The following is a 49,497-nucleotide window of genomic DNA, read 5'->3' as shown; positions in this document are numbered from 1 at the left end:
CACCCACACCCACACCCACACCCACACCCACACCCACACCCACACCCACACCCACACCCACGCCCACACCCACGCCCACACCCACACCCACGCTCAACTTAACTGATATTAGTAATCATTGGGCGGCGGCATTTATTCGGGAATTAGTTAATAGGGAAATAGTTAGCGGGTTTCCAGACCGCACATTCAAACCTGATGCAACCATGACACGCGCACAATACGCGGCATTAATGGTAAAAGCTTTTAACCCCTCTGTGAAACGCACTGCCATTAAATTCAAGGATGTACCAGAGAATTTCTGGGCATTCAAGGTAATTCAACAAGCTTATCAAGGACAACTTCTCTCTGGTTATCCTGATAATACCTTTGGCCCCAACCAAAATATCCAGCGCGTGCAAGTGCTAGTATCCCTGGTGAATGGACTGGGTTTATCTGCTGAAAATACAGGTGCCATTAAAACTTTCGATGATCAAGTAAAGGTTCCTGGCTACGCTAGTAATGCAGTAGCAACAGCAACTCAAAAGCAACTTGTTGTTAATTATCCCAATCCCAATGTACTAAACCCCACCCGCGATGCCACAAGGGCAGAAGTTGCCGTTATGGTGTATCAAGCTTTAGTGGATGCTGGACGTGTAGCACCAATTAACTCACTTTATATTGTGAACGCGTGAACAATTAATTAGCCACAGGTTTCAACGTGTGGCTAATAAAGCATTTTAGGTGGGCGTAGGGGTTTGTCCCACACCAATAGTCCTAACTTTTCACAGTATCTGGAAAACCTCTCTCTAAATCTCTCTCCTGCGAGGAGAGAGACTTTGAACTCCGGGTTTGGAAGTTAAGGTGAGTTCGATAAGCTGGAAATGACCCCGCTTCCATTCCTCTCCCCTGCAAGGCTACGGTGTACACACAAGTACTATCTGAAAGGGTTTCAGGCGTTATAGACCCCTTAAATTGTCATTACGAGCGAAGTAATCACATAATCCCGTAGTTAAAGCGATTGCTGAGTCGCAAAGCGACACGCTACGCGGTAAGCGGAGCTATGCCGTTCGCATAGCGTCTCCGTTAGGAGAAGGCTTTACGTTGTTCCTCCTCGCAATGCCAGGCTTTCAGAGCGATCGCCTCCGGCGGGCGGGTACGCCATCGCACAACCTAAAGCTAGAGGACGAAACCAAGTGTCAGGTGGAATTTCACGACTTGTGTGTACACCGTAGCCCCTGCAAGGAGGAGCCACTGCGTTGGGCGGCTTTGCCGACTTGTAGCAAGTGGCGTTAGAGGCTTAAAAGGCTGATTATTTCGTACCACGTGAGATATTTTCTGCCCCTTCCCTTGTAGGGAAGGGGTTGGGGTTAGGTCCCGTCGAACTCACGTGGAAGTTAGATTTTCCTTGGACTTTTCCACATGAGGTGAAAAGTCAGATCAACAGTCTTGGCAAATTGGAATACTGTCCTAGCCCACCGCATCAAAAGTTGTCAATCAAATTGCACAACTGAATCCCACCAAAACTTAGACCTTAAATTTTTCAGTAATTCGCTGCATTGCTGTTTCCACATTTTTCCGGCTATTAAATGCCGAAATCCGGAAGTAACCTTCACCCGCAGCACCAAAGCCAGAACCCGGTGTACCCACCACATTGACAGTTTGTAGCAGCTTATCAAAAAATTCCCAACTAGATAGACCATTGGGAGTTTTTACCCAGACATAAGGTGCATTAACGCCACCATATACAGCTAAACCAGCGGCTGAAAGTTGCTCACGAATAATTTTGGCATTTTCTAGATAAAAATCTACTAATGCCTTAATTTGTGCCTGTCCTTCCTGAGAATAAACGGCTTCAGCGCCTCTTTGGATAATGTAAGAAACACCATTAAATTTGGTAGACTGGCGACGATTCCATAGTTTCCACAATTCCACATCGGTACCATCGGCGGCCTTTGCTGTCAGAGTTTTTGGTACTACTGTTAATGCACAACGTGTACCTGTAAAGCCTGCATTCTTAGAAAAAGAACGGAATTCGATGGCACATTCTCTAGCACCTGCAATTTCATAGATAGAGTGAGGAATGGCAGGATCAGTAATGTAGGCTTCGTAGGCAGCATCAAAGAAAATAATGGAGCCATTAGCTTTGGCATAATCCACCCATGCTTGCAAATATTCCTTAGTAGCAGTAGCACCAGTGGGGTTATTGGGGAAGCAGAGATAAATTAAATCGACTTTCTCTGTCGGAATCTCAGCTGTGAAGTTATTGTCAGCCGAAATTGGCAGATATACTAAGCCCTCAAACTCACCTTGGTCGTTGGCAGCCCCAGTATTCCCTGCCATAACGTTAGTGTCCACGTAGACGGGGTATACAGGGTCAGTAACGGCGATAATATTGTTTTTGCCAAAAATATCCAGAATATTGCCTGTATCGCACTTAGAGCCATCGGAGATAAAGATTTCTGAGGCATCAATATTTGCCCCCCGTGCTTGGAAATCTTGAGCAGCAATTTTTTCCCGTAACCAAGCATAACCTTGTTCTGGGCCGTAGCCTTTAAAGGTAGCGCGATCGCCCATTTCTTCCACCGCTTTGATCATCGCTGTGCGGCAAGCTTGGGGTAGAGGTTCTGTCACATCACCAATGCCCAAGCGAATAATTTGAGCCTCAGGATTAGCTTCTGCGAATGCATTTACCCGTCGAGCAATTTCGGGAAATAGGTAACCAGCTTTCAGCTTTAAGTAGTTGTCGTTAATCGTTGCCATAGTAGAGTTGAAAAAACAGCCTAGATAAAACAGCTTACTGCCAATTGATATGTGCAATGGCCAATAGCTGCGGCAATTTTGAAAAATTTGACTTTTAACTTCCAAGGCAGCGGTACTAGTCCTTAAGGCTGGTAATAATTTAGTTCTGATGGCAGATTTAATTTTCAGGGTTGAATTGTTAATTTATATCTGTCACTAAAAATATTTACTAAATTAAAAACAATGAACATTCTTGCTTGGATTGCTTTAGGTTTAATTGCCGGTGCTATTGCTAAAGCTATTTACCCTGGTCGTCAAGGTGGTGGAATCTTAGGAACCATCTTACTAGGAATTATTGGTGCTTTTGTTGGTGGTAGTTTAGGTGTATTCTTTAGTACAGGAACTTTAACACTAGCCGCTCCTGGACTGAGTATTACTGGTGTGGTTTTAGCAATTCTTGGTGCAATTATCGCTATTTTCTTGTGGAACTTGCTAACTTCTCGCAGTGCGGCATAAGAGAGAGAAGTACCCCAACTATCAGGCTATAGTTGGGGCTTCTAGTTTCACAGCAGACCTTAAACTTTGGCAATGGTGACTGTTTGAGGTTGGTTTTGATACTTCCCGAAGCGGTCAGCATAAGTTGTTTGACATGGTTCCCCTTCTAGAAAGAGCAACTGTAAAACCCCCTCATTAGCGTAAATTCGACAGTCTGCACTAGAAGCATTACTAAATTCCAAAGTCAAGTAGCCTTCCCATGAAGCCTCAGCAGGTGTAATGTTGGCAATGATCCCGCAACGTGCCATTGTTGATTTGCCAATACAAATAACTGTGATGTTGGCAGGTATTCGCAATCGTTCTAGGGATACACCTAAGGCGTAGCTATTGGCGGGAATGATGAAAAATGATCCATCTTCATCAGTTTGTAATGCCATAGATTCCAAGTTATCAGGGTTAAAGCACTTGGGATTAACAATAGTACCGGGAATATGTCTAAAAACCCGAAAATCTGTGGGAGCTAATCTCAGATCATAGCCATAGCTAGATAATCCATAACTAATAACTCGCCTATCTTCAATTTGGCGTACTAAAGAGTTTTCAAATGGCGCAATCATCCCTAACTTGGCTTGTTCAATGATCCATTTATCGTTTTTCAACATGTTTGACCCCTAAATATAAAAATAATTTTGAGATGACAAAGATGAGGGGGATGAGATAGAAATTTCTTTCTTCTCCCCTTGTCCCCTTATCCCCACTCCCTACTTTCACGGTCGATGACTACGCCGAATTTCTGTAATTTGGTCTGCCACATCTAACAAAGATTGAGGCATTTCTGGCCCTGTGAGAATGATATCGACATGGGGAGGGCGTTGTGCAAGAAACCCTAACACTTCTGTTTCGGGTATTAAGCCAAAATTCATCGCTAAACTTAATTCATCTAAAACTACCAGAGAATATTTTCCTTCACACACAACCTGTTGTGTATACTGCCATAACTTTTGTAATGACTGGTTTTCCGCTTCGTCTAGATGGGGTGTATCGATGCAGCGAGGCAAATCACAGCGAATCCAATCTAAATTTTGCCCTAACTGGATGGGTCGCTCTTGTCCTTGGCGAATCCCACCTTTAAGAAACTGCACCACTAAAACTGGCGTACCTTGACCGGCAATTCTCAGCGATTGAGCCATGACACTGGTAAAAAAGTTCCGGTGTGGGCTTGTGAAAACTTGCACTAGACCTTCAACTGGATAAGGTAAGTTGGGGGTGGAATTGACGCTTGGTGTTTCTAACTGGGCAACCATAGGGAAAGTTCAAAAAATAACAAAGAATTAAGGAATTTTACAGAGTTAATTGTCAATCTAACTGAAAGATTTCAGAGCGTTAGGGGTAAGCTTGTGATGCTTCAATTACTGTAAACTATCCCCACCTGTTTCACAGATAAGATAGCGCTTTAGCGTGTTATCAGTTCTTTTAAGCAAAACAAATGAAATCACATGCAAATCTGGTTTTTAACCTCACCCCGCCTTTGATTTTCGTCAAAGTCTCCCCTCGCCTTACCCTGGGTTGGGGCTGAGGTTCTATATTTTATTAAATTTGCATTCCTCAGCAATGAGAATATTGACATTTTCGTTTTTTACATGAAACTAGTCATAACAATAAAAATGCATAACTTGTAATTCCCACCAATGGAGAAATAGGGGAGTGGCAAATAAAAAAAATTGCAGTGTTAAATATCACTTGTGTGGGAGCAAAACGCACTCAGAACGTTAAAAATTTTACCAAAAAAGGAGTGAGTTGTAGTGAAATTAGTGATTCTGGGAGGTTCAGGATCGGGAAAAAGCACTCAAGCCGAAAAGCTGTGCAGACATTTTGATATTCCTCAAATTTCTACAGGCGAAATTTTAAGGCAGGCGATCGCTAATTTTAGTGACTTGGGTTGCCATGCACAACCGTATGTCACCAAAGGGGAACTAGTTCCCGATGAAATGATGATTGAGTTGATCCGGTTGCGGCTCAAACAGCCTGATGTCTCTTGTGGTTGGGTATTAGAGGGTTACCCCCGTACTGCTTTTCAAGCTGAGGAATTGGATTTTTTGTTGGATGATTTAGGACAAAAGTTAGATTGGGCTATTTATTTACAAGTACCAGAAGCTATTATGGTTAGTCGCTCCTTGGGGCGTTCTTTGCCAGATGACCAACCCGAAATTGTGCAGCGGCGTGTAGAAATATTTTACGATCGCACTATTCCCATCCTAGAGTATTATGACCGTCGCCGTCGCTTGCTAACGGTCAATGGGGATCAGTTACCAGAGATGGTGCAACAAAATATTTTAACTTTGTTATCTAGGACTTAAAGCTAAAATTCATCCTGATTAATCCGCAAGATCATCAATTTTTCAGGGATGCCATAGTTGATATTTTGACTCAATAATATAGTACTTATATAAGTAGTAATACTAAGGTAACCTTAAAGCAGTATTCTTATATCAAAATTCTGAGGCAACTTTCATGGTTTGGCAGCGTCCCGATGGTCGGCAACCCTACGAACTCCGTCCCATCAGCTTTGATAATGGTTTTACCCGTTTTGCCCCCGGTTCTGTCCTCGCAAAATGTGGTGACACCCAGGTACTTTGTACTGTCAGCGTTAGCGAAGGCGTGCCTAAGTTTTTAGCAGGTTCTGGCAAAGGCTGGCTAACCTCAGAGTATCGCATGTTACCTTCAGCAACCCAGCAACGCCAAGCACGAGAATTGTTGAAATTATCGGGAAGAACCCAAGAAATTCAACGTTTAATAGGACGCAGCTTGCGCGCAGCAATTGATTTTGAGGCGTTGGGAGAACGGACACTGACTGTAGATGCCGACGTATTACAAGCGGATGCTGGCACCAGAACCACAGCCATTACAGGTGGGTTCGTCGCTTTAGCTAATGCAGTTTCTCAATTATTGCAGCAGGGAATATTAGAGCGATCGCCTTTATGCGGTCAAGTGGCAGCAATATCTGTAGGGTTATTACAAGGCGAGGCATATTTAGACTTAAACTACATTGAAGATGTCGCAGCCACCGTAGATTTTAACGTGGTGATGAATCAACACTTAGGCATCATCGAACTCCAAGGAACCGCAGAAGAAGGCAGTTATAGCCGTACCCAGTTAAATCAGCTATTAGATTTTGCCGAAAAAGGTATTCAACAATTATTAATCGCCCAACGAGAGGCGATCGCAGATTGGTCATTAGTCATTGGTCAAGAGAAGTGAAGTACCCCAATCCCTACTTTCGGGACTTCCAGAAATTAAATTATCCAATTTACTGGGATGCAAAGTTGTCTTTCTCCCCCCTGCTCCCTGCTCCCTGCTCCCTGCTCCCTGCTCCCCTGCTTACCCAGTGATTGGACATTTATTTAGTTGGAAGTCCCCTCCCTGTTCGTACAACTGACTACTGACAACTGACCGGGGAAAATGGTAACGATGTTTTATAAGAAAGACGCTGAAAACACCTGAGAAACAGCAACATTGTGGCGTTTTTCGGACTTTAGGCAGGTGATGAAAGCTAGCTGCACCCTTGAGGGTGTTTTGATGTTAAACTGATTTGAACAGGAAGGGTAATCAACCTGTATAAAAACCCAATGTTGCCTAACGGCTCTACGCTGCACCTTGACAATTGAAAATATGGGGTTCTATTCCATAGTTCTAGCTCAATACCAGGAATAGGTAAAATTTTCATGGGGACTAGACAACCAGTATTTACACTCAAACAAATTTTGGAGTCATCCAACTACGGTAGGGCATACCGAAAGTTAACGCTTGAGGAGAGAACCACCTCTGGGTGAGATACCGCAAGGGGTTTCATCTAAGTGGACTCGTTGAATCAAGAATCTCCGTGGCTTTAGCCGGGAGCGTGTCAAGTTGACCTATCCCCATTTAATGCTTCATGTTAAAAGTTTCAAAAGTTAAAAAGGGGAATTGTCAGAAGTTCGGTATGGTATTGCTGGAAGTCGGCAATGTGATGATGAAACCATGAATAAAACGGTTGAAGTTCTCCCGGATCTATCTGCGCTGGTGGCGCGATCGCTTGATTTGATTTTATCGAAGTTGGCAACTGCCATTGAGGAACGTGGGCAATTTACTATTGCTTTAGCTGGTGGTAGTACACCAAAGCCTTTGTATGAGGCGATCGCTCAACAAAACCTGCCTTGGGATAAAATCCATGTATTCTGGGGAGATGAACGTTATGTTCCACCCGATCATCCTGATAGCAATGAACTGATGGCGCGGCGTGCGTGGTTAGATCGCGTTGATATCCCCGCTGCTAATATTCATGCTGTACCGACTTTGGATGCAGATCCAGCAGTTTCCGCAGCTAAACATGAACAACACCTACGAGAATTTTTTAATTCTTCCCCTGCGGAACTTCCGGCTTTGGATGTAGTACTGCTAGGTATGGGTGATGATGCACATACTGCATCTTTGTTTCCCCAAACTGAAGCTTTACAAGTGCGCGATCGCTTGGTGACTGTGGGTAATAAAGACGGTAACCCCCGCATAACCTTCACATACCCATTGATCAACGCTGCGCGCAGTGTAATTTTTGTGGTGGCTGGTGCTAATAAACGACCAGCTTTAGCTCAAGTCTTTGCGCCTGTAGCCGATGACTTTACTTATCCATCCCGCTTAATTCAACCCCAGGGAGAACTTTGGTGGTTGCTAGATGCCGCAGCAGGTTCGGAACTCCCTGTTTAAGTTTCCGATCAGGAGTAATTGGTGAACTACTCAGACCTGCCTACGGCTGAAGTCGGAGCTTCCCAACTCATCGGGAATAGCCTCAAAAACTCCGCAGTTTTTTTGGTCTTACATTCTCTCCAAGGGCAGGAGTCCTGGTTCCCAAGACCAAATCTTTTTCTTGCAACATATACCTAATTAGCTTGGTTTTCGCTTATGGCATTGATGGTCAAGACATTGAGGATTTTACCAGAAAATCCTGGGGATTCGTCATCATCCAGAATTTGTTTTTACCAAGTAAAAAATCAATTCCAGATGCAATCCTCAAACCCCGCTATTCATCCCCACACTCAACTCTTAGTAGGGTGGGAACTTCCGCGTACTGTTAAAATCGGAAGCTAGAGTTTTCCCTGGGGCAAAACCTGTGGGTAAAGCTCATTTCTCGCCACCGCTAACATAGTCGTCTAGATCTGCGACTTATTTTTGTAGCGTTATCTCACCCCAGAAGCGTCTACATAGTTCTTTCTGCTTGCCAATACTACATTTACGATGATCTTGAACAAGGACTTAAATTGATGATCGTCTGTCCTAATTGCAATCACCCCAATCCAGACGGCGCTGTCCAGTGTGAAGCTTGTTATACGCCGTTACCAACCACTAGTAACTGTCCCAACTGTGGCGCAACTGTGCAGGCAGATGCTGCTTTTTGTGGTCAATGTGGTTATAATCTGCACTCAAATGCTGCGCCTACTACTGCTGCTGCTACTGTTGCTCCTGATATTGCCGTAGAAGTACCGCCGTTAGTTGAGCCTGATCCATTATTGGAACTGTTACAACCAGATTCGTTGGGAATCAACTCAAATGCCAACGCCAATCCACCTGCGGTTTCACCATTGCCAGCGACAGCAATGTCAATGCCACCAGCAGAAAGTAGCCCACCACCAGCACCTGCTGCTGCTGCTCAACCTGTAGTTGCAGAACCAGAAGTGGCAACTCCACCCCCTGCACCCACACCAGATCCGCAGCCAGAGCCGCCACCAGCCCCGGTAGAACCCCCGGCACCTGCACCTGAGCCTCAAACAGTTGCCGCCGCAGCAACACCTGTCCCAGCGGCTTCTAGGACGCAATTACAGCAGGTAACGGCACGGTTATTCCACGTCCAAAGCGATAGCGAAATTGAACTGCCGCAAACTTTGTCTGTAATTCATATCGGCAAGCCCAATGACCGCATTCCCCCCGATGTGGATGTATCTGGATTTTCCAATTCAGAAATTGTTTCCCGGATACATGCAGATATTCGGGTTGAGGGAGATGCTCACTACATAGAAGATGTGGGCAGTTCTAATGGTACTTATATTAATAACTTGCCATTATTACCAGGGAACCGACACCGCCTCAGACCAGGCGATCGCATCAGTCTGGGTAAGGGAGATTTGGTAACTTTTCTGTTTCAACTTGTTTAATTAAGGCTTCCTATCCTCCAGCCGTCTTTGTTTCCATCTTGGAGGGTGAACAAATTATCCACATCACATCGGTGACGGATAACTACAGCGCTTTGCAAGTAAATGAGGTACAGACTTATCTATTATAAATCTTGTAGGGTGGGCATCTTGCCCGCCATTGTGTACCTCACCGCTATGAAATCTGCTGTATATTATCGGGGAGCAAGGCTCCAAAGTGAGATGGCAAGGCTGGGGGACTGGGGAGACTGGGAAAACAAATGCAACTAGCCTATTTCTGTAAGTACACTAGGATGGATGAAAGTACACTCCAGTAGTTAGGGTAATTACGTTCAGGAAAGTGACTTATGAAGGAACCAGCCAAAGATTTTGAACCATTAATCAGTAGAGAAGCCCCGCCAGAAGTGGAACGTATGGGACTTACTTGGCTAATTGCTGCGGCGATCGCAACTAGTTTGTTGTGGCAAGTACCAGGAGGCGATTATATTTTATACCCGTTTACCATCCTGGCAACTTGGTTCCATGAAATGGGTCACGGCTTAATGGCTTTGCTATTAGGGGGACAGTTTCATCAATTACAGATTTTTAGTAGTGGTTCTGGTGTAGCAACTTATAGCATCTCGCGGACTTTGTGGCCCATTGGCCCGGCTTTAGTCGCCGCCGCAGGCCCAATGGGGCCCCCTATTGCCGGTGCAGGGTTAATTCTGGCCTCCCGGAGTTTTACTACAGCCTCCCTGAGTTTAAAAATACTAGGAGGTTTTTTGTTGCTTTCCACGTTATTTTGGGTACGTTCTTGGTTCGGATTGTTCGCCATTCCCCTGCTAGGTTTCATCATTCTGGGTATTTCTTTGAAAGCGCCCCATTGGATGCAGGGATTTGCTATTCAATTTCTCGGCGTTCAAGCTTGTATTAGTACATATCACCAACTGAATTATTTATTTAGCTATAGTGCTGGCCCCTTAGGACTTTCTGATACGGCACAAATGCAAAAATATTTACTGTTACCTTACTGGTTTTGGGGTTGGTTAATGGCGATCGCATCTTTGGTAATTTTAGTTCAAAGTCTCCGCATCGCTTACCGTACGAAGTGAAAGCCGCCTCCGGTGGGGCGGTTACACCATCGCTAAACATACAAGGTATTATTTGGGATCAATGAAATTTCAACGTTGAGTTCTCCCCGTAAAATCATGACTATTGAAAAGTTTCAATCCCTCATAGGGAGTTGATGAAATTGCAACTTCCCCCACAGTCCACACTAATACCTACGGCAAACATCTGTTTCAATCCCTCATAGGGAGTTGATGAAATTTCAACATACTGCTTGATAAAATCATAATCTCCCCTGGCATTGTTTCAATCCCTCATAGGGAGTTAATGAAATTTCAACTTTCCTGATATTTACGTTTACACTTTGACTTCCAGTTTCAATCCCTCATAGGGAGTTAATGAAATTTCAACCATCCCTGGTTGCATATCAGCGGCATAAACCCATTGTTTCAATCCCTCATAGGGAGTTAATGAAATTTCAACCCGCCAACACACCACCAGAAGCCGCAGCAGATTCGTTTCAATCCCTCATAGGGAGTTAATGAAATTTCAACCCGGAAACTGGCATACCAAAGCACGAACTACGCGTTTCAATCCCTCATAGGGAGTTAATGAAATTTCAACAAAACACGTGAAAGCTTGGCTAGAGTTCCGGTTTGTTTCAATCCCTCATAGGGAGTTAATGAAATTTCAACTTTTCTACCAAAGTTCAACGGATCATATGCAGTGGTTTCAATCCCTCATAGGGAGTTAATGAAATTTCAACAGGACTACCGTATGATTTTCATGTAATAAGGATAAGTTTCAATCCCTCATAGGGAGTTAATGAAATTTCAACTTTATATTCACTTGCGATCGCGCTACTAAAAATCTGTTTCAATCCCTCATAGGGAGTTAATGAAATTTCAACAGAATTTTTATTTCTTATCAGAATTATTTTCTGATGTTTCAATCCCTCATAGGGAGTTAATGAAATTTCAACTAATGTATCCACACCACCCAGCCTCAATAGGTGTGTTTCAATCCCTCATAGGGAGTTAATGAAATTTCAACTGAAAAAACTATTGTCTGATAAGGGATTGTTTAACTGGTTTCAATCCCTCATAGGGAGTTAATGAAATTTCAACTCCACATTCATTGCATTCTTTTGCCTTTCTGCTTGTTTCAATCCCTCATAGGGAGTTAATGAAATTTCAACAGCAAAAAAACTAATCAAGAACGGATTATACTGCGTTTCAATCCCTCATAGGGAGTTAATGAAATTTCAACTATAGATTACGATTCGTCTGGGTTTGTTCCTAATCGTTTCAATCCCTCATAGGGAGTTAATGAAATTTCAACTTAGAAAACTATAAAAAAAGTTTTAGAAAACTATTGTTTCAATCCCTCATAGGGAGTTAATGAAATTTCAACCATCAGATAAACGCTCCCGAAGCTGGTAATTTTAATGTTTCAATCCCTCATAGGGAGTTAATGAAATTTCAACTTCAAAATTCTTGCAGAGATCGTTGAATCGTTTAAGGTTTCAATCCCTCATAGGGAGTTAATGAAATTTCAACAATCAACCCACCTGCACCGGGGAAAACGGAAATCGTTTCAATCCCTCATAGGGAGTTAATGAAATTTCAACAGTGAGAAGCTACCCCCGATGTACGAATGGTTAGGTTTCAATCCCTCATAGGGAGTTAATGAAATTTCAACAACACTAGGTGGTTTTTCTTTTGGAGGTGGTTTGTTTCAATCCCTCATAGGGAGTTAATGAAATTTCAACATCTACCGTGTTTAGTAGAGTACGTAATATAAATGTTTCAATCCCTCATAGGGAGTTAATGAAATTTCAACCCAACAGCCCAAAACTCTATGTATATTTACTTTTCAAGGTTCTGGTGCGCGGATGAGGCAATCATAGCATAAAGGATGTAGATTGATTAGCCAACAAATAGCTCAAACCCAGATTATGTAAGGCGCGCGGATACTTGAGGAGCGATTTGCCTCAAAAGTCTTGCGCTATGAGGATTTGCAGCCATCTTTCCACAAGAGCGTTCTGAACACCTACCCATCCGCGCATTCTGCAAAGAAAATACTATCATCACGAATCTGTTGCCCACCAATACGTTCAATTTTACCTACACAGCAAGCACACATCGAGTAAAAGAGGATGCTATCGCTTTCAGGCTTAATTAATTTGTTTAAGCGCGATCGCAATCTTGCATACTGAGTATCAGTTAGATAGCATTCAAACACACTATACTGTACCCATTGACCGTAAGACTTGAGTATTTTGTGGATTTTGGTGCGGCGTTTGTCTTCGGGAATATCATAGGAAACAATTACATTCATTGGCAAGCTCTCCTGTTCCTATTTCAAAACCAATGGGGGGTATTTTTCGGTTTCTCCCATCAAGTATTTAGCCAATAATCGAGCCTGTAGTTCAAATGCTTCTTGATAACTACATTTGCGTCCTAATACAGGATGTTTAAACTCAGATTGTTTCTTTTGTGCGTATTGCTGCAAAAATCTTTTTCGCCCTTCTGGGGTTAAGGATACTGCACCACTCAAAGGCTCTGTTACAAAATCGCTTTTTGTCAACAATTGCTTATTCAATGTAGACAATACTACAGCATCTACTACTAAAGGACGAAATTCTTCCATTAAGTCTAACGCCAACGACGGTCTACCATAACGTTCACAATGTAAGTATCCTAAATATGGATCAAATCCTGCAATATTGACTGCACCTTGAATGTCATGCCGTAATAATGAATAACCAAAGCTAAGTAAAGAATTAACTGGATCTGTTGGAGGACGACGCACACGCTTAGTAAAACTAAATTCTGTAGTGCGAATTAATTGGTCAAAGCAAGCAAAGTAAGCAGCACTCCCAGCACCTTCTAATCCCCGCAATGAATTAATATTTTTAGTAGTCTCGATTGGTGCGATCGCTTGTTCTAAACGTGTTACATTCACAGATAAATCTAAGTTTGAATTTTCACGTTGGCGACGGATGAGAAAATTACGGTAGTTTTTCAGCTTTCCACGGACAAAACCTTGTACTACATGAATGGCTTGGGCTGATTCACCTATTGCTTGCCATTGAGCCTTACGCACAAAGATATTCTTAGTCACTTCTGGTTGCAAACTCCCTAAATAACGACCGTTATTTGTCAGAAAAGTTAAAGGTATATGCCGTTCTAGTAATTCAGAAATAGCAGCAGGTGAAATAGTTGCACGTCCTAAAATTACAACACCATCTATTTTAATTAATGGAACATCTAAAATTGTTTTTTTATCGAATTTGACATGAAGACGCTCGTCAATTTTGCCAACGAAAGCATCTTCTTGAGTAACGTATACTGTACCCATATTTACATCCACAATTAATTAATTGATATAATGATTCTTAACTACTTAGCTTCTTGATAGCGTCCTACTTTTTCTACAGCTTGCGGCAGACAATGGGAATATAAACTACACCCATCACACCGTTTAGTTTTGACAGCTTTAGGCATTGCACCTGTAAATAATAGAGTTTGCACCGCTTCAATTGTATTGATCGCAGTTTGACGCAATTGTTGCGAAATCTCTACTAGTTGACGTTGGTGAGAGTGTGCATAGTAGACATATCCAGTATTAATAGGTCTACCTATCATTTCTTCTAAACATAATGCTTGAGCGCAGACTTGTAATTCATCGTTATCCCACTCGCCCTTACGTCCTCGCTTGTACTCTATTGGATAAAATTCACCATTTTCTGATTCAATTAAATCTGATTTGCCTATGAGCTTGTATTTCTCAGACTTTAACCAAATCGCCCTTATTTGCCAAGTTTCGTCACGGTTTCCTTCACCAAGCGTATGAACACGATCATGTAAACTTGTACCTTCAATAGTGTACTGGTTATCAATAAATTCTCCTGCACAAAACATTCGCCAGCAACGATGTGGACAGTAAGCATATTGATTTAAGGCTGCAATAGGAATGTAATCACTTTCATTCATAGATTTCAATTTAAATGTCAATAATAAATTTACAGACGGCGTACCATTCCCATTCCCATTGTTGTTTTACGCCCCAATCCTGCATATAATGCAAAGTCAGCTAAAGCATTAATTTGTTTGATATGTATTGATTCAACATTACCTAAAATTCGATAGCTAATTCCTCCAACGCAACCTATAAATTTACTTTCATAGTTGCTGATAACTTCAGTATTTATATTGAAGGCGCTGGGATAAATTGACTCAATAGAAATAGCAGAAATTTCAATTCCACTATATTTATTCCAACGATTCAAAAGGCTATTGAACACAGATTCTTTGATAGGAAGAACATTATCATATCCACCTTGACGGAAAGATATAGGCGTAGCAAAGATGAAATTGAGGGTGCGATCGCTTGCTTGCTCATACAATTGTTTATAAGTGCAAGCATTAGCCCAAGGTTGCGTCGATTGGGATGTACCTTGAATACTAGTAATGTGTAAGTTTGCAGAACCCAAATGCCAAGGGTGTTTAGGATTAAGATTCAACCACAGTCCAGTTAATTTACTAAATAAAGTGTCATCAAGCAAGGAAATACGCCACCAGCAGGGAGTACCAGCTGCAATAGGTTTTTGATGACTAAATTGCAAAGTCTGGTGATGTAGCTTATCTTGTCGTTGTATTTGCAATGGGGAGAGAGTAAAGGCTTTATCTGCATTAGAGGAGTGCAGATAGTCTGCCAAATTGGAATCAACGGAATTGATCAGGGTAAGAAAGAGGGCATGAAGATGTCTGCCAGTTAAAAATTCGGGATATATAGGAGATTGAGGAATGAGGTTAAGGACAAGACTGTGAGGCATGAATAATTCAAATGGTAAATGTAGGGTGGGTATTGCCCACCACCTGATATTAAGCTTTGAATCGATACTGCATTTTTGCAGGTAAGCGCAATTTTTCAGTTTTGTTAGGATTGTCAAATTCGTAGTAATGTCCTTGACAAATGCTAACATTTTGAATCAGACTCACCGGGGGCATATTTATCACATCATAGCTAACAACTTGATGAGTAAACATTACATCTAAAGGATTCAATGGATAAGAAAAAGAGAAGTCACCTGTTTTTAATTCAATTGTGGTAACTTCTTGAATAAGGAGTTCAGCTTTACTCATCCATTTACCTAAGCGAATCCATTTTGGTAGCTTCAATTGCTTTTGAGAAATTACAAACAACTCAAACTTACTCTCCGGTGCAATTTCTTTTGCCCTACCAAAACTAGGAATATTTTTTTGTGTTTTCTCCATCTCCACATGATAGTTGTTGTTAGCATACTTCCAAGTGTTGAGAATAGCAGAATGGCTAATTGCAACTGCTGGAGTTACATAAATTCCTTGTTGATTTAGCGGTGTTAAATGCTCCTCATATTTTGGCACTTGTTCGGGGCAAAAGTAGCGATAAGAATATTCTTCAGCAACGGTAGTAGAGTAGATTTCGCTATCAACTAATCCCAGCGCATAACAGAGAGCGTAATTGTGAATTATTGGCTCTGTTTCATACAATCTGCCGATTTCACGAGTAGCAAAATAGAGGCTGTCGTGCAACTCTAATTGACAACGGTAAATAAATACCATTACTCTTTCCCCACTTTCGCAGCAGTTTTCTTTTTGCTGATATGAGCTTTGGCGTAAGCCTTAGCTTCTGCATCAGCTTTTTGTAAAATTGCCTGAATACCTTTCTCACTTCCTGTTAAAGTTTTGACTTCATTAATGAGGGATATAAAAGCATCACCAATTAAATCTGTATGAACAATAAACTCATCAACCATTAATGCCTCAATAGCATTTTTAGCAGCAGTAATCACATCATCTTCATCTAGTGGATCGGGAGTCTTTAAAGTATTATTAGATTTCATTTGGTCATATATTGTCTGAGTCCAACGCAGGTTACTAGTAATTTCTCCATCAGCAAATACAACACCAATCAACTCATTTCTGACACGACCTGTGCGGGTAGTTTGCGCTCCATAGTGACGAGTCCGCAGGATGTTATTGAAAACGTAAAGAAAGCTAGCCTCAGTTGGGTCTTTCAATGTGACAATACTAGGGAAGAAAACTTGCGGTTTAATGTGGTCTTGTTGATTAATTCGACTAGTGACTTCACCAGCTTTAGAACCATTTTCACCTTTAGAAGCCATTGTGCCATTTTCATAAGGAGCATTGAGGGTGAATGTTTCGTGTGATTCATCAAAAGCTGTAATGGAAAATGCCGTATCTACCACAACTTTCGATTTTTCTGAGCCTGAGTCACCAATAGCAAAACCATAAATGATGCAATCAGGATTATCCATTGCGAAATTCACATTATATTCGCATTCTTGAGCAGTCATTAATCCATAGTTACGCAACAATTCCCGACCAACTAAACGTTCTGGAGTAGACTGCTTACGCTTGAACATTGACAAACGACTAATTGTAGTTTTGTCTTTAACTCCTGCTCTTACCCGTGCTTTATTTAGTTCTGAATCTGTCTGGAATAGAGGATAAGATTCGGTAATACGGATAGTCAAAAAGTGAGCATATTTACCCATTGGTTTATAAGGAATTTCAGCTTGAAAGAATTTGGATTCTACAGTTTTTAAAATTGCCATGATTTATCTCCAAAGAATTATTTACTAGTTGTTTACGTTTCCAGGAAAAATGGTAAGGGTAAATCCCTAATCATTCTCGTTATCTATTTCCGCAGATTTTTCATTTTTTTCTGCATTTTCTCTATCATCTTCAAGGCGATAAAGAAACTCACAGGTATCTCGAATTAAGTTGAGTTGACGACCAGCTAAACGAGCGCGATCGCCCTTAAAACATCCCTCAAAAACATCCTCTACAAAATACTTGGCAAAATCTAGAACAGCTTGGCGTTCTTCCTCACGTTTGCTCATGATCCAGCGTCCTTCGGCAGTAGAAGAATGAACCCGATCCATAAGTTTAAAAACTTCTGCTGCAACAGCCGCAACTAAAGTATCTCCCTGAAACACACTTGATTCAGCTTTGAGTATAGTTTCAGCTGCAATATCAATCGGTTTTAACACAGCATTAGACTTAGGATTATAACGCTTATTAGCTCTATAAAATCTGCGGTATAAATCTGTTAATTTCTGAGGATGATTCAGACTTGATACTTCTCCCACAATTAATTGCTCCATATTCGTGTCATATTTCACATAAGGATCAAAACAAGGATAAAAATGATAGGCATAAAGCCTGATTTTTTCAATTCGCGCTGTTTCCGTTCCCTGGTTACGCACCCAGCGATTGAGATAAGAAAAGACGTACAAAGGACTGGTTTCAAAATCTTTTGCCAGTTCTGTAAATCTCCCCCAGTTGGCATCGTAACCAGACTTACCTTGCCTAGCATTCACATCTAAATGAATAGCGTAAGCGGCGGTAAGTACATTTAAAGGCGCTGGGTATTGGATGCCGTTTTCATTCCAACCTTCGAGAATGTAGTCAAGACGGAAGCGATCGCGCCTTACTAAAGCACGGAAAGCATGAGGCGCACTATCAAGGAAAACGCTTTCCTCAAATTCAGCCCCATCATTAAAGGGTGGAATCGGTGATTCTGAAACCACAGTTTTAACATCTAAAATCATCGGGAAAGCAAACGCTAACCAACTAGGCATTACCCAAGATTCTGTATCAGTGCTGTCTCTTCCTGGTGGCAGCGCCATGAAGTAAAATGTTAAAGGCTGGTCTTCAGGATAGGAAAGTTTAAAGGTGCGATCTTTGTCACGTTGGAGGTTTTCATCGATTAAGAAACTATCTACACTTTGGTAGCGATCGCGCCCCAAATCCGCCTGTAAATCCTTACTGATAAAATGATTGCGAACGCTCGTATCAAAGCGAGTTTGAGCAATACCGTTGTAAGCTTTCTGCAAAAACTTGTTCGTTTCTGGAGTAAAGTAATAAGTCGGATAAAAATAGAGATAGCGATATTTACCATCTTCAAATCGCTTACCTACAGCTTGAGTTTGATTCATCAAGATTTGCCTCAGCATCATCTCCACACCAGCAATACTGGAGATATTGCGTTTAGCGTTAGAACCTCCTAACATTTGCTTGTTTGTATAAACTTGTGGTGTAAATAAAACTGCTGATTCCATCTGTTCAGTAACTGTGTAAGCTGAATGAGAAATGGAGCAGATTAATTGCCGTCCACGTCCTGCTTTTTTCGCAGCATTGTAATTATCTAACTCATTTTGGAATGTTTCAATTTGCGTTTTAACAGATGACTCTAGATTAGTGCCTGGTAACATCACAACTCGTTTTACCCAAAGTCTTAAATCATCCCAACCATCAGGTAATTTATATTGAGAAATTATCGGATAAATTAAGGTTGTCAAATAGTCAATTACTTGCTGACAAACTTCACGTACATTTTCAATTCCTGGATGATGTTCTAAATATTTAGCCGCTAGATAATACCATTCGTAAGGTACTCCTCCCGTATTTCCTTTTAACTTGTTTTTTTTGAGACTTTCATTAATGCGTTGAATTTCTCTAATTTGGGGTAAATATTCTGCTAGATTCCAAAATTCTGCAACTTTGTGAGTTAAATCAAAATCGAGAATTGCTGGCAGCTTTTTATCTTTCTTACGAGCAGAATCAACGCGATTAACTGTTTCTTCCCAAATCTTCCGGCTAACTAAATCACCAAATTCTGCTATTTGGTCAATGCGGATATCGTCTTCAAATTTGAAGTCATAATCAGCAGATAAAACATTTTGTTGCTGAAACTTGTTCAGATTTTCGCTGCGACTTTTAGCGACAGAGCCTTTATTAGGGTTTAAGATGCGTAATGTAGCATCTAAGGCTACTTTCATCAAGCCTATATCGTCAAAAAATAAGTTGTAATATTCGGCATATTTCATGCCTTTGCCATCTCGACCAAATCCTGTTTGTCTAAGGCGTAATTGACCTGCACAAAGCGATTTAATACTATTAACTATGCGGTCTGGTAAATCTTCCGGCGAGATAGCTGGAGCATTGCGCGAAGCCAAGTAAATTACGCCTGTTGGTAGATATAACAAAGGTTCATAGTAAGTATGCTCATCAGTATTCAGATTGATATGAGCCTGAATTAAAGCATTATTTACTACATTAGTTAAAACACCACGATTTTCAGCAATGCTGTGATAGGTAAATTTCAATTGTCCATCACTGAGGCTGTGGATAATTTCCTTGAGTCTAGGATGTTCTGCATTCTGGGGATGTTTAACAATTGAGGCGAGAGAATCAGCTAAACAAGTTAAATCAGACAGACTGCGAAGCGTGCGGTCTTTGAGAACAGGATTCAAGCCAAACTCAGAAAAGTTCCAGTTAGTATCCCAACGGCGTTGAGCATTATAAGCCATGCACAACAAATCATCTAGATACTCTCGGTAAGTTTCTGGATTATCTGGGTTGATAAACTTATCAAGTCCTAACTGGTGAACTTTGTTATCAATAATTTCACGATGCTCGGTTAACGATAGCTTGCGGCAGTTTTCAGGGACATCAGGAAACTTTTCAAAATCATGTAAAATAAATCCAGCAATTACTAATCTGCGTTCTCTTTCTTTCACCACTCGCCGGACAGTGGTATCAATTTTTTGTAGACGCTGCTCAATTAAGTTAGCAGGAAATAAACCATTTAATAAGTGAGTATTCAGCGATTGATCAGCAGCATTATCTCGCCTAACTTTGCTTTTTCCTTCAGCTTCTCGTTGTTGGTCAATTTCATCAAAAAACTTACCGCCTTTAGCAGTCACACCAATGGCTATCCGTAACAGATTTGGTAAAACGTACTCACCAAAGTCTGCCATTACTTTATCATCTGGATTTTGAGCTTGAATTGCTTCTCGTAATAACTTGAGTGTTAGTAACTCACCTTCAGTTTCAATAGTGCGGTCTGAAGAATCACCATCAAAACCAAAATCACCCGATAACCAATCATCTATGGTTTCAGAATTTACATTATTTTCTGTTTCTAAAAGTGATAATTGTTGATACTCATCTGAATTTTTACTTTTTTTAGCCATCTTCTTGACTCAATGAAATTAAATAAGAGTTAACTTGGCGCACATAAAGCGGATATTGTTGCAGTGCCAAACTGATAGAGTTAAAAACTTCCTGTGGATCTATCTCGTCATATTCATGTACAAGACGATTTCTTAATCCTGATGATGGTGCTATTTGTCTGGCTAATTCAGGCGTTATTACTTGATATTTACTCACTTCAATGAAAGCTTCAAAATTAGTAGCAGAATTGCCAGGACTTAATCTTGATAATATGTGTTCATTAATGTCTATTGCGGCTTGAGTCATTAATTGCAGAAGTCTTTGTACAACAAGTTGTTGACGAAAATCATTTAAAAATTCATCAAGGTTAATAGAGCGAAACTCATTTAAAGTGTTGTAATATTTAGCGATTAACTTTAATCTAACCAAAACTATCTCAGTATCTATATTACTCATACTCCCCACTTATTTAGTTCTATTTCGATTTTTTTGTGTTGCTCTTGGCGAAATTTCTTCAACTCTGATTCTGACTTTAATGAAGTTAATCTAAATGTTTCAAATTTTCCAGGGTATTCCTCAAATATCATAATTCCATCACGAGCAACGAAATGAGCAATTAACCAAGAACAATGATTAAGTTCTACAATATCAATTTGATCAGAATTTATTTTGAATACTTTCCCAAGCACCATAGGTAACTCAAACAACAGGAAAGCATTATCTTTTACATAAGCCTCACGTTGCTCTTGATCACACAAAACTGCAAAATCCCAGTCACTTTTAGTGTGAGTGTTACCAGTAGCTCTAGAACCAAATAAAACTAACATTTTTAAATAAGGTACTTTTTCAGGAAGTTGTTGAGCAAATTCTCTGAGTTCTGTAATTGTTGGTGTTGTCATATTAGTATTCCTATTAACTGTTATCCACTTCGCAATTTTTATTCCACTCCTTCTAACAGTTTAGCAACTTGCTCTGGAGCCGGAAGCTGATTTTTTAATTCTTGAGGTAGTGTGGAAACTACTTGATAAGTTCCTACACCAATTGGTCTATTAGATTCTTTTAATGCATATTCCACAATTGTTCTCTGCTTAGACTTGCAAAGAATAATTCCAATAGAAGGATTTTCATCAGGTAGCTTTACTTTGTCATCTAAAACGGCTAAATAAAACTGCATTTTACCAATATATTCAGGTAAAAACTTCCCAATTTTAAGTTCTATCGCCACTAAACACTTTTTATGAAATCCTTGTATACATGGAGCTTCACGCGCACAAAAAATAATCCTTTAAAATCCCTATTAGGAATTGAAACGAATAAGTCTGTGCTTAAAACCGTAAGCTCTTGTCATAAATCAACCAAAATCCCTATCAGGGATTGAAACTTCAAACAACCCATATCTCATCTCCTTTGCTTTTAAACGTGTATGCAAGCGTATCTAGCAACAGTGCAGAGTGACCAAAAGCGATCGCACAGCTTGTACTAGCATCATGAAAGCTATACTGATCGCTAATTGGGTAAATCTGAAAGTGCATCGGTAGCCGTAACCGCATCCGCACTTCAGCAAGAGGACGGCGAATTACGTAACATACCAAACCCTTTTTTTTCAAACTTTTGTTAATTCCTGCAATCCACGGGTTTTCTGGTTGCCAAATTTCCACACCAGTTAAAACCTGAACTTTCCAAGCATCGGCTATTGGTTGCAAGTCGCCAGAGTAGGTAAACTTCCAGTTCAGCCGTTCCTCTCGGTAAGAACGCAACTTCATAAATGCTAGACAATGAGCAAATCTACCTTTGGCAATGGGTTGTCCGGTACGTGCTGCGGTTTCTTTAAGTGTCCGTATAAATGCCGCTTCCGTCCACATTTCAATTTCTAAATTTCCCAAAATACCCGGTAAATCGTAGGTTTTAAACCTATCTGCTTCGTTTTCTTCCGTTAAGTCGTATAAACCACATTGCAAAGGACTTGAACCTCGAAAACTAGCAGCATCCTCAGCAATTGGATTTCCTGATTTACCTGAAAGCGTTTGCCAATCTTTCGCCCATCCTTGAATACGTCCAGCTTGTGACTTCAGACTTGTTTCAAATACTTGTTCACAGGCTTCTTGAAACTTGTCTCGACTTTGGGCATACTGTTGTTTAATTGTGCGATCGCTCAACTGATAATACAACCGAAATGATTGCACAGCCCCCCAACGACGATAATAACCACGAAAATCGTTGATTTGTCGATAATTCTCAGTAATTGTATTGTGAAAAAAGGGGCGATCGCAAACACTATTTACCTCTAAAGATGGAGCATCTACCTTAAATAAACGCTCTACTAAAAAGTTAGGAACAAGAGCAAAAGCTGTAAAATTCTCAAACTTGATTTTTTGACCATCTTTCTCATATTCGTCATGCCTTCCTAAACGTCCTAAACGTTGGATAAAGTTACCTGCATCGGATGATTCAAAAATTAAAAAATTGATTTTGAAATCAACCCCAACATCAATTGTGCTAGTGCCAATAACCAAGTCAGATGCAAGACTTCGCTCCTTTTCTTCTTTTCCCGATAGCCCTGTATTCTCTCCGACTTTCAATCTGTAAGGGTGTAGGATTTCCCGGAAAAATTTAGTTAGGCGTTTGACTGCTGCAATTGAGTTAAGGATGATTGCACCTTTACTTCCTGGATACTGCTGAAACTGAGCCAAAATCAAATCACTATTTTCTTTTAGCCAGGTTTCCGAAGCTTTAAACGACGATTCCAAAGGAATAAAATTCAGCTTAATTGTCCGTGCTACTTGCCGCCAGCCCTGTGCTTGCAGTTGCTGTCCTTGTTCTGGTGTATCGGGAAATTGATATTTATTTTGTTTTAGAGGATCAATTTCTTGACAATGAAATCCTGCTTTTTCTAAGCGTCCAATTAAGTTTGTATCTGGTGTAGCTGAGAGAAACAGAAATTTCTTGCGGCGATTTGTACAGCGAATTAACAACATTGTGTTAATGACGCTAGCAATTTGGGGAGCAGCGAAAACATGAAATTCATCAAAAATAAACAAGTCAAAATCTTTATCAATTCTGCCCCATAGTTTATCTGGACTATCGCCACGAATTATATAAGCACCTCGATGTAGGTAGTGAAAAATATCCGGGTTGGTTAATAATGCTTCTCTTTGGTTAGTGAGAGTTGCGATCGCAGCTCCTTTTTTCAATCCTTCATTTTCTGCATAAATTTCTAAATCAGCCCCGCTAAGTCTTACTACACGAGGTTTGTCTCTGGGTTTAAATTCTTCAATATATCCTTGAACTTGGATTTCTTGATCACGCGCTAATTCATTAGTTGGATAAAGTGCAATGGCGGAAAATTCACCTTGAAGCACTTCTAAATAAGCAGCCAAGCTTTTACCATCGCCAGTCATTGCAGTATTGAATACTACATCAATATTTGGATCTTGTAATGCTTTGAAAGTTTCAACTTGATGCCAAGATAATGACCAGCCATCAGGAATATTCAAGCCTTCTGGTGTCACCACTGTTTGAGAATACACTCCCTTGAGAGTTATTGTGTAATCGTTGGACATATACTTAATACTGTCCGTAAACTGTTGTTGAAATCTATCTTGACACGCAAAATAGAGATTGGCTAGTAAATTACTATATAAAGTGTCCGTACAAAATGAGTCGTAAAGGTCAATCAATAACTTTATCTCTGCGGGAACAGGATAAAGCTGAACTAGAAAACTTGGCTTTGGAGTTTGGTATGATGTGGGGCGATCGCCCGAATATCTCTAAGCTGATAGAAGCGATCGCCCGTCATCAGCTAATTATTGGTAAAAATCACGACTGGTCAGAAGAACGTATTCGTGCGCTTGACCGTGCAATGCGTTTATTAACCGACAATGGGCAAAATGACCAAGCACAAACAATAGCACAATTATTACTAGAACGTAGCGAACTACCAATACCTCTGCGTACCAACATTGAAAGTTTTTTAGGAAATTTACACCCACAATGGCGTTTGGAAATTGACCGTTATATCTTACGTCAGGAAGCATTTCAACTCAGTTATCAAGATGCCGCACAACGAGTTTTTAATTTTACTGTCTACTATGCTAAAATTACAGCCCATGAAAAGCGGCAATATCTAGATTGCTGGTGTAAAGAGACAGAAGGTAATTCTGATGTGGAAGAATTGCGTCATAATTGGAGTTTACGTTTAGACCGTATTCAAGACGCTGCTGTTTTACCTGTTACTGGTCAGTGGCGTACTGCTGGGCTTGCACAGATAGACATAGAGATGCATCTGCTGGGTAATTTAGGCTTTGCTTATCAGTCCAAACCAGAAGACAAAATAAATGACTGGCTACCAGAGACACAACGAGTAAAGCAAGTTATCAGGAGTGTCTCTAATACATTTTGGTTTACTAGGGAAGTGATGCAATATGCACCAGATTGTGTAATTGTATCGCCAAAAAGTGTACAAGTACTCATTCAAAAGAAAATTAAAACTCTTTATCACAATTACCGTTTAGATGTATCTTGATGAAAATTGTCTAGATTTAACAACTAAGGAGTAAATGAAATTGCGGCTTTATCGATTTTTTACGCATTAATTCGGTTACTTATCGAAGTTTCAATTCCTAAAGGGACTGGGGAAAAAATGATCATATTTCTACCCCGCACGAAGCCGCTAACGCTGATCACTCCCTCTATGCCAAAGTAAACAAAGCACGGTAAACAGGTTCTCCTTTATTTTGAGTGCCTATTTCTCTTTCCGTCGGTACTGGTAGAGGGTTTTCGGCTAGCCATTCTCCTGTACCTAATTGCTGAAAGGCGGGATTTTCCGCAAAGCGATCGCGCATTTCCACAGCCACAAATTTTATATCTGATTGCAGAAATACTACCCCCCCAACTGCTAAGTAATTAGCTAGTTCTGCCACTAATTCCGGTTGTACTACACGGCGTTTAGCGTGACGGGTTTTAAACCAAGGATCAGGGAACTGAATGGACACCCGTTGTAAAGTGCCTGTAGGCAGAGAAGATAATAGCGATCGCAATGAATTATTCACATTGCAAAATAAATAGTGGAGATTTGTGATACCCAATTCACTTCGTACCTGATTCGCCTCCACTACCAACGGTTCTCGAATTTCCAAACCTAGATAATTCCAGTCTGGTTCTATTTGCGCCATTTTTAATAAAAATCTGCCCTTAGCACAGCCAATATCCAAATGTAGTGGTTGATTTGGCTGGGTATAAACTTTTTCCCAGTCTAGAGGACTTGCTGGCGTTTGATACTTTTTGGCCAGGGGGTTAACGTGTTGGCGGACTCGGACAACTGCCAAAATTGATACTCCTTTCAGTGTTAAATTTGAATATTGTTAAATATATTTAAACGACTTACAACATATTAATTAATAATAGTGTTACTCCGTAATAATTAACATTTAACAAAATATATTTTGTCTTATTATTATTTAAAAATTTTTACGGCAATTTAATTTATCATATATCAGCTAATCATACCAAGTCTATGTCAATCTGTACTTAATTCAGTTATCTGCTAAAACTAATATTTGCTAAACACACCCATAATCGGCAGCCTCATGCAACTTATCTTAATTAAGAAAGAAAATTACCTGAATTGTATAAAATTATTACATATCATATTGGTCTTTAATTTTTGCAAAAACTCAGTATACCTTGATTCCTTCTTACCTGTTCGCCTTACACGTTCCCCGTTCCCTATCTCTAGTTTTTCAAAGCAAGCGTTATACTTTGTGAAAAAGAGTTTTTTCCGCACTGTTTTTAAAATTAACCTCAAAATCAATGTCTTTAAGTTTTCGCTTTGCCGTAGTTAGTGACTTACATTTGGCGCTTCCTCATACTATTTGGGATCATCCTAGCCGATTTCATTTGGTGGAGGTTAGTATCCCAGCTTTTGAGAGTGCAATAGAACATTTAACACAACTGGATTTGGATTTCCTCTTGCTTCCAGGCGACCTAACTCAGCACAGCGAACCAGAAAATCATCTCTGGTTACAAAAACGATTAGCCAAGCTTCCTTTTCCCACTTATGTTGTTCCAGGTAATCATGATGTTCCCGTACTCCAGGCGAATCAACAATCTATTGCTTTTGCCGATTTCCCCCACTATTACCGCCAATTTGGCTATACTGATCCCCAGCAACTTTACTATACACAGCAATTGTTGCCTGGAGTCCGATTAATTGGTCTAAATTCTAACTTGTTTAATGAACAGGGTGAGCAGATAGGGCGTTTAGATCCGCAACAACTTAGCTGGTTAGAAGAGGTACTTGCAGCATTTACAGATGAATTAATACTAGTAATGGTGCATCACAATGTTGTTGAGCATATACCCCATCAATCGCGCCATCCCTTAGGTAAGCGCTACATGCTGGAAAATTCTCCTCAACTGTTACAACTTTTACAACACTATCAAGTCCAGCTAGTGTTTACGGGACATTTGCATATTCAAGATATTGCTTGTTCACAAGGAGTATATGACATTACCACTGGTTCTTTAGTCAGTTATCCTCACCCTTATCGTGTTTTCGAGTTTCGTCAAGATAAACAGGGTAGAGAATGGTTACAAGTTTTATCTCATCGCATAGAAACAGCACCTAATTTCCCGAACCTGCAACATTTATCAAAGCAGTGGATGGGCGATCGCTCTTTTCCTTTTTTACTGAAACTATTAACTCAGTACCCCTTAAACTTACCTCTAGCCGAGGCAGAAGAACTAGCACCTTTGATGCGTGATTTTTGGGCCAATATCGCTGATGGCGACGCTATATTAGACTATCCTCATTTTCCCCCAAAGGTGCGTCGCTATTTTCAAACATACGGTGCGATCGCTGATGGTAGTCCTCACTTGATTGATAACAACACCACCCTTCTGTTAGGACAACCACAGGAGATTAGACAGCCAGTAGGTACGATGAGTAACCTTCTTTCACTTGTTGATTAACCCTCATCTCCCCTGTGGGGAACTCAAAAGGAGCCAGTGCGATGGGCGGGTTTCCCGACTTGTAGCAACTGGCGTTCAAAAAACTTAACTCACTTCATTCCCCTCATCTAGTCGCCATCGTCTATTGCTCGGCAAATCCCAAAAACAGATGTATAACCGTGTACAAATGTAGTACCAGCCACAGGGCCAATTTCACCACTACAGAAAAAACCACCTACGGGGATATGTGGGATGTAGCGGTTAAATAATTCTGAATCAAAATTGGGTTTGCCATAAAGCCCTTGGCCACGTCCCACACAAGAAAACATTAAAGCAGCAGCGGCAGCCGGTTCGGCAAGTTGTTGAGTTTTATACCGTTCTAAAAGAAATTCTAAATCTTCGGCCGAGGCTTCGGCATCGCGGAGGTGGAATTGGAGGCGTTGGCCAGGACGGACAATATCTCCCACTGCGATCGCCCCAGCAGATGGATCTACCCCCAGAATGCTCCGAATTAAAAAGTCTCCTTGCTGCAAAGACAGTTTAAATTGATCCATTGCCATGCCCACAAACAAAGAGTGCTGTGCTAGCATTCTTTCTTGTTCACTGAGACTAGCAATCAAATCTCGCAATACTACCAGGGGAACTTTTTCATCTAGTTCGAGGATGATATTGCGTTCAGCTTTTGTCACTTGCATTGGCTCACCGATGGGTCGGCATCCTTGGGCCACAATGGTTTCTAAAACAATATTGCCGCTTAAGGCCAAGCCTACCGTTCCCTCACGATACAAGCATTGATGCAGCCCAGCGGAGGCATCGTTACAAAACAGTGACATCCGACCACCTAAACCACCAGAGCTAGCCTGTCCTCCGACAACTACTGATCCTGGGTAGGCAAAATCCAGCCCTTGCAATAAATCATTGATTCTCGAAGAAAAGGCACTAGATAGCAAAATAAATTGGGGTGCTGGAGATGGTTGCACACCAATTAAATCAATCCAAGCATCTGGTGAACTATCCAAGTCAGGTAATTCTTCAGCCAGAACATGAAAAACTTTTATATTCACCCCTGGCAGATGTGCTAAAGTCAAGCTAATAGCTGCTTCTGCTTCTAATTCTTGAGTTTCTCCGGTAGCTGTAGTACCAATTACACCACCACCACTACAACCAATCATCACAGGTACTGAAAGTTTTTCAGCCAGTAGAGGTAAAAGCCGGGAATACTCACTTGCAAATGCAGACGAAATAAATACCAGCCCTAAATCCGCAGGTACTTTTAATATCGAGACAGCTTGTTCTACCACATCTGTAATAGCTGCTTCCAAAGAAGGACGGGTTGATAGGGCATTTGCCCACTGCATTTGGTCTGCCATGAATTTTGGGCTTTTTCCTCTTGTTAGTCCAGTAGTGGGAATTTTCGATCCTGGGCAGAATTGCATCCTACAAGAGTTGACACCAGCCAACTTGATCTCTCCTCAGTGCTTTGTTCATACCAGGAAGCCAGTATTTCTGACCTTTAATAACCAGTCAGCTACTTTTGCTCAACTACACTAATACAGCACAGCGGAAAGAGAAATCCCGATGGAAAACAGCGCTATAGCCATAGCATAAACATCTCTGAACTTCCGCAAAGCAGCACTAGGGTTGTCATTCCCTACCAGATGTACTCAATGTATTGTATGATTGTACTTTCGTGGTACTGACTCTATAAAAACTTAAGAAATAGATATAGATATACTAAGTAAGCCACTCAATGTTGTATTAATTATGAATCATCAGGCTAATACACTAAGGTAACACTTAAGTGGTTAAAATAGTTGAAGATAGAACAAAAAGTTGCCATTCTTAAACTTTTTCTATACTGGTACTAAAACAACACAACGAGACTAAACTATGAGCGATACCCAAGGAAAAATCCAAGAGACAATTGCAGCAGAAGTAGAACAAGCTCGTACAGTTTGTGACACTTCTGGTAGTAGCTCTGCTGAATGTGCGGCGGCTTGGGATGCAGTTGAAGAGCTGCAAGCTGAAGCTTCCCACCAACGCCACAAAAAGCCCAAAAATTCTCTAGAACAGTACTGTGATGATAACCCAGAAGCAGCAGAGTGCAGGGTTTACGAAGATTAGTAAATAAGTAGGTGAATTGTTTTTTACCTGATTGGCAAGCAACTAAAATCCACTAAATAACTAAATATCTGGCGTTTTTGATTTATTCCTGGATCAAATCTCAATCCATCTCCTGGCAATATCTTTTCTCTCTACTGATGGGAGTAAGTTGATAATTCTAGGTTTGGGTGGTTTTAGGAGGTAAATATTGAGGATCGTGATGACCCGCAAATATGACCCCTAAGAATGAAAATATTGAGCTTTGTCTGGGCATACTAGCTCATAACTGCGGAGTGAGTTCCATAACTCTCCCGCAGGTAGCTGGCTGATAAAGGATATTTATAGTTGAGGATTTGCACGTTGCTTGTTTTTTTTGCAACTAGAAATTAGGCTAAGTCATAAGATAGAGTTATCAAAAACTTGATCAACAGACAAAAAGTTGATATTTCATCCTCAATTCCGGACAAATGCTTCTGTAAAATAGCTGCTCTAGATACAAATTTGTTATAGCCTGAGAACAAAACTATGCAAGAACTTTGGTTTCGCCCGTTCGTCTGGGTGGACTACCGACTGGCGGTATTATTTATGGTGATTATTCCCTTAATTCTTTTAATTTGGGTGTTTGTCCAAAAAGTAGAAGGGATGCAACGCTTGTTATCTATTTATTGGCGAGTATCTAGTCTGTTGGCAATCACAGTTTACTTGATGATTGCTCAGTACCCAGTTAGTTTTATTACTGGATTGATTGGGCAGATATTGATACCGATTTCCCTGTGGTTTTGGGTGGATCTCAATGATGAAATTGACTATCAACCAAGTAGTCCTTTGAAATTAATCTTTACCTCGTGGCGTTGGGGCGTGACGGTTTATTCCATTTTAGGTGCAATTGCCTTTGTTCCTTTTGTGGGGTGTGCTTTCTCAGAAACCGTTATTAAAACTCCCTATTGCCAAGTTTGGTTTGAAGCCCCCTTAATGTTTAAAGAGTATTTCCACTACAACAGTACACCAGCTTTCCTAGGCTTTTTGGGCATAGTTGGTTTGGTAATTTATGTGGTTTACTTGACCTACTTTGTCCTCGTCAAGCTGGGCAAACAGGGACGTTCAGCCATACAACAGTAACTCATCTTTTGTGGTAAATTTCCTGTTTAATGAACAATTTTATTGGCAAGCGGTTGGAACAATACACCGTTAAACGCCCCCAAGAAGTCTTACTGGTAACAGTAGAAATAGCCGATGAACAAGATAAAGTTGCTGTGTTTAAAGGCTTTTCTAGTTCTTTAATGCGTCCAACAGCATTTGATGCGGATGTACCAGTCATTCCAGAGGGCGCAATAATTCTTAGTATTGACCGCATCAGAAGTCCTTACAATCCTGAAGCCCCCCGTTATATTCAACGAGCAATTTCTTGGGAAGCTATGCAAGATTTGCTGTTAGAAGTTGGTGTTTAGTTAGAGGCTAGTACCGCAAGTCAAAAGTCAAAAGTCAAAAAGCTTATTTTATAGGCTTTTCATTGATTTCAACTGGTTTGTTTATTTACGCCGACTTGTACTAGTACAATATCTTTCTCCCCATCTCCCCATCTCCCCACCTCCCCATCTCCCCACTCCCTTCCAAAATGTCCCGTTCTGGATACACTCTCCCTGTTTTTGCCTGTGCTTCTGCTGTGGCTGCATTACACTGGTTACGCCATCGTCAACCCCTAACTGTTGTGTCGGTAGACTTGATGGAACCTGCTGAAATTGCAGAAATACCGATTGAACAGGTGGCTGGATTCTCTGAAAATCAGGCTTTGGCAATTACCCGCAGTGAACCAGGGGATAATCTCGATTTAACTAGAAATACTCCCATTTGGGCGCTGGTGGAATGGAGAGAAGGCGATGGAGAGACTGTAACTATTCAAGGTGGGGAAGGTATCGGTAGACAAGTAAATGCTGATGATAAGCCGGCGATTTATGCTTATGCTCACAGGCTGCTAACAGAGAATCTGACGCGAATGCTAGCACCGGGTGAAAAAATTACGGTGAAAATTATTTTACCAGAAGGGCGATCGCTTGCTGTTCGCACCTCTAATTCGGCTTTTGGTGTGGTGGAAGGTCTTTCTCTGTTGGGGACAACTGGTATTTCTCAACCTTTGAGTACACCAGATCAATTGGCTACTTTTCGCAGTGAATTGCAACACAAAGCTAGTCAATTTGAAAGCTTGGTATTTTGTATTGGCGAGAATGGCTTAGATTTAGCGCGTAAACTCGGTATTAATCCCGAACAACTGGTAAAAACGGCTAACTGGTTGGGGCCATTGTTAGTAGAAGCCGATGTATTAGGTGTTAAAGAAATCTTATTGTTTGGTTATCACGGCAAATTGATGAAATTAGCTGCGGGAATTTTTCATACTCATCACCATTTGGCTGATGGACGTAGGGAGGTTTTAACAACGCATTGTGCCTTAGCTGGTTTACAGTCACCGCATATCCAAGCAGTCTTTCACAGTGCTACAGCCGAAGCAGCATTGACATACCTAAGAGCCTTAGATGCAGCCACAGGTAGTGATTGGGTGAATCAAGTTTATCAGGCGATCGCGCAAACTATCGATACTCGTTCCCAAGAATATATGCAAAGCCATAGTACAAGAGGTACAGCAGCAACAGTATGTGGCTCACTTCTTTTTGACCGCCAGCGCCAAATTCTTGTAAAGAGCAAAACTGCTTGTCTCTTAATGGAAAAATTGTGTTAATTTATTATGAATAATCATAAATAATCCCAATCAATATCTTTTTAAGTAAGCACTCTCAGATAAGTTATTTTTTTAATACCATGCCATAACTATTGGCTAGCAAACGCTTTCTACCTGGCGTTTCTTCGGGGATATCTTAACCATTTACCAGCCAAACCAGGCGATAAGTGGTGTTGAACTAGACAACAGTGCGACCATCTACCTTACATTCACAACTCCCCTCATCATGAATACAGCGGTGACTCTACAAACCGAACAATCACCTCAAATGGAAAATTTGGGGCGGCTGGATCGTCAAATGATTGTGATTCTCGATTTCGGGTCACAATATTCAGAATTGATTGCTCGTCGCATCCGCGAGACTCAAGTATACTCTGAAGTTCTCTCTTATCGCACTACATCTGAACAATTACGCAAATTAAATCCTAAAGGGATCATTCTCTCTGGTGGGCCAAGTTCAGTTTATGATGATCACGCTCCCCATTGTGACCCAGAAATCTGGAATTTAGGCATTCCCATTTTGGGTGTGTGCTATGGAATGCAGTTGATGGTCAATCAGCTCGATGGGCAAGTAGAAAAAGCTGCACGGGGTGAATATGGCAAAGCATCATTATATATAGATGACCCCACAGACTTGCTAACTAATGTCGAAGATGGCAGCACCATGTGGATGAGTCACGGTGATTCAGTCACCAAAATGCCCCCAGGGTTTGAAGTGTTAGCCCATACAGAGAATACTCCCTGTGCTGCCATTGCTGACCACGAAAAGAAACTTTACGGTGTACAGTTCCATCCCGAAGTAGTGCATTCTATTGGTGGTTTGCCATTAATTCGCAACTTTGTTTATCATATCTGCGATTGCGAACCCACCTGGACAACAGCGGCTTTTGTAGAAGAAGCAATTCGGGAAATTAGGGCTAGAGTCGGTGAAAAGCGGGTACTTTTGGCGTTATCTGGGGGGGTAGATTCTTCCACCCTAGCCTTTTTGCTGCATAAAGCTATTGGGGATCAGTTGACTTGTGTATTTATTGATCAAGGCTTCATGCGTAAATTAGAGCCGGAACGGTTATTGAAGCTATTTAAAGAACAGTTTCACATTCCCGTCGAATATGTCAATGCCCGCGATCGCTTCTTAGCAATGATTGACGGTATTACAGATCCCGAAGAAAAACGCCGCCGCATTGGGCATGAATTTATTCGAGTATTTGAAGAGACATCCAAACGCCTGGGTCATTTTGACTATCTAGCACAAGGTACTTTGTATCCAGATGTCATCGAATCTGCTGATACCAACGTAGATCCTCAAACTGGCGAACGAGTAGCAGTCAAAATTAAGAGTCATCACAACGTTGGTGGGTTACCCAAAGACCTGAGGTTTAAACTAGTCGAACCTCTGCGGAAACTATTTAAAGATGAAGTCCGCAAAGTTGGCCGTTCCATTGGTTTACCAGAAGAAATTGTCCAACGCCAACCCTTCCCCGGCCCTGGTTTGGCAATTCGGATCTTAGGCGAAGTCACCGCCGAACGGTTAAACATTTTGCGTGATGCTGATTTGATAGTGCGCCAAGAAATTAACAAACGTGGTTTGTACCATGAAGTTTGGCAAGCATTTGCTGTATTACTACCAATTCGTAGTGTTGGTGTCATGGGTGACCAACGTACCTATGCTTACCCCATTGTCTTGCGGATTGTCACCAGTGAAGATGGCATGACTGCTGATTGGGCGCGTATCCCTTACGATATATTGGAAGAAATTTCTAACCGCATTGTTAATGAGGTCAAAGGTGTTAACCGTGTGGTTTACGATATTACCTCCAAGCCACCTGGAACCATCGAGTGGGAATAATTTTTGCTAAGTTAGGCTAGCGATACAGATGGACACAGATGAACACTAATATTTTCTCTGTGTCCATTTTTGATTTTATTTATGGGATGTTGGCTGACACAAAAAAATAATTTGCTAAAAGTGATTAAATTAAATGAGCGATCGCGGAAATCAAACCTTTTATATTTAGTTGGTATATTTACGAACCAATAATTAATTTTTTATTTTTTATTTAATCATGTAGAGACAAGACTTTTCCTATCTCTACAGATATAACAGGAGCTAATAGAGATAACTCTATGAGAACTATTTAATGAAACTTCGCATTGTGCCGGATCAAATTCATAAATTCCTCACGGGTTCTGCTATCTTCTGAAAATACACCCCGCATGGCACTGCTAACAGTCCAAGAGCCAGGTTTTTGTACACCCCGCATAACCATACACATATGAGTTGCTTCCACTACCACTGCAACACCTTGGGGTTTGAGTAATCTTTGTAGAGCGTCAGCAATTTGTGTGGTGAGGCGTTCTTGCACTTGTAAACGTCGTGCATACATTTCACAAATGCGGGCAATTTTAGATAAACCTATGACTTTACCGTTGGGAATATAAGCAACATGAGCGCGCCCAATTATTGGCAGGATATGATGCTCACAGGAACTAAAAATATCGATGTCCCGAACTAACACCATTTCATTGGCATCTTCTGTGAAAACTGCTCCATTTAGCAGTTCGTCCAAAGACTCATGATATCCCTTTGTGAGAAACTGCAAGGCTTTAACCACTCGTTTGGGAGTGTCTAAAAGTCCTTCACGGTCTGGATCTTCTCCTAATCCAATCAACAAAGTACGCACAGCCTGCATCATTTCTGCTTCTGTGATTTTTGGCTGTTTTTGAGTGGCTAAAGATGACAGTACCTGATCAGCAGAAGTTAGATCGGGACGAATCGATAGAGTCATTTTGTAAGTTTTGTAAGAATGTTGTATGAGTTCATCAGTTGTCAGATTCTTGTGGCTATTGCCTCTGACTACCCATGACTAATGAATGAGTGTAACATAACTTTACACTTCCTCATCATACCAAACATTTATGCAAACGTGAGTGAATTTCACTGGTTTCCAAGTTTCTGCCAATGAAAACTAGCTGATTTTTTGGTGGAGAATACCAATCATCAGCGTGTAAATTGTAACGAGGCCCACTCAGTTGAAAAATATGGCGTAACTCGCTGTCACTAAACCAGAGAATCCCTTTTGCGCGAAATACACCTGCTGGCATTTCTTCAGTGAGAAAGGCTTCAAATTTGTGGACATCAAAGGGGCGATCGCTTTGGAAAGAAATGGAAATAAATCCATCGTTGTCTAAGTGATCAGAGTGATGGTGATGATGTTCATGTTCATGATGGTGATGTTCATGGTGATGATGTTCTTTGTGGGCATCTTCTTTGGCAATAGAAATATACTTATCTTTGGGAGTCAAATCTGTGCCTAACAGCAATGGTAATGGCACTTGTCCATATTGAGTGTGCAAAATCTTCGCACCCACTTTGACTTCATAGATAAAGGATTCTACTTCTTGTATTTTTTCTGGAGTAACTAAGTCAACTTTATTCAGGAGAATAATATCTCCATAAGTTATCTGTTTTAATGCTGATTCACTTTGAAAATGTTCGCTATTAAATGCTTCGGTATCTACTAATGTGAGAATAGAATCAAGGTTAGTTAAATCTCTGAGTTCCGTTCCCAAGAAAGTTAAAATAATTGGTAGGGGGTCAGCTACACCTGTGGTTTCAATTACTAAGTAATCAATGCGTTCTTCTCGTTCTAAAACTCGATAAACAGCGTCAACTAATCCATCATTAATTGTACAACAAATACAACCATTGCTCAGTTCCATCATGTCTTTATCTACGGAAACTAGCAATTGGCTATCAATGTTGATATCGCCAAATTCGTTGACTAGGACGGCAACTTTTAAGTCTTGTTTGTTTTTGAGTATTTGATTGAGAAGTGTAGTTTTACCACTGCCTAAAAATCCGGTTATGAGGGTGACGGGCATTCCCTGTTTGGGAATTTCAGGCATGATGTTGGTTTGTGATTTACTTAATGTTGTCATATTGTATCCTCCGGGGAATTTATTCAGGTGAAATAGCAATATTTTGAGGAATCAACCGCAAATAAAAGAAAGTTTCCAAGGGGTTTTGCGTTAGTTCCATATACAGTATTTTGTAAGCATATTATAAATCTTGTGGGGTGGGTATATTGCCCTTGTTTACCTTATTTATCTGAGAGAAGTTGAGTGATATCTTCATAATCTATGTCGGCGATTGCTTTATGAATTTTGTACTGTTGAGGTGGCATTGTCATGAGAGAAATTACTGTCTCAATTGGTGGGCAATTCGCTTCCGTACAATTTAATTGACTTAGAGAAATAGGCGTGTCTGGATCAATTGGGAAAATTTGATAAATCCATTGTTTAATTGGTGCTATTAGTTGGGGATTTACTTGAGGTTTTTTGTTGCTAAATGAGAAGTTCATGCTGGATGGTTTAGATGAATGTTTTAGAGGCGATCGCTTGTTGCACTTTCTCGATAATGTCATTAATAGTTAATGCACCTAAATCACCAGTTTGTCTGGTACGGATACTTAAGGTTTGGTTTTCTACTTCGCGGTTACCGATGACAGCAACGACGGGAATTTTTGCTAATTCGGCTGTGCGAATTTGTTTGCCTAATCGCTCACCGCTATTATCTATTTCTACCCGGATACCAGATTTTTTGAAAGTTGCAGCTACAGTTTTAGCATATTCGCGTACGTCATCGCTAACTGGTAACAGCCTAATTTGTATCGGTGCTAACCACAGAGGAAAATCACCAGCATAATTCTCAATTAAGATGCCAAAAAATCGCTCTAAAGAACCAAAAATTGCCCGATGAATCATAATTGGTCTTTGGCGATCGCCTGCTGGGGCAACGTATTCAATATTAAAGCGTTCGGGCAAGTTAAAATCAACTTGAATCGTGGAACATTGCCAACGACGACCAATAGCATCTTCTATTTTAATGTCGATTTTGGGGCCGTAAAAGGCACCGCCACCTTCATCAATGATATAATCCCAACCTTTGGTATCTAAGGCTTCTCGTAGTGCATTGGTGGCTAAATCCCAAACTTGATCATTACCTACTGATTTCTCTGGACGGGTAGACAAGTTAATTTCGTAATTGGTAAATCCGAAGTCCGATAATATTTGTTCTGTCAGATTTAACACACCCAAAATTTCTGGTGCGATTTGTTCAGGTAAACAAAAAATGTGAGCATCATCTTGAGTAAATCCCCTCACCCGCATCAAACCATGTAAAGCACCAGAACGTTCATAGCGGTAAACTGTCCCCAGTTCACACACCCGAATTGGTAGTTCTCTGTATGAGTGCAGTTGATTTTTGTATGTGAGGACATGAAAAGGGCAATTCATCGGCTTGAGTTGATAAGCCTGATGTTCTACATCTATCGAGTCAAACATATTTTCCCGATAGAAGTCAAAGTGACCCGATGTTTTCCACAGTTCTAAATTAGCGACGTGGGGAGTGTAGAGTAATTGATAGTCGGCTGCTAAGTGCGATCGCTTCCAGTAATCTTCAATGATATGCCGAATTTGCGAGCCTTTAGGATGCCAGAAAACTAACCCACCACCAGCTTCGTCTTGAATACTGAACAAATTTAAATCTTGTCCTAGCTTTCTATGGTCACGCCGCAGCGCTTCTTCTCTGTGTTTTAAGTAAGCTTGTAAAGCTGCGGGAGTTTCCCAAGCAGTGCCGTAAATGCGTTGTAACATCGGCTTGGTTTCATCACCTTGCCAATATGCACCCGCAACATTCAACAGCATAAAAGCATCAGGATGAATTTCCCCAGTAAAGTTGACATGGGGGCCAGCACACAAGTCCCACCAGTAATTTTGAGAACTGGTTAAATCGTCTTGTGAAACCGTAAATAACGAAGGTTCTGGCTGCACAACCGCATCAGGACTGCCGATAAAATAACGTGTAATAATGTCATTTGGGGAAATGCGTTCTAAAATTTCTATTTTGTAACTTTCACCTAAGCGCGCAATTTCTGCTTGAATTTCCTCCCGTGACACTTCCTCCCGAATAATCGGCAAATTAGCTTGAATTATCCGCCGCATCTCCCCAGCAATTTGATCCAAGTCCTCTGGTGTAAAGCTTACAGGACTATCAAAATCATAGTAAAAGCCTGTTTCTGTAACTGGGCCAGTTGCTACTCTAGTCCCTGGAAATAAGGTTTGCACAGCCATTGCCAAAATATGGGCGCAAGTGTGACGTATTCGCACCAAGTACTGATTATCTGGCTGCTGTAATGTCTCCTGGGACTGGATGATAGAACTAACCATAACGACAAAATAATGAGAATCGTTATCATATTAGCGCAAAAAATCCCAGTGGCAACATTAAGCAATCAAACTTGATTCACAACAATTCCCTAAATTCTTCACGATTGATTTGACCGATGTATCAACAGCGACCCGTTGAATACCAACAAAGTCTAGTGGCTCTAACTGGTCTTCCTCAAACTCCAAACAAAGTTCAATTGCTTCTCGAATACGTTCTATTAACTCATCTAAAGTTTGGGCTTGCGTATGACAACCAGGCAGGTTTGGGACAGAAGCAACAAAGTAACAATCCGCATCTCGTTCAATAATTACATTAAATTCTCGTTTCATTATGAGCTTATTTGAATTTTTACTTTATGTTTTCATGATACAAAGAGCGATCGCCTGATAATTCCCCATATTCCTCATAGCATAACGGTATCTGAAAATTGGTAAAATTCAAGTTACGCATGAGGAGAACACAACCGACATGGTAGCAACTACAACCAACTTAAATATTCCTGCCTTAGAAGCAGAATATAGTCAAAAAACACCAAGAGAAATCTTAAAATTTGCCTTGGAAACGTTTAACAATATCGCAATTTCTTTCAGTGGTGCTGAGGATGTTGTTTTAATTGATATTGCCTCAAAAATCACTAAAGACTTCCGTGTTTTTACTTTAGATACTGGACGCTTACACTCAGAAACGTATCAGTTTTTGGATCAAGTTAGAGAACATTATGGCATTAAACTAGAAGTCATGTTTCCCGATGCAGCCGAAGTGCAAGCCTTGGTAGAAGAAAAGGGTTTGTTTAGTTTCTATCAAGATGGTCACAAAGAATGTTGTGGTGTTCGCAAGGTAAGACCATTACGCCGTAAACTGAATACCCTGGATGCATGGATTACAGGTCAGCGCAAAGACCAAAGCCCCAGTACCCGCAACCATATTCCGGTGATTGAAGTTGATGGCGCTTTTTCTACAGAAGACCATCAATTAATTAAATTCAATCCCCTAGCCAACTGGTCTTCTGCACAAGTATGGGAATATATCCGCGCCTTAGATGTACCTTACAACAAATTGCATGAACGCGGTTTTGTGAGTATTGGTTGCGAACCTTGCACCAGACCTGTGTTACCTAACCAGCATGAACGCGAAGGCCGTTGGTGGTGGGAAGAATCCACAATGAAAGAATGCGGTTTACATGCTGCTAACTTAGAGAAATAGTCAATGAAAAAGTGCGATCGCTTGAGGCGATCGCCTGACTATTTTGTTACACCCAAAATTCCGGTTGAATTAAGTCGATGGCCATGGCTATCAGACTAGCGAAGTCTAATTGATAGAATAGTCTCAAAAATCGAACTTGTTCTTGAACTTGTTGATTATCACAAGCAAAAATCACTCGCCTAGCCTGTAGAAGGTAGTAGGTGATTAGCAGTCAAAATCCGGCAATGCGTCAAATATTGTTAGCAGAAACAAAATTATTGATTTTGGGTTATCTCAAGAATTATTTAGGTGAGAGATAGATTACAAATCAATCATAAAACTGTCTCGCAGATGAAAATCAGCTTGTACGCCGCAATGAGTTAATGCCCAATAAGTTACTGTATCATTGCTATGTTTAATCACAGCAGTAATAGCAACTTCCAGGGTTTGTTTGGCTGAGATAATTTGACTCAAATCAATATTCACAACCAGTGATAAATCATCGGATTGATTAACATCAAAAGGAAGCACACTAAAAGCTGTTTCCTCTGTCATTCCTTGGCGGTATCCATGAAAATGATAGGCATTCCAGTGTCCGGCGGGTGAAAGATTAAATTCCCAATATTGTGCTGAATCTTTGATACCTAAGAAAAATTCAAAACAAGTCTCTTCCCACAATTCATGTTTGCGTGTTTGTGTATTTGATAGTGGTGGAATCACAACTGCTTTTAAGTCACCCATTAGATGATAGTTAATAGTTAGTTGGTTATGATGTCGAGTAATACTACCAGTGATTTGCAAGTTAGGTAGAGTCTCGTTTGATGGAAATGGTTGCAGGGTAAATGTCTGGTTATTCATGCTAAATTTGTGAAGTAATTTAGAAGATAAGTTTGTAGTCAGTGGCTTTAACCCTTTTTACAGCGCTTTGGAGGACTAAAGTCCTCACTACAAAACTTTAATTTTTTCAATTTATTACTTATTAAGTATTCTCAAGTCTTGAATAATTTGACGAATTTTAGTTTCTTGAGATTCGATGCTTTCGGTGAGTTTAAACTGTACTAATGCCCTAGCTAAGTTGTGTTCTGGATGCTTAACTTTAAAGTAGATATTCCCGGCTAAATAGTCGGCAAAAAATCTCAGTCCTAATTCAAAAGTAATTAGGCGAATGGCATCGTAAATGTAAAGATAGTCATTTTCTGTAAGAAAGGCTTGGGCTACAGAAAGATAACCTTGTAAAATTCCCTGACACAAGTCAGTATCAAAATAAACTCCGGTCCAGTGTTCAGTTTCTTCTCCCGCCGGATTACAGCCCGATCGCAAGCAGTCGCCAATATCGTAATGTACTAGTCCTGGCTTTACGGTGTCGAGATCAATCACGCTAACTGCTTTGTGGGTAGCAGTATCAAACATGACATTATTAATTTTGGGGTCGCCGTGCATCAGGCGCAGCGGTAATTTACCTGTGGCTTTCGCATCTTCGAGAATCGATACAAAGTTAAGGCGATCGCTCACAAATTTCCAGCCATAATTAATTTCTGGGGATGGTTGTGGCTGAGTTTTTGCTAAAACTTCGTTGTACTGCTGAAGGTAAAGCGGTGTAATATGGAAACCTTCTAAAGTATCAGCCAGTTTTTCTGGAGATAAATCACTGATAAGGTTGTGAAACATCCCCAACGCATAGCCGATTTCTGCGGCCAGCGAACTATCTTGTAGAGTATCGAATGATTGGGAATTTTCAATGAAACTAATTGCGCGCCAGTAATAGCCACAGCTATCTTGCCAGATATCTTGAGTATTTTTAGTTAATAGCACCCGGGGAACTTCCCAACGCCGATTTGCGGGGGTGCGTTGCAGGCGATCGCGCACATGTTCTGTTAAAGTACGCATATTCCGCATTACTAGTTCTGGCTGGCGAAACACCTGAGTATTGATGCGTTGCAGAACAAAATGTTTTTCTGTGACAGCATCCAGAGTTACTAAAAAAGTATCGTTAATATTACCACTGCCGAATGCTTGAACACCTGTAACTCTATCGGAAAATGTGAATTGTTCGGCGATGGTCACCAGGCTTTCTACACCAAGTGTCTGAATATCTTCTGTAATTTTCATATATGACCTACACTACTCCTCACTGAAATTGCACAAATGCAATAGGGGATATCGTAGCCTATGTCTAAATAATTCGTAATCCCAACAAAAAACCCCGGCGAAACTAACCGAGGTTTATAGGAGAAGTCCAAATGACGATGAGATACAGTGATACCGAAATCTACAAATATTAGCTAACGCTTAAGGCTACCAAAACTAAAGTTGTGACGAGTAATGTAGCGAATGCACCCTGCACAGCATATAAACGTTGCTCTTCTTGGTCAGGGTAGCTAGCGTAATACATTTTGGGTTCGTTAGCGTAGTTGTTTAAAATGCCTGCTTCGTTAATGGTGGTATACATAGTTTTTTCTGTGTTTGTTACTTTATGTAAACTAATTTAACAATATCGTTACAAAAGGTCAATAGGGCTTGACAAAAAATAATGGATGGCTGCGATTAGAACTACTTATGTCGGGATATTTTCTGTGACTCCACCCAAAGGCGATCGCGTGAATATTTATCAGTCGTATAATAAGTTTTAGTTGCTATAGCTACCTCAAAAATCAACCAGGAACACATAGCATAGGGCGGCAATGCAAAAACTACTTTTTAATGACAGAGATAACTTTAAAGCGCAGGCCCTATTCATTGCTAAGAAGATTAACCTACAGAAATTAGAGAATTACGACTGTTTGGCGACCATGCCAATAATGGTTACAGTAGGTGAACACGGCTGTGCGGTATTGCTGAGTTATGGTGCAGTTGTGCTGTTTAACCTTGAGCCTAAGGAAAAGAAAGCCTTTTTGACCAAACTATCCGCTCAAGTTAGCGAAGCCTTTGCTGAACCGGAGACAGAAGAGGTGGAAATGCACCTCAACTTGATTGAGAGTGAGCGAGTCAGGGAAGGAAAAATTTTGCTGCATGAATTCAGTATTGAACGCTTGCAGATAGTGGCTGATATTCTGGCTAAAAGTGTGGTGCTATCTCATTACGAAACGAGCCTAGCCACTGTATTTGATCAAATTGAACCCTTTGCAGCTAGTCTTCAGCGCGAACACAGAAGTAGACGCGAGAGTCGGGAATTACTGCGTCAACTCGGTACTACCTTGTTAGTTCAACATAAAATTGTTGGTCGAGTCGAGATCATCGATAAGCCAGAGGTACTGTGGGAATCGCCCCAACTAGAAAACTTATATCTGCGTTTAGAGGATGAATACGAAATCCGTGAGCGTCACAACGCCTTAGAACGCAAACTAGAGCTAATTTCCCAAACTGCACAAACGGTGCTGGAGTTCATGCAGCATAGCAGTAGTCAGCGAGTCGAATGGTATGTGGTGATTCTGATTATAGTGGAGATTCTACTGTCACTGTATGACATTATTTTTAAAGGCTAGTACCGCTACTTTGGAAGTCAAAAACCTTATGGTATGGGCTTTTCATTGATTTTAAATGATCTATTTATTTAGGGAATCTCAAAAATTAAATTATCCCATCTTGTAGGGTGGGCATCCTGCCCGCCCTTAATATAAGCTCTACAAAGAATTTTGTCATACTTTTTTACGTGGAAGTCCCTTACACCAAGTTAAAGATAGGGGAAACTATACTGGTATAACTAAAAACAATAAAAAAACCAATGCATACAGCCAGAGCGATCGCCCCATTAACTGCCATTATTTTCTCTAGTCTCATATCCTGTGCATCCATCACAGCGCCGGAATTATCCCAGTCTGCACAACTAACTCCATCCCCATCTATGGTTGCTGAAAACGACCAGCCCAGTTCAGAAAGCATTCTCAACGAAGTCATTAGCCGTCAGAAAAGTTTACAGGTTTGCGATTTTGAGTTTAACCCAGAGGCAGCACGCCAATTCTCTGAAGTCTACACTAATAATCAAGGTCAGCATCTAGTACAACTTCTCTGTTTCATGGCCGCTTATCAAGGTAGATTCGCCTTCTTGCAAGTAGATACTTCTGGATCTGACGTCAAAATTCAACCTTTAGAACTCGAAGTTGCAGGATTACCCGGATTTGATTCCCAAACAAATATCCTGTCTAATAGTTATAAATTTGTCGGTGCAGGTACTTGCATACAAGCAACTCAATACTATTGGCGTGGTGACGGGTTAAGGCTGATTAGTTCCCAGATGATAGATGGACAGCCTAATGGCTGTCAAGAATTAGGAGTGCGATCGCCTTCAGCCAATCAACTAATTACTACGAAGAATATCGGCCCTGCTAAACTAGGTATGACTCTAGGACAACTCAAGCAAGTTTTAGGTGCAGAAGCAAAATTTGAACCCACCAGCCTGGGAGTTGATGCAGGTGAAGGGATAAAAGTTATTCAAGAAGGAACTTTGCAGTACTTGTTGGGTTTCACCGCAGAAGCAAAAACCATAACCGACAATTCTATAATTAACAGCATTACAGTTGCTAACCCCGACTATAGAACCAGTACTGGGGTAGGGCCAGGGACTCCTCTCAAAACGGCTGTTGCAGTCTACGGCCCTGCGACCCTATTTTACAACTGGAATAATGAAGGGCGAGAATACATTGAATTTGAAAAAGGACTTGGTTCAGGGATGTCCATCAGGTCTAATCAGTGGACTCGTACAGATTTTTCTGGTATTTATTCTGACACTAAAGCTGAGTTCAACAAAACTCAAAAATACCACGAACATGCAGGTATTGGTACCATCACCATCAGGCAGTAATACAATTTGGGCTTTGGAATGGGGAATCCCTTTGTGTGTCTGCTATTTTTGCACTTGGGTTCAGGTTTTATGAACGCAAGATTTACACAAAATTCACGAAATTAAGTTATTCGCTAGGCGTACAAGGTGACGATAAAGACCTAATCGCCTAAAACGCTGATATTGCTTATCTACAACACATTTCAGCCGCATTGACAAGTTTTTTTTGTGTAGATTTTGTGTTGTAAAATTGCGTGATAACGCTGAATTTTATTGTTTTAATAGAGCTTTTTTACGCCAAATAAAAGATAATAAAACTAAGTATGAGCAAAATAAAGAACTCATATTTTAAGGAGCTATTAAATGAATCGACGTATTACCAGTACTGTAAATTCGGTAGTCAGCAAATTAACGCGCAGAAATGCACTACTATGGCTTGGGGGTACTGGGGTAACTACTGCTTTGGTCGCAGGAGTACAGCAGGAAGCAAGTGCTAAACAACCCAAAGAAGTGCAATTGATTAATCCACCAACGTTATACAATGCACCTCAAAATGGCTATAGTCATATAGCTATTGCCCCGCAAAAGGGTACAACTGTCTATATTTCTGGTCAATTTGGTTCGGATTTGCAGGGTAATCTTGTCTCCCCCAACTATGAAGAACAAGTAATCCAGTCCTTTAAAAATCTCCGCTTTGCCTTAGAAGCGGTGGGAGCGCTACCATCAGATGTGGCCAAAACTACTGTGATGATTGTGGATCAGACAGAAGAAAAATTGATCCCTTTCGGTATGGAAGTTGGGAAACTTTGGGGTAATAAACCACCTGCTAATACTCTCATTCCTGTACCTAGACTGGCACTTGATGGGATGTTGTTTGAAATAGATGCTTATGTGGTGATTCCAGACAACCGTAAACGATCACCTTGGTCTTAACGACGATGGTTTTCTGGTAAATTTTCGGTTTTCCTAAGATTTCGCATAAAAATATCCCCGACTTTTTCAAAAAATCGGGGATCAGAATTGCTGAAACTGCGAGCAAATTTAATTAGGCAAACGCGGCCGTTTGCACATCATTATTTGCCAAAATTTCTTGCAATTCGTCAGAATCAACTGTTTCCTTCTCAACCAGCATTTTCGCAATTTGATCGAGAATGTGACGATTGTTAACTAATACTTCCTTGGCGCGTGTATAAGCTACATCCACCAACTTACGGACTTCTTCATCAATGGCCGCAGCAGTTTCTTCGGAGAAATCACGCTCTGACATGATATCTCGACCCAAGAACATATTACCTTGCTGACGACCAAGGGCAACGGGCCCCAAGCGATCGCTCATACCAAAACGAGTAATCATCTGACGGGCGACACGGGCTACCTGTTGTAAGTCGTTGGAAGCACCTGTAGTTACTTCTTCTTCACCAAAGATTAATTCTTCAGCTAGGCGACCACCCAAAGCCACAGCCATTTGATTTTCTAAATAGGAGCGGCTGTACAAACCAGTGTCCATGCGGTCTTCACTGGGGGTGAACCAAGTCAAACCACCGGCACGTCCGCGAGGAATAATACTGATTTTTTGTACTGGGTCATAATCGGGCATCAAAGCACCAACGAGGGCGTGACCAGCTTCGTGATATGCTACTAGGGTTTTGCGCTTTTCGCTCATTACCCGGTCTTTCTTCTCTGGGCCAGCTAACACGCGATCGATGGCATCATTGATTTCATCCATCGAAATTTCTGTTAAGTTGCGTCGTGCTGCCAAAATTGCGGCTTCATTCAGCAAGTTAGATAAATCTGCACCGGTAAACCCAGGAGTCCGACGAGCAATTTTATCCAAGTCCACATCTTTGGCTAAGGTCTTACCACGGGCGTGGACTTTGAGAATTTCGCTACGTCCAGCATAATCGGGACGGTCTACTACTACTTGACGGTCAAAACGACCAGGACGCAACAGTGCGGCATCTAAGACATCAGGACGGTTGGTAGCGGCAATAATAATAATACCTGTGTTACCTTCAAAACCATCCATTTCGGTAAGTAACTGGTTAAGAGTTTGTTCTCTTTCGTCGTTACCACCGCCTAAACCTGCACCCCGTTGACGACCTACAGCGTCAATTTCATCGATGAAGACGATACAAGGAGCATTGGTTTTAGCTTGTTCAAATAAATCGCGGACGCGGGATGCACCCACACCAACGAACATTTCGACAAACTCAGAACCAGAGATTGAGAAGAAGGGTACACCAGCTTCCCCAGCTACAGCCCGGGCTAGGAGGGTTTTACCTGTACCTGGAGGGCCTACTAACAATACACCTTTAGGAATTTTCGCGCCAACTGCGGTAAAGCGATCAGCATTTTTGAGAAAGTCTACTACTTCGTTTAATTCCAGTTTGGCTTGGTCAATACCAGCGACATCACCAAAGGTCACCTGAGTTTGGGGTTCCATTTGGACTCTGGCTTTGGATTTGCCAAAGTTCATCGCTTGACTACCAGGGCCACTTTGGGCGCGCCGGAGTAAGAAGAATAAGCCAACTAGAAGCAATACAGGGAAGAATAGACTGCTCAGTGCTTTAAACCAAAACCCTTCGTCTGTTTGGGGCAAAACAGAAATATCAACGCCTCTGGTGGTCAAAGTATTAACCAAATCAGGGTCGTTAACTAAAGTTACTACCTTTTTATTACCGTCGCTGGAGGTGACAAGCGCTGTAGAACGGTCTGCACTCAGACTAACTCTGTCTACTCTGCCTTGTTCAACTTCTTGAATAAATTGGCTATATCGCCATGTTTCTCTTGTTTGAGGTTGTTTGTCAAAGAACGCTGTTCCTAACGCAATGACAACTATAAAAAGCAGTGCATACAGCCCCGCATTTCTCCATCTTTTATTCACTGAGGTCTATCCTCCTGTATTTTTTGTGCGTTCTTGTAGCTTCTCTGAATATGAGAGGGCATTATTAAGAATTATGTTAACTTATCTTAAGGTATAACATAATGGTGCGGCACTCATGCTAAAAAAAGCTCCTTTATTTGCTGAAAATTAGGATGGTAGGGATTATATTGTAACGACCCTGTGGGCTGGTGAACGGTATGAATGGGGATAAATTCCACCACACTATTAGTGTAGGCGATCGCTTCAAATCTCCTGACAAATTCAGCATTCCAAGGTTCCTCGCGCACGCCTGACAGCCATTGCATCAGTTGTTTTCGGATAACTCCGGGCAAAATTCCCTCTGTTAGTGGTGGTGTCCACCAACTATTATCTTGCCATCCCCAAAGATTGCCTGTGGTGGTTTCCAACCAATTACCGTCGGAATTTACTAAAATTGCTTCTTGAGTGTGGGCATGATTCTTGGCCAGCCAAGCACTCAAATAATTACCAGTTTTATGAGAAGGAAGACTGCGACTAAATTCTGCTATGGCTAAACTTGTGGTAATGCCGTGCTGTTGTTTTTCGCGCAAATCTGGCGGTAAAAACTTGCCAGTGATCCACTCTCGCCCATCAGGAAACAGAGTAATTCGCAGTACAGGAAAGTTGGCTGAGAGGATTTCTGCACCTTGGCGCACCAGGTTCCAGTTTGGTTGTGTCCAGCTAAAAGATTGTAAAGAAAATAGCAGGCGATCGCAGTGAGCCACCCAGTTAGTTAAACTACTATCTAAAGATTTTTCATAAACCCGCAGTGTGGTGAAAATCGTCGCCCCGTAGAGTAACCCTGGATCGGTAATATTTAATTCTATCGTTGGGGATGTGATGATTTTGCCGTTATACCAGTAAATAGGATTTACCTCGCTAGAAAGTCGGAAGATGAGGGAATGAGGATCAAAACTTCCCAGTACCTAGTCCCCTTTGGGTACTCTACGAGAAGCCTTACTGTACTCCCCACTCCCTACGAATTAACAACTATTTTGCAGTGACGCCGGAAAATTATCGACGCACTACAACTAAAGTCCCATTGGGGGCCCAGTTAAAAAGTTGTCGCGCTTGCGGGACTGTCAAATTTACGCAACCACGACTAACTGGAGTCCCAAAACGGTTATGCCAGTAAGCACCATGAATCGCATAGCCGCGATGAAAATACATGGCATAAGGCACATCAGGAATATCATAACCCCTGCCGCGCATCCGGTTAACGCGATGCTTAGAGCCAATGCGAAAACTACCAGTAGGTGTGGGAGTGGAACGCTTACCTGTAGAAACACGGAAGGAATAAACTAATCTATTACCTTCCCATGCACGTAAACGTTGCTCGGATAAACTAATTTCAATGCGGCGGGGTTGAGAATTTTGCCGACGTTGAGAGATGAGGATGCTGCTGTTATTAACTGAAGCGGCGTTGGCTATAGCAGAGTTGGGGTCAGCAGTGGTTGATGGCGACCAGGAAATAAAAGTTGCGATCGTCAATGCTACGCCTGTACAGAAAGTTCCTGAGCAACGTATCCAACTTTGCATGTTGCGTTACCTTATATATTTGATTTGCTGTTGTCGGCAGATGGCAAGTAGTCTGAAGATTAGCTACTTCCACCGTTATTAATCGTGCTGTGCAAAAATCACATCGGTTCAGTTATTCACATAAGATAAATCTCTTATGCTTATTCCCCGTAACTGAACTGTATTAAGCTATCTATTCAATGCCTAAAAGGCTATTTTTATCCGAACTGTATTGAGGAGTCAAAGTAATTCGTAATTGTTAATTCATGGTTAACAACCCACGCATCAGGGGATGGAATCCCTAGAGTTATGGGCTTATGCAGTTTCAATTACAAATTACTTCAGTCAGGATTTACGCTAGATGTCTTGAGGGTATACATGATGAATTCCCTCTTCATATTTTTTATTTCTAGTTCTGTGATGATGAATCCGGAGATTTCCCGCGGAAATCTCCCAATTGTCTTGATTTCTGGTTATTTGCTAACCCAGTCTCTACTTATGAATGACAACTTGCGTCCCTAGGGATGCCCAATCGAATAGCCATTTAGCATGGTTAGGGGCAACATTGACGCAGCCTTGGCTGACTGGGGTACCAAATTTTTTATGCCAGTAGGCTCCATGAATACCATAATTGCCC

46 protein-coding genes, 1 pseudogene and 1 CRISPR repeat array (1 of these 48 cut by a window edge) are annotated in these 49,497 nt (G+C 41.1%); of the genes and pseudogenes, 18 read left to right on the top strand and 29 right to left on the bottom strand.

From position 1 onward, the window contains the following. A partial coding sequence (locus tag ACM0OT_RS20045; RefSeq protein WP_414566157.1) for an S-layer homology domain-containing protein occupies nt 1–671 on the top strand: 671 nt, incomplete at its 5' end. A 404-nt stretch (nt 672–1,075) separates the two neighbouring features. On the opposite strand, the gene ACM0OT_RS20040 is transcribed toward ACM0OT_RS20045, so the two are convergent. Together ACM0OT_RS20040 and ACM0OT_RS20035 are read right to left on the bottom strand one after the other, a co-directional pair. Beyond that, nucleotides 1,076–1,231: a hypothetical protein gene (locus ACM0OT_RS20040; protein WP_414566156.1), complete on the bottom strand. Its 156-nt coding sequence runs from the start codon at nt 1,229–1,231 to the stop codon at nt 1,076–1,078. Nucleotides 1,232–1,503: 272 nt separating this feature from the next. Next, a complete protein-coding gene (locus ACM0OT_RS20035) occupies nt 1,504–2,739 on the bottom strand; it encodes an LL-diaminopimelate aminotransferase (protein WP_414566155.1) in 1,236 nt (411 codons plus the stop codon). Nucleotides 2,740–2,961: 222 nt separating this feature from the next. Here ACM0OT_RS20035 and ACM0OT_RS20030 point away from each other — a divergent pair, with 222 nt between their 5' ends. Further along, complete coding sequence (locus tag ACM0OT_RS20030) at nt 2,962–3,234, top strand: GlsB/YeaQ/YmgE family stress response membrane protein (RefSeq protein WP_414566154.1); 273 nt, start codon at nt 2,962–2,964, stop codon at nt 3,232–3,234. Between the two features lie 59 nt (nt 3,235–3,293). Here ACM0OT_RS20030 and dcd read toward each other — a convergent pair whose 3' ends face one another. Beyond that, complete coding sequence (dcd, locus tag ACM0OT_RS20025; RefSeq protein WP_414566153.1) at nt 3,294–3,875, bottom strand: dCTP deaminase; 582 nt, start codon at nt 3,873–3,875, stop codon at nt 3,294–3,296. A 105-nt stretch (nt 3,876–3,980) separates the two neighbouring features. After that, nucleotides 3,981–4,517 (bottom strand): P-loop NTPase family protein, encoded by a 537-nt coding sequence (locus ACM0OT_RS20020; protein WP_414545706.1) that lies wholly within the window; start codon nt 4,515–4,517, stop codon nt 3,981–3,983. 498 nt (nt 4,518–5,015) lie between these two features. Between ACM0OT_RS20020 and ACM0OT_RS20015 the strand changes: the two genes are divergently transcribed. From ACM0OT_RS20015 to ACM0OT_RS19995, 5 genes are all read left to right on the top strand, one after another. Continuing rightward, the gene (locus ACM0OT_RS20015) at nt 5,016–5,570 is read left to right on the top strand and encodes an adenylate kinase family protein (protein WP_414566152.1); all 555 of its coding nucleotides are present in this window, start codon (nt 5,016–5,018) and stop codon (nt 5,568–5,570) included. Nucleotides 5,571–5,724: 154 nt separating this feature from the next. After that, nucleotides 5,725–6,471, top strand: coding sequence for a ribonuclease PH (gene rph / locus ACM0OT_RS20010; RefSeq protein ID WP_414566151.1), 747 nt, complete (start codon nt 5,725–5,727; stop codon nt 6,469–6,471). Between the two features lie 759 nt (nt 6,472–7,230). Then, nucleotides 7,231–7,953: a 6-phosphogluconolactonase gene (pgl, locus tag ACM0OT_RS20005; protein ID WP_414566161.1), complete on the top strand. Its 723-nt coding sequence runs from the start codon at nt 7,231–7,233 to the stop codon at nt 7,951–7,953. A 554-nt stretch (nt 7,954–8,507) separates the two neighbouring features. After that, entirely contained in the window at nt 8,508–9,395 is an 888-nt protein-coding gene (locus ACM0OT_RS20000; protein ID WP_414566150.1) for an FHA domain-containing protein, read from the top strand. Between the two features lie 344 nt (nt 9,396–9,739). Continuing rightward, a complete protein-coding gene (locus tag ACM0OT_RS19995) occupies nt 9,740–10,483 on the top strand; it encodes a M50 family metallopeptidase (RefSeq protein WP_414566149.1) in 744 nt (247 codons plus the stop codon). Nucleotides 10,484–10,593: 110 nt separating this feature from the next. Then, nucleotides 10,594–12,281: direct repeats of the CRISPR family, unit length 37 nt; unit sequence GTTTCAATCCCTCATAGGGAGTTAATGAAATTTCAAC. A 210-nt stretch (nt 12,282–12,491) separates the two neighbouring features. Here ACM0OT_RS19995 and cas2 read toward each other — a convergent pair. The 11 genes and pseudogenes from cas2 to cas3 all read right to left on the bottom strand — a co-directional run bounded on the left by cas2 (nt 12,492) and on the right by cas3 (nt 24,030). Then, nucleotides 12,492–12,779, bottom strand: a complete 288-nt coding sequence (gene cas2, locus ACM0OT_RS19990; protein ID WP_414566148.1) for a CRISPR-associated endonuclease Cas2 — start codon at nt 12,777–12,779, stop codon at nt 12,492–12,494. 18 nt (nt 12,780–12,797) lie between these two features. After that, the gene (gene cas1d, locus ACM0OT_RS19985; protein WP_414566147.1) at nt 12,798–13,802 is read right to left on the bottom strand and encodes a type I-D CRISPR-associated endonuclease Cas1d; all 1,005 of its coding nucleotides are present in this window, start codon (nt 13,800–13,802) and stop codon (nt 12,798–12,800) included. 41 nt (nt 13,803–13,843) lie between these two features. After that, the gene (gene cas4 / locus ACM0OT_RS19980) at nt 13,844–14,437 is read right to left on the bottom strand and encodes a CRISPR-associated protein Cas4 (protein WP_414566146.1); all 594 of its coding nucleotides are present in this window, start codon (nt 14,435–14,437) and stop codon (nt 13,844–13,846) included. A gap of 29 nt (nt 14,438–14,466) precedes the next feature. Then, a complete protein-coding gene (cas6, locus tag ACM0OT_RS19975) occupies nt 14,467–15,279 on the bottom strand; it encodes a CRISPR-associated endoribonuclease Cas6 (protein WP_414566145.1) in 813 nt (270 codons plus the stop codon). A gap of 49 nt (nt 15,280–15,328) precedes the next feature. Continuing rightward, complete coding sequence (cas5d, locus tag ACM0OT_RS19970) at nt 15,329–16,048, bottom strand: type I-D CRISPR-associated protein Cas5/Csc1 (RefSeq protein ID WP_414566144.1); 720 nt, start codon at nt 16,046–16,048, stop codon at nt 15,329–15,331. Continuing rightward, nucleotides 16,048–17,064, bottom strand: coding sequence for a type I-D CRISPR-associated protein Cas7/Csc2 (cas7d, locus tag ACM0OT_RS19965; RefSeq protein ID WP_414566143.1), 1,017 nt, complete (start codon nt 17,062–17,064; stop codon nt 16,048–16,050). Before cas7d ends, cas5d begins: the two co-directional genes overlap by 1 nt. A 66-nt stretch (nt 17,065–17,130) precedes the next feature. Then, nucleotides 17,131–20,490 (bottom strand): type I-D CRISPR-associated protein Cas10d/Csc3, encoded by a 3,360-nt coding sequence (cas10d, locus tag ACM0OT_RS19960; RefSeq protein WP_414566142.1) that lies wholly within the window; start codon nt 20,488–20,490, stop codon nt 17,131–17,133. Then, nucleotides 20,483–20,926 (bottom strand): type VII toxin-antitoxin system HepT family RNase toxin, encoded by a 444-nt coding sequence (hepT, locus tag ACM0OT_RS19955; RefSeq protein ID WP_414566141.1) that lies wholly within the window; start codon nt 20,924–20,926, stop codon nt 20,483–20,485. Before hepT ends, cas10d begins: the two co-directional genes overlap by 8 nt. Beyond that, the gene (mntA, locus tag ACM0OT_RS19950) at nt 20,923–21,369 is read right to left on the bottom strand and encodes a type VII toxin-antitoxin system MntA family adenylyltransferase antitoxin (protein WP_414566140.1); all 447 of its coding nucleotides are present in this window, start codon (nt 21,367–21,369) and stop codon (nt 20,923–20,925) included. The genes hepT and mntA overlap by 4 nt, the downstream gene beginning before the upstream one ends. Nucleotides 21,370–21,407: 38 nt before the next feature. Then, a pseudogene (locus ACM0OT_RS19945) lies at nt 21,408–21,704 on the bottom strand (PDDEXK nuclease domain-containing protein); the annotation flags it as partial. A gap of 148 nt (nt 21,705–21,852) precedes the next feature. Further along, complete coding sequence (cas3, locus tag ACM0OT_RS19940; RefSeq protein ID WP_414566139.1) at nt 21,853–24,030, bottom strand: type I-D CRISPR-associated helicase Cas3'; 2,178 nt, start codon at nt 24,028–24,030, stop codon at nt 21,853–21,855. A gap of 95 nt (nt 24,031–24,125) precedes the next feature. Here cas3 and ACM0OT_RS19935 point away from each other — a divergent pair, with 95 nt between their 5' ends. Next, nucleotides 24,126–24,992: a WYL domain-containing protein gene (locus ACM0OT_RS19935; protein WP_414566138.1), complete on the top strand. Its 867-nt coding sequence runs from the start codon at nt 24,126–24,128 to the stop codon at nt 24,990–24,992. A 166-nt stretch (nt 24,993–25,158) separates the two neighbouring features. Here ACM0OT_RS19935 and trmB read toward each other — a convergent pair whose 3' ends face one another. After that, nucleotides 25,159–25,794, bottom strand: a complete 636-nt coding sequence (gene trmB / locus ACM0OT_RS19930) for a tRNA (guanosine(46)-N7)-methyltransferase TrmB (RefSeq protein WP_414566137.1) — start codon at nt 25,792–25,794, stop codon at nt 25,159–25,161. Between the two features lie 484 nt (nt 25,795–26,278). Between trmB and ACM0OT_RS19925 the strand changes: the two genes are divergently transcribed. Beyond that, nucleotides 26,279–27,439: a metallophosphoesterase family protein gene (locus ACM0OT_RS19925; RefSeq protein ID WP_414566136.1), complete on the top strand. Its 1,161-nt coding sequence runs from the start codon at nt 26,279–26,281 to the stop codon at nt 27,437–27,439. A 107-nt stretch (nt 27,440–27,546) separates the two neighbouring features. Here the strand turns inward: ACM0OT_RS19925 and ACM0OT_RS19920 are convergent, their stop codons facing one another. Continuing rightward, complete coding sequence (locus tag ACM0OT_RS19920; protein WP_414566135.1) at nt 27,547–28,788, bottom strand: FIST N-terminal domain-containing protein; 1,242 nt, start codon at nt 28,786–28,788, stop codon at nt 27,547–27,549. Nucleotides 28,789–29,308: 520 nt separating this feature from the next. Between ACM0OT_RS19920 and ACM0OT_RS19915 the strand changes: the two genes are divergently transcribed. From ACM0OT_RS19915 to guaA, 5 genes are all read left to right on the top strand, one after another. Continuing rightward, complete coding sequence (locus tag ACM0OT_RS19915; protein WP_414566134.1) at nt 29,309–29,542, top strand: Calvin cycle protein CP12; 234 nt, start codon at nt 29,309–29,311, stop codon at nt 29,540–29,542. Nucleotides 29,543–30,046: 504 nt separating this feature from the next. After that, complete coding sequence (locus ACM0OT_RS19910) at nt 30,047–30,640, top strand: DUF3177 family protein (protein ID WP_414566133.1); 594 nt, start codon at nt 30,047–30,049, stop codon at nt 30,638–30,640. Nucleotides 30,641–30,669: 29 nt separating this feature from the next. Then, on the top strand, nt 30,670–30,969 hold the full coding sequence (locus ACM0OT_RS19905) for a hypothetical protein (RefSeq protein WP_414566132.1): 300 nt from the start codon (nt 30,670–30,672) through the stop codon (nt 30,967–30,969). A gap of 167 nt (nt 30,970–31,136) precedes the next feature. Then, entirely contained in the window at nt 31,137–32,252 is a 1,116-nt protein-coding gene (gene cbiD / locus ACM0OT_RS19900) for a cobalt-precorrin-5B (C(1))-methyltransferase CbiD (RefSeq protein ID WP_414566131.1), read from the top strand. Nucleotides 32,253–32,478: 226 nt separating this feature from the next. Continuing rightward, nucleotides 32,479–34,098, top strand: coding sequence for a glutamine-hydrolyzing GMP synthase (guaA, locus tag ACM0OT_RS19895; protein WP_414566130.1), 1,620 nt, complete (start codon nt 32,479–32,481; stop codon nt 34,096–34,098). A 289-nt stretch (nt 34,099–34,387) separates the two neighbouring features. On the opposite strand, the gene folE is transcribed toward guaA, so the two are convergent. The 5 genes from folE to ACM0OT_RS19870 all read right to left on the bottom strand — a co-directional run bounded on the left by folE (nt 34,388) and on the right by ACM0OT_RS19870 (nt 38,810). Then, on the bottom strand, nt 34,388–35,038 hold the full coding sequence (gene folE / locus ACM0OT_RS19890) for a GTP cyclohydrolase I FolE (RefSeq protein WP_414566129.1): 651 nt from the start codon (nt 35,036–35,038) through the stop codon (nt 34,388–34,390). Nucleotides 35,039–35,153: 115 nt separating this feature from the next. Continuing rightward, on the bottom strand, nt 35,154–36,191 hold the full coding sequence (locus tag ACM0OT_RS19885; protein WP_414566128.1) for a CobW family GTP-binding protein: 1,038 nt from the start codon (nt 36,189–36,191) through the stop codon (nt 35,154–35,156). A 161-nt stretch (nt 36,192–36,352) separates the two neighbouring features. Continuing rightward, a complete protein-coding gene (locus ACM0OT_RS19880; protein WP_414566127.1) occupies nt 36,353–36,613 on the bottom strand; it encodes a hypothetical protein in 261 nt (86 codons plus the stop codon). 10 nt (nt 36,614–36,623) lie between these two features. Then, a complete protein-coding gene (gene thrS, locus ACM0OT_RS19875; RefSeq protein WP_414566126.1) occupies nt 36,624–38,480 on the bottom strand; it encodes a threonine--tRNA ligase in 1,857 nt (618 codons plus the stop codon). 57 nt (nt 38,481–38,537) lie between these two features. Further along, nucleotides 38,538–38,810 (bottom strand): type II toxin-antitoxin system HicB family antitoxin, encoded by a 273-nt coding sequence (locus tag ACM0OT_RS19870; RefSeq protein ID WP_414566125.1) that lies wholly within the window; start codon nt 38,808–38,810, stop codon nt 38,538–38,540. A 139-nt stretch (nt 38,811–38,949) separates the two neighbouring features. Between ACM0OT_RS19870 and ACM0OT_RS19865 the strand changes: the two genes are divergently transcribed. Beyond that, entirely contained in the window at nt 38,950–39,684 is a 735-nt protein-coding gene (locus tag ACM0OT_RS19865; RefSeq protein WP_414566124.1) for a phosphoadenylyl-sulfate reductase, read from the top strand. Between the two features lie 300 nt (nt 39,685–39,984). On the opposite strand, the gene ACM0OT_RS19860 is transcribed toward ACM0OT_RS19865, so the two are convergent. The 3 genes from ACM0OT_RS19860 to psb34 form a co-directional block, all read right to left on the bottom strand. After that, nucleotides 39,985–40,521 (bottom strand): DOMON-like domain-containing protein, encoded by a 537-nt coding sequence (locus ACM0OT_RS19860; RefSeq protein ID WP_414566123.1) that lies wholly within the window; start codon nt 40,519–40,521, stop codon nt 39,985–39,987. A gap of 114 nt (nt 40,522–40,635) precedes the next feature. Further along, complete coding sequence (locus ACM0OT_RS19855) at nt 40,636–41,772, bottom strand: phosphotransferase enzyme family protein (RefSeq protein WP_414566122.1); 1,137 nt, start codon at nt 41,770–41,772, stop codon at nt 40,636–40,638. Between the two features lie 169 nt (nt 41,773–41,941). Then, nucleotides 41,942–42,112, bottom strand: a complete 171-nt coding sequence (psb34, locus tag ACM0OT_RS19850; protein ID WP_414542112.1) for a photosystem II assembly protein Psb34 — start codon at nt 42,110–42,112, stop codon at nt 41,942–41,944. A 232-nt stretch (nt 42,113–42,344) separates the two neighbouring features. Between psb34 and ACM0OT_RS19845 the strand changes: the two genes are divergently transcribed. The 3 genes from ACM0OT_RS19845 (at nt 42,345) to ACM0OT_RS19835 (ending at nt 45,373) form a co-directional block, all read left to right on the top strand. Further along, nucleotides 42,345–43,145: an RMD1 family protein gene (locus ACM0OT_RS19845; protein ID WP_414566121.1), complete on the top strand. Its 801-nt coding sequence runs from the start codon at nt 42,345–42,347 to the stop codon at nt 43,143–43,145. A gap of 239 nt (nt 43,146–43,384) precedes the next feature. Then, nucleotides 43,385–44,461, top strand: a complete 1,077-nt coding sequence (locus ACM0OT_RS19840; RefSeq protein ID WP_414566120.1) for a hypothetical protein — start codon at nt 43,385–43,387, stop codon at nt 44,459–44,461. 342 nt (nt 44,462–44,803) lie between these two features. After that, a complete protein-coding gene (locus ACM0OT_RS19835; protein WP_414566119.1) occupies nt 44,804–45,373 on the top strand; it encodes a RidA family protein in 570 nt (189 codons plus the stop codon). 112 nt (nt 45,374–45,485) lie between these two features. Here ACM0OT_RS19835 and ftsH3 read toward each other — a convergent pair whose 3' ends face one another. The 4 genes from ftsH3 to ACM0OT_RS19815 form a co-directional block, all read right to left on the bottom strand. Beyond that, nucleotides 45,486–47,324: an ATP-dependent zinc metalloprotease FtsH3 gene (gene ftsH3, locus ACM0OT_RS19830; RefSeq protein WP_414566118.1), complete on the bottom strand. Its 1,839-nt coding sequence runs from the start codon at nt 47,322–47,324 to the stop codon at nt 45,486–45,488. A 113-nt stretch (nt 47,325–47,437) separates the two neighbouring features. Continuing rightward, nucleotides 47,438–48,208: an aminotransferase class IV gene (locus tag ACM0OT_RS19825; RefSeq protein ID WP_414566160.1), complete on the bottom strand. Its 771-nt coding sequence runs from the start codon at nt 48,206–48,208 to the stop codon at nt 47,438–47,440. Between the two features lie 148 nt (nt 48,209–48,356). Then, nucleotides 48,357–48,881 carry a L,D-transpeptidase gene (locus ACM0OT_RS19820; RefSeq protein WP_414566117.1) on the bottom strand — a complete coding sequence of 175 codons (525 nt, stop codon included), beginning with the start codon at nt 48,879–48,881 and terminating at the stop codon, nt 48,357–48,359. A gap of 471 nt (nt 48,882–49,352) precedes the next feature. After that, nucleotides 49,353–49,497, bottom strand: partial view of a L,D-transpeptidase gene (locus tag ACM0OT_RS19815; protein WP_414566116.1) — the 3' portion only. 368 nt of this gene lie beyond the right edge of the window; 145 of the gene's 513 nt are visible here — the last part of the coding sequence; its start codon lies off the right edge, out of view; it ends in the stop codon at nt 49,353–49,355.

Origin of the sequence: Anabaena sp. CCY 9613, from assembly GCF_963920895.1 — a bacterium.
GTDB lineage: Bacteria > Cyanobacteriota > Cyanobacteriia > Cyanobacteriales > Nostocaceae > Cyanocohniella.
The sequence above is the reverse complement of the archived record's forward strand: the minus strand, read 5'-3'. Positions and strand labels throughout refer to the sequence as shown.

Coding starts and splice junctions, on each gene's coding strand:
- ACM0OT_RS20035 (WP_414566155.1), bottom strand. CDS start 2,739: ATGGCAACGATTAACGACAACTACTTAAAGCTGAAAGCTGGTTACCTA.
- ACM0OT_RS20030 (WP_414566154.1), top strand. CDS start 2,962: ATGAACATTCTTGCTTGGATTGCTTTAGGTTTAATTGCCGGTGCTATT.
- dcd (WP_414566153.1), bottom strand. CDS start 3,875: ATGTTGAAAAACGATAAATGGATCATTGAACAAGCCAAGTTAGGGATG.
- ACM0OT_RS20020 (WP_414545706.1), bottom strand. CDS start 4,517: ATGGTTGCCCAGTTAGAAACACCAAGCGTCAATTCCACCCCCAACTTA.
- rph (WP_414566151.1), top strand. CDS start 5,725: ATGGTTTGGCAGCGTCCCGATGGTCGGCAACCCTACGAACTCCGTCCC.
- pgl (WP_414566161.1), top strand. CDS start 7,231: ATGAATAAAACGGTTGAAGTTCTCCCGGATCTATCTGCGCTGGTGGCG.
- ACM0OT_RS20000 (WP_414566150.1), top strand. CDS start 8,508: ATGATCGTCTGTCCTAATTGCAATCACCCCAATCCAGACGGCGCTGTC.
- ACM0OT_RS19995 (WP_414566149.1), top strand. CDS start 9,740: ATGAAGGAACCAGCCAAAGATTTTGAACCATTAATCAGTAGAGAAGCC.
- cas2 (WP_414566148.1), bottom strand. CDS start 12,779: ATGAATGTAATTGTTTCCTATGATATTCCCGAAGACAAACGCCGCACC.
- cas1d (WP_414566147.1), bottom strand. CDS start 13,802: ATGGGTACAGTATACGTTACTCAAGAAGATGCTTTCGTTGGCAAAATT.
- cas4 (WP_414566146.1), bottom strand. CDS start 14,437: ATGAATGAAAGTGATTACATTCCTATTGCAGCCTTAAATCAATATGCT.
- cas6 (WP_414566145.1), bottom strand. CDS start 15,279: ATGCCTCACAGTCTTGTCCTTAACCTCATTCCTCAATCTCCTATATAT.
- cas5d (WP_414566144.1), bottom strand. CDS start 16,048: ATGGTATTTATTTACCGTTGTCAATTAGAGTTGCACGACAGCCTCTAT.
- cas7d (WP_414566143.1), bottom strand. CDS start 17,064: ATGGCAATTTTAAAAACTGTAGAATCCAAATTCTTTCAAGCTGAAATT.
- cas10d (WP_414566142.1), bottom strand. CDS start 20,490: ATGGCTAAAAAAAGTAAAAATTCAGATGAGTATCAACAATTATCACTT.
- hepT (WP_414566141.1), bottom strand. CDS start 20,926: ATGAGTAATATAGATACTGAGATAGTTTTGGTTAGATTAAAGTTAATC.
- mntA (WP_414566140.1), bottom strand. CDS start 21,369: ATGACAACACCAACAATTACAGAACTCAGAGAATTTGCTCAACAACTT.
- cas3 (WP_414566139.1), bottom strand. CDS start 24,030: ATGTCCAACGATTACACAATAACTCTCAAGGGAGTGTATTCTCAAACA.
- ACM0OT_RS19935 (WP_414566138.1), top strand. CDS start 24,126: ATGAGTCGTAAAGGTCAATCAATAACTTTATCTCTGCGGGAACAGGAT.
- ACM0OT_RS19925 (WP_414566136.1), top strand. CDS start 26,279: ATGTCTTTAAGTTTTCGCTTTGCCGTAGTTAGTGACTTACATTTGGCG.
- ACM0OT_RS19920 (WP_414566135.1), bottom strand. CDS start 28,788: ATGGCAGACCAAATGCAGTGGGCAAATGCCCTATCAACCCGTCCTTCT.
- ACM0OT_RS19915 (WP_414566134.1), top strand. CDS start 29,309: ATGAGCGATACCCAAGGAAAAATCCAAGAGACAATTGCAGCAGAAGTA.
- ACM0OT_RS19910 (WP_414566133.1), top strand. CDS start 30,047: ATGCAAGAACTTTGGTTTCGCCCGTTCGTCTGGGTGGACTACCGACTG.
- ACM0OT_RS19905 (WP_414566132.1), top strand. CDS start 30,670: ATGAACAATTTTATTGGCAAGCGGTTGGAACAATACACCGTTAAACGC.
- cbiD (WP_414566131.1), top strand. CDS start 31,137: ATGTCCCGTTCTGGATACACTCTCCCTGTTTTTGCCTGTGCTTCTGCT.
- guaA (WP_414566130.1), top strand. CDS start 32,479: ATGAATACAGCGGTGACTCTACAAACCGAACAATCACCTCAAATGGAA.
- folE (WP_414566129.1), bottom strand. CDS start 35,038: ATGACTCTATCGATTCGTCCCGATCTAACTTCTGCTGATCAGGTACTG.
- ACM0OT_RS19885 (WP_414566128.1), bottom strand. CDS start 36,191: ATGACAACATTAAGTAAATCACAAACCAACATCATGCCTGAAATTCCC.
- ACM0OT_RS19880 (WP_414566127.1), bottom strand. CDS start 36,613: ATGAACTTCTCATTTAGCAACAAAAAACCTCAAGTAAATCCCCAACTA.
- thrS (WP_414566126.1), bottom strand. CDS start 38,480: ATGGTTAGTTCTATCATCCAGTCCCAGGAGACATTACAGCAGCCAGAT.
- ACM0OT_RS19870 (WP_414566125.1), bottom strand. CDS start 38,810: ATGAAACGAGAATTTAATGTAATTATTGAACGAGATGCGGATTGTTAC.
- ACM0OT_RS19865 (WP_414566124.1), top strand. CDS start 38,950: ATGGTAGCAACTACAACCAACTTAAATATTCCTGCCTTAGAAGCAGAA.
- ACM0OT_RS19860 (WP_414566123.1), bottom strand. CDS start 40,521: ATGAATAACCAGACATTTACCCTGCAACCATTTCCATCAAACGAGACT.
- ACM0OT_RS19855 (WP_414566122.1), bottom strand. CDS start 41,772: ATGAAAATTACAGAAGATATTCAGACACTTGGTGTAGAAAGCCTGGTG.
- psb34 (WP_414542112.1), bottom strand. CDS start 42,112: ATGTATACCACCATTAACGAAGCAGGCATTTTAAACAACTACGCTAAC.
- ACM0OT_RS19845 (WP_414566121.1), top strand. CDS start 42,345: ATGCAAAAACTACTTTTTAATGACAGAGATAACTTTAAAGCGCAGGCC.
- ACM0OT_RS19840 (WP_414566120.1), top strand. CDS start 43,385: ATGCATACAGCCAGAGCGATCGCCCCATTAACTGCCATTATTTTCTCT.
- ACM0OT_RS19835 (WP_414566119.1), top strand. CDS start 44,804: ATGAATCGACGTATTACCAGTACTGTAAATTCGGTAGTCAGCAAATTA.
- ACM0OT_RS19820 (WP_414566117.1), bottom strand. CDS start 48,881: ATGCAAAGTTGGATACGTTGCTCAGGAACTTTCTGTACAGGCGTAGCA.